Source organism: Streptococcus sp. 210928-DFI.4.42, assembly GCF_020554365.1.
Taxonomy (GTDB): domain Bacteria; phylum Bacillota; class Bacilli; order Lactobacillales; family Streptococcaceae; genus Streptococcus; species Streptococcus parasanguinis_S.
Genome location: NZ_JAJCHF010000013.1, coordinates 1 through 57,671 on the forward strand (window position 1 = coordinate 1; position 57,671 = coordinate 57,671).

The 57,671-nt window shown below is 43.4% G+C and carries 57 protein-coding genes (1 of these 57 running past the window's edge); 5 read left to right on the forward strand and 52 right to left on the reverse strand.

The genetic code is table 11. The features are described 5' to 3' along the window. Positions 1 to 59: 59 nt before the first annotated feature. The 17 genes from LIZ08_RS06160 to LIZ08_RS06240 form a co-directional block, all read right to left on the reverse strand. A complete protein-coding gene (locus LIZ08_RS06160; protein ID WP_227038489.1) occupies positions 60 to 1,346 on the reverse strand; it encodes a sensor histidine kinase in 1,287 nt (428 codons plus the stop codon). A 31-nt stretch (positions 1,347 to 1,377) separates the two neighbouring features. Next, positions 1,378 to 2,112 carry a response regulator transcription factor gene (locus LIZ08_RS06165; RefSeq protein ID WP_227038490.1) on the reverse strand — a complete coding sequence of 245 codons (735 nt, stop codon included), beginning with the start codon at positions 2,110 to 2,112 and terminating at the stop codon, positions 1,378 to 1,380. Between the two features lie 996 nt (positions 2,113 to 3,108). Beyond that, positions 3,109 to 4,734 (reverse strand): chaperonin GroEL, encoded by a 1,626-nt coding sequence (gene groL / locus LIZ08_RS06170; protein WP_003004647.1) that lies wholly within the window; start codon positions 4,732 to 4,734, stop codon positions 3,109 to 3,111. A 21-nt stretch (positions 4,735 to 4,755) separates the two neighbouring features. Beyond that, positions 4,756 to 5,037 carry a co-chaperone GroES gene (gene groES / locus LIZ08_RS06175; protein ID WP_024055367.1) on the reverse strand — a complete coding sequence of 94 codons (282 nt, stop codon included), beginning with the start codon at positions 5,035 to 5,037 and terminating at the stop codon, positions 4,756 to 4,758. A gap of 129 nt (positions 5,038 to 5,166) precedes the next feature. Next, on the reverse strand, positions 5,167 to 5,460 hold the full coding sequence (locus LIZ08_RS06180; RefSeq protein ID WP_003013750.1) for a hypothetical protein: 294 nt from the start codon (positions 5,458 to 5,460) through the stop codon (positions 5,167 to 5,169). 100 nt (positions 5,461 to 5,560) lie between these two features. Beyond that, positions 5,561 to 6,415: a PTS system mannose/fructose/sorbose family transporter subunit IID gene (locus LIZ08_RS06185; protein ID WP_037585172.1), complete on the reverse strand. Its 855-nt coding sequence runs from the start codon at positions 6,413 to 6,415 to the stop codon at positions 5,561 to 5,563. Then, a complete protein-coding gene (locus LIZ08_RS06190; RefSeq protein WP_014712796.1) occupies positions 6,399 to 7,241 on the reverse strand; it encodes a PTS mannose/fructose/sorbose/N-acetylgalactosamine transporter subunit IIC in 843 nt (280 codons plus the stop codon). The genes LIZ08_RS06185 and LIZ08_RS06190 overlap by 17 nt, the downstream gene beginning before the upstream one ends. Positions 7,242 to 7,297: 56 nt before the next feature. After that, positions 7,298 to 7,792 carry a PTS system mannose/fructose/N-acetylgalactosamine-transporter subunit IIB gene (locus LIZ08_RS06195; protein ID WP_000261775.1) on the reverse strand — a complete coding sequence of 165 codons (495 nt, stop codon included), beginning with the start codon at positions 7,790 to 7,792 and terminating at the stop codon, positions 7,298 to 7,300. A 14-nt stretch (positions 7,793 to 7,806) separates the two neighbouring features. Continuing rightward, positions 7,807 to 8,244 carry a PTS sugar transporter subunit IIA gene (locus LIZ08_RS06200; RefSeq protein WP_227038491.1) on the reverse strand — a complete coding sequence of 146 codons (438 nt, stop codon included), beginning with the start codon at positions 8,242 to 8,244 and terminating at the stop codon, positions 7,807 to 7,809. Between the two features lie 140 nt (positions 8,245 to 8,384). Continuing rightward, positions 8,385 to 9,683 (reverse strand): ABC transporter substrate-binding protein, encoded by a 1,299-nt coding sequence (locus LIZ08_RS06205; RefSeq protein ID WP_227038492.1) that lies wholly within the window; start codon positions 9,681 to 9,683, stop codon positions 8,385 to 8,387. Then, positions 9,680 to 10,366 (reverse strand): response regulator transcription factor, encoded by a 687-nt coding sequence (locus LIZ08_RS06210; RefSeq protein ID WP_003009811.1) that lies wholly within the window; start codon positions 10,364 to 10,366, stop codon positions 9,680 to 9,682. The genes LIZ08_RS06205 and LIZ08_RS06210 overlap by 4 nt, the downstream gene beginning before the upstream one ends. A 3-nt stretch (positions 10,367 to 10,369) precedes the next feature. Beyond that, positions 10,370 to 11,686 (reverse strand): sensor histidine kinase, encoded by a 1,317-nt coding sequence (locus tag LIZ08_RS06215; protein ID WP_227038493.1) that lies wholly within the window; start codon positions 11,684 to 11,686, stop codon positions 10,370 to 10,372. Continuing rightward, positions 11,686 to 12,669, reverse strand: a complete 984-nt coding sequence (locus LIZ08_RS06220; protein ID WP_227038494.1) for a substrate-binding domain-containing protein — start codon at positions 12,667 to 12,669, stop codon at positions 11,686 to 11,688. The genes LIZ08_RS06215 and LIZ08_RS06220 overlap by 1 nt, the downstream gene beginning before the upstream one ends. A gap of 188 nt (positions 12,670 to 12,857) precedes the next feature. Then, the gene (locus tag LIZ08_RS06225; RefSeq protein ID WP_003004675.1) at positions 12,858 to 13,253 is read right to left on the reverse strand and encodes a single-stranded DNA-binding protein; all 396 of its coding nucleotides are present in this window, start codon (positions 13,251 to 13,253) and stop codon (positions 12,858 to 12,860) included. 101 nt (positions 13,254 to 13,354) lie between these two features. After that, entirely contained in the window at positions 13,355 to 13,981 is a 627-nt protein-coding gene (ytpR, locus tag LIZ08_RS06230; protein ID WP_023919637.1) for a YtpR family tRNA-binding protein, read from the reverse strand. Positions 13,982 to 13,990: 9 nt separating this feature from the next. Then, positions 13,991 to 14,308, reverse strand: a complete 318-nt coding sequence (locus LIZ08_RS06235; protein ID WP_003013567.1) for a thioredoxin family protein — start codon at positions 14,306 to 14,308, stop codon at positions 13,991 to 13,993. Continuing rightward, complete coding sequence (locus tag LIZ08_RS06240; RefSeq protein WP_227038495.1) at positions 14,305 to 14,595, reverse strand: DUF4651 domain-containing protein; 291 nt, start codon at positions 14,593 to 14,595, stop codon at positions 14,305 to 14,307. Before LIZ08_RS06240 ends, LIZ08_RS06235 begins: the two co-directional genes overlap by 4 nt. A gap of 142 nt (positions 14,596 to 14,737) precedes the next feature. On the opposite strand from LIZ08_RS06240, the gene pepA reads away from it, so the two are divergent. Together pepA and LIZ08_RS06250 are read left to right on the forward strand one after the other, a co-directional pair. After that, on the forward strand, positions 14,738 to 15,802 hold the full coding sequence (pepA, locus tag LIZ08_RS06245; protein ID WP_227038496.1) for a glutamyl aminopeptidase: 1,065 nt from the start codon (positions 14,738 to 14,740) through the stop codon (positions 15,800 to 15,802). A gap of 243 nt (positions 15,803 to 16,045) precedes the next feature. Then, the gene (locus tag LIZ08_RS06250) at positions 16,046 to 17,530 is read left to right on the forward strand and encodes a DUF1846 domain-containing protein (protein ID WP_021154294.1); all 1,485 of its coding nucleotides are present in this window, start codon (positions 16,046 to 16,048) and stop codon (positions 17,528 to 17,530) included. Between the two features lie 64 nt (positions 17,531 to 17,594). On the opposite strand, the gene folK is transcribed toward LIZ08_RS06250, so the two are convergent. The 23 genes from folK to pbp1b all read right to left on the reverse strand — a co-directional run bounded on the left by folK (position 17,595) and on the right by pbp1b (position 43,890). Then, positions 17,595 to 18,404 (reverse strand): 2-amino-4-hydroxy-6-hydroxymethyldihydropteridine diphosphokinase, encoded by an 810-nt coding sequence (gene folK, locus LIZ08_RS06255; RefSeq protein ID WP_227038497.1) that lies wholly within the window; start codon positions 18,402 to 18,404, stop codon positions 17,595 to 17,597. A gap of 25 nt (positions 18,405 to 18,429) precedes the next feature. Continuing rightward, complete coding sequence (gene folE, locus LIZ08_RS06260; protein ID WP_003019101.1) at positions 18,430 to 18,984, reverse strand: GTP cyclohydrolase I FolE; 555 nt, start codon at positions 18,982 to 18,984, stop codon at positions 18,430 to 18,432. 8 nt (positions 18,985 to 18,992) lie between these two features. Further along, on the reverse strand, positions 18,993 to 20,303 hold the full coding sequence (locus tag LIZ08_RS06265) for a bifunctional folylpolyglutamate synthase/dihydrofolate synthase (protein ID WP_227038498.1): 1,311 nt from the start codon (positions 20,301 to 20,303) through the stop codon (positions 18,993 to 18,995). Further along, complete coding sequence (gene folP / locus LIZ08_RS06270) at positions 20,304 to 21,254, reverse strand: dihydropteroate synthase (RefSeq protein ID WP_227038499.1); 951 nt, start codon at positions 21,252 to 21,254, stop codon at positions 20,304 to 20,306. Positions 21,255 to 21,416: 162 nt separating this feature from the next. Next, a complete protein-coding gene (locus LIZ08_RS06275) occupies positions 21,417 to 22,148 on the reverse strand; it encodes a type II CAAX endopeptidase family protein (protein WP_319637118.1) in 732 nt (243 codons plus the stop codon). Positions 22,149 to 22,220: 72 nt separating this feature from the next. Further along, positions 22,221 to 23,414 carry an acetate kinase gene (locus LIZ08_RS06280; protein ID WP_003019073.1) on the reverse strand — a complete coding sequence of 398 codons (1,194 nt, stop codon included), beginning with the start codon at positions 23,412 to 23,414 and terminating at the stop codon, positions 22,221 to 22,223. A 51-nt stretch (positions 23,415 to 23,465) separates the two neighbouring features. Further along, positions 23,466 to 24,419: a class I SAM-dependent methyltransferase gene (locus tag LIZ08_RS06285; RefSeq protein WP_049489154.1), complete on the reverse strand. Its 954-nt coding sequence runs from the start codon at positions 24,417 to 24,419 to the stop codon at positions 23,466 to 23,468. Between the two features lie 30 nt (positions 24,420 to 24,449). Beyond that, positions 24,450 to 24,887 carry a competence type IV pilus minor pilin ComGG gene (comGG, locus tag LIZ08_RS06290; RefSeq protein ID WP_227038501.1) on the reverse strand — a complete coding sequence of 146 codons (438 nt, stop codon included), beginning with the start codon at positions 24,885 to 24,887 and terminating at the stop codon, positions 24,450 to 24,452. Beyond that, entirely contained in the window at positions 24,874 to 25,326 is a 453-nt protein-coding gene (gene comGF, locus LIZ08_RS06295) for a competence type IV pilus minor pilin ComGF (RefSeq protein WP_024054897.1), read from the reverse strand. Before comGF ends, comGG begins: the two co-directional genes overlap by 14 nt. Continuing rightward, complete coding sequence (comGE, locus tag LIZ08_RS06300) at positions 25,316 to 25,603, reverse strand: competence type IV pilus minor pilin ComGE (RefSeq protein ID WP_003004353.1); 288 nt, start codon at positions 25,601 to 25,603, stop codon at positions 25,316 to 25,318. Before comGE ends, comGF begins: the two co-directional genes overlap by 11 nt. After that, positions 25,569 to 25,973 carry a competence type IV pilus minor pilin ComGD gene (gene comGD, locus LIZ08_RS06305; RefSeq protein ID WP_003004513.1) on the reverse strand — a complete coding sequence of 135 codons (405 nt, stop codon included), beginning with the start codon at positions 25,971 to 25,973 and terminating at the stop codon, positions 25,569 to 25,571. Before comGD ends, comGE begins: the two co-directional genes overlap by 35 nt. Beyond that, positions 25,963 to 26,280, reverse strand: coding sequence for a competence type IV pilus major pilin ComGC (gene comGC / locus LIZ08_RS06310; RefSeq protein WP_101770912.1), 318 nt, complete (start codon positions 26,278 to 26,280; stop codon positions 25,963 to 25,965). Before comGC ends, comGD begins: the two co-directional genes overlap by 11 nt. After that, on the reverse strand, positions 26,277 to 27,308 hold the full coding sequence (comGB, locus tag LIZ08_RS06315; protein ID WP_227038515.1) for a competence type IV pilus assembly protein ComGB: 1,032 nt from the start codon (positions 27,306 to 27,308) through the stop codon (positions 26,277 to 26,279). Before comGB ends, comGC begins: the two co-directional genes overlap by 4 nt. After that, positions 27,241 to 28,182 carry a competence type IV pilus ATPase ComGA gene (gene comGA, locus LIZ08_RS06320; RefSeq protein ID WP_227038502.1) on the reverse strand — a complete coding sequence of 314 codons (942 nt, stop codon included), beginning with the start codon at positions 28,180 to 28,182 and terminating at the stop codon, positions 27,241 to 27,243. Before comGA ends, comGB begins: the two co-directional genes overlap by 68 nt. Before the next feature lie 87 nt (positions 28,183 to 28,269). Next, positions 28,270 to 28,659, reverse strand: a complete 390-nt coding sequence (locus LIZ08_RS06325; protein ID WP_031572596.1) for a DUF1033 family protein — start codon at positions 28,657 to 28,659, stop codon at positions 28,270 to 28,272. 211 nt (positions 28,660 to 28,870) lie between these two features. Continuing rightward, on the reverse strand, positions 28,871 to 29,974 hold the full coding sequence (locus LIZ08_RS06330) for a glycosyl hydrolase family 8 (protein ID WP_049475202.1): 1,104 nt from the start codon (positions 29,972 to 29,974) through the stop codon (positions 28,871 to 28,873). A gap of 8 nt (positions 29,975 to 29,982) precedes the next feature. Next, positions 29,983 to 31,293, reverse strand: a complete 1,311-nt coding sequence (locus LIZ08_RS06335; RefSeq protein WP_045758996.1) for a glycosyltransferase family 2 protein — start codon at positions 31,291 to 31,293, stop codon at positions 29,983 to 29,985. Next, the gene (locus LIZ08_RS06340; RefSeq protein WP_003004308.1) at positions 31,286 to 31,426 is read right to left on the reverse strand and encodes a hypothetical protein; all 141 of its coding nucleotides are present in this window, start codon (positions 31,424 to 31,426) and stop codon (positions 31,286 to 31,288) included. Before LIZ08_RS06340 ends, LIZ08_RS06335 begins: the two co-directional genes overlap by 8 nt. Before the next feature lie 9 nt (positions 31,427 to 31,435). Continuing rightward, entirely contained in the window at positions 31,436 to 32,224 is a 789-nt protein-coding gene (locus LIZ08_RS06345; protein WP_227038503.1) for a hypothetical protein, read from the reverse strand. After that, a complete protein-coding gene (wecB, locus tag LIZ08_RS06350) occupies positions 32,225 to 33,379 on the reverse strand; it encodes a non-hydrolyzing UDP-N-acetylglucosamine 2-epimerase (RefSeq protein ID WP_223345762.1) in 1,155 nt (384 codons plus the stop codon). 321 nt (positions 33,380 to 33,700) lie between these two features. Further along, positions 33,701 to 37,354 carry a DNA-directed RNA polymerase subunit beta' gene (gene rpoC / locus LIZ08_RS06355; RefSeq protein ID WP_227038504.1) on the reverse strand — a complete coding sequence of 1,218 codons (3,654 nt, stop codon included), beginning with the start codon at positions 37,352 to 37,354 and terminating at the stop codon, positions 33,701 to 33,703. Positions 37,355 to 37,512: 158 nt separating this feature from the next. Beyond that, on the reverse strand, positions 37,513 to 41,082 hold the full coding sequence (rpoB, locus tag LIZ08_RS06360) for a DNA-directed RNA polymerase subunit beta (RefSeq protein ID WP_070661145.1): 3,570 nt from the start codon (positions 41,080 to 41,082) through the stop codon (positions 37,513 to 37,515). A gap of 351 nt (positions 41,083 to 41,433) precedes the next feature. After that, positions 41,434 to 43,890 (reverse strand): penicillin-binding protein PBP1B, encoded by a 2,457-nt coding sequence (gene pbp1b / locus LIZ08_RS06365; protein ID WP_227038505.1) that lies wholly within the window; start codon positions 43,888 to 43,890, stop codon positions 41,434 to 41,436. Positions 43,891 to 44,072: 182 nt separating this feature from the next. On the opposite strand from pbp1b, the gene tyrS reads away from it, so the two are divergent. Continuing rightward, positions 44,073 to 45,329 carry a tyrosine--tRNA ligase gene (gene tyrS, locus LIZ08_RS06370; RefSeq protein WP_227038506.1) on the forward strand — a complete coding sequence of 419 codons (1,257 nt, stop codon included), beginning with the start codon at positions 44,073 to 44,075 and terminating at the stop codon, positions 45,327 to 45,329. Positions 45,330 to 45,391: 62 nt separating this feature from the next. On the opposite strand, the gene LIZ08_RS06375 is transcribed toward tyrS, so the two are convergent. The 5 genes from LIZ08_RS06375 to LIZ08_RS06395 form a co-directional block, all read right to left on the reverse strand. Continuing rightward, positions 45,392 to 45,805: a DUF3021 domain-containing protein gene (locus tag LIZ08_RS06375; protein WP_049496835.1), complete on the reverse strand. Its 414-nt coding sequence runs from the start codon at positions 45,803 to 45,805 to the stop codon at positions 45,392 to 45,394. A gap of 9 nt (positions 45,806 to 45,814) precedes the next feature. Further along, complete coding sequence (locus LIZ08_RS06380) at positions 45,815 to 46,270, reverse strand: LytTR family DNA-binding domain-containing protein (protein ID WP_070589762.1); 456 nt, start codon at positions 46,268 to 46,270, stop codon at positions 45,815 to 45,817. A gap of 18 nt (positions 46,271 to 46,288) precedes the next feature. Beyond that, positions 46,289 to 47,131: an ABC transporter permease gene (locus tag LIZ08_RS06385; protein WP_070589760.1), complete on the reverse strand. Its 843-nt coding sequence runs from the start codon at positions 47,129 to 47,131 to the stop codon at positions 46,289 to 46,291. Continuing rightward, a complete protein-coding gene (locus LIZ08_RS06390) occupies positions 47,131 to 47,997 on the reverse strand; it encodes an ATP-binding cassette domain-containing protein (protein ID WP_227038507.1) in 867 nt (288 codons plus the stop codon). Before LIZ08_RS06390 ends, LIZ08_RS06385 begins: the two co-directional genes overlap by 1 nt. Positions 47,998 to 48,121: 124 nt before the next feature. Beyond that, positions 48,122 to 48,439 carry a winged helix-turn-helix transcriptional regulator gene (locus LIZ08_RS06395; protein ID WP_150905136.1) on the reverse strand — a complete coding sequence of 106 codons (318 nt, stop codon included), beginning with the start codon at positions 48,437 to 48,439 and terminating at the stop codon, positions 48,122 to 48,124. An 87-nt stretch (positions 48,440 to 48,526) separates the two neighbouring features. On the opposite strand from LIZ08_RS06395, the gene LIZ08_RS06400 reads away from it, so the two are divergent. Beyond that, positions 48,527 to 48,844, forward strand: a complete 318-nt coding sequence (locus LIZ08_RS06400; RefSeq protein WP_150905134.1) for a YciI family protein — start codon at positions 48,527 to 48,529, stop codon at positions 48,842 to 48,844. 107 nt (positions 48,845 to 48,951) lie between these two features. After that, positions 48,952 to 49,806 (forward strand): putative RNA methyltransferase, encoded by an 855-nt coding sequence (locus LIZ08_RS06405; protein WP_227038508.1) that lies wholly within the window; start codon positions 48,952 to 48,954, stop codon positions 49,804 to 49,806. 308 nt (positions 49,807 to 50,114) lie between these two features. Here LIZ08_RS06405 and LIZ08_RS06410 read toward each other — a convergent pair whose 3' ends face one another. From LIZ08_RS06410 to LIZ08_RS06440, 7 genes are all read right to left on the reverse strand, one after another. Further along, positions 50,115 to 51,419, reverse strand: a complete 1,305-nt coding sequence (locus LIZ08_RS06410) for a response regulator transcription factor (RefSeq protein ID WP_227038509.1) — start codon at positions 51,417 to 51,419, stop codon at positions 50,115 to 50,117. Between the two features lie 10 nt (positions 51,420 to 51,429). Further along, the gene (locus tag LIZ08_RS06415; RefSeq protein ID WP_227038510.1) at positions 51,430 to 53,076 is read right to left on the reverse strand and encodes a sensor histidine kinase; all 1,647 of its coding nucleotides are present in this window, start codon (positions 53,074 to 53,076) and stop codon (positions 51,430 to 51,432) included. A gap of 2 nt (positions 53,077 to 53,078) precedes the next feature. Beyond that, complete coding sequence (locus LIZ08_RS06420; RefSeq protein ID WP_045758983.1) at positions 53,079 to 53,690, reverse strand: YesL family protein; 612 nt, start codon at positions 53,688 to 53,690, stop codon at positions 53,079 to 53,081. 169 nt (positions 53,691 to 53,859) lie between these two features. Continuing rightward, positions 53,860 to 55,341 carry an ABC transporter substrate-binding protein gene (locus LIZ08_RS06425; RefSeq protein WP_003009706.1) on the reverse strand — a complete coding sequence of 494 codons (1,482 nt, stop codon included), beginning with the start codon at positions 55,339 to 55,341 and terminating at the stop codon, positions 53,860 to 53,862. 79 nt (positions 55,342 to 55,420) lie between these two features. Continuing rightward, positions 55,421 to 56,353, reverse strand: a complete 933-nt coding sequence (locus tag LIZ08_RS06430) for a carbohydrate ABC transporter permease (RefSeq protein ID WP_003004100.1) — start codon at positions 56,351 to 56,353, stop codon at positions 55,421 to 55,423. A gap of 13 nt (positions 56,354 to 56,366) precedes the next feature. Then, positions 56,367 to 57,296 carry an ABC transporter permease gene (locus LIZ08_RS06435; protein ID WP_049492090.1) on the reverse strand — a complete coding sequence of 310 codons (930 nt, stop codon included), beginning with the start codon at positions 57,294 to 57,296 and terminating at the stop codon, positions 56,367 to 56,369. Positions 57,297 to 57,521: 225 nt separating this feature from the next. Then, positions 57,522 to 57,671, reverse strand: partial view of a beta-N-acetylhexosaminidase gene (locus tag LIZ08_RS06440; RefSeq protein ID WP_227038511.1) — the 3' end only. It continues 1,731 nt past the right edge of the window; the window shows 150 of its 1,881 coding nt (coding positions 1,732-1,881); the start codon falls outside the window, past its right edge; it ends in the stop codon at positions 57,522 to 57,524.

Consider the following 57,671-nt stretch of genomic DNA (forward strand, 5'->3'; position numbering starts at 1 on the left):
GTGGGACGACGAAATCGAATTCTAACGAATGACCGATTTCTGTCCCACTCTCTCTTCTATTATTCCTTCCAAAAGGTCAAGCTCTGAGTAAATCGGTAGTTTGAACTCTTGGTAGACACTGTCGTTTTGGGATATTTTTCCAGTAATTGTTGGATCTTGTACAAGCCAAGACCGCGGCCATCTCCTTTACTTGAGTAGTCCTTTTCAAAAATTCTCGCCAGATCTATTTTTTCAGCTTTTGTACTATTTTCAACTATTAAGGTGAGGGAGTTTCCCTCCTGAAGCATGACAAGAGTCAGCTGTGGGTCATCTGATTCAAGACTCGCTTCAATAGCATTGTCACAAAGGATGGATAAGAAGGTGATGAAATCTAAAACCTCGATGAATAGATCACGAACAGGTTCATCGATCTCGACAGAGATCCCAATCCCTTTATTTTGAGCTTCCAACAATTTTGCGGACAGAACACTTTTTACAGCTGGATTTTCGATGTGACTGAGTTTGGCAATATCAAACTTGCTATCGTAAAATTGTTGGCCACTCTCTCGAAGAACATTCTCATAGACTTCCCTGATCGCATTGAGATCTTCATGCTCAATACTTAACTTGAGACTGGTTAAAATATTCAGGTAATCATGACGAAAGGCACGAATCTCCCCATAGAGCATTTCGACGTGTTGACTATAGGTGGCTAACTCCTGCAGTTGCCTATCTTTTTGCTCTAGAATCTCTTGTTTCAATCGTTCTTTGGACACTGCATTGAAATACAAGAGCATCATAAAAAATAAGATCAAATAAATACTATTTAACTGTTCCCGTAAAGCATCTGCATGCGGAATAGCATCCTCAAAAACCACCAGACCTACAACACTGACTAAATACACAAACATAGAAAGATCCATTGGGAGTAAGAAACGATTAAAATACTGCCGTTGAAACCCTACTTTTAAATCCGTAAAATCTAGTTTTAACAATTTAGTAAGCCCTAAATAGACAGGAAAGACCAGCAATTCAAGTAGAGCATCATACCAACTGACAGATGCCTCATGAACAAGTACGATCCCTAGCATTGGAAAGACATAAAAGGCTAGGAGGCGCCCAATGAGACTCTCCATGACAACCGGGTAGAGCCCGTAAAAAATATTCAAAAGGTGTCGTATTTTACGATTTCGATAGAAACTATAGGCAATAAATACTAAGAAATAGCCAAAAAAGCCTACTGGTGGCACAAGGGTAAAGACGACTGCAAAGAAGAAGGGGCACAAAAAGAGCCAGCGCAAGGTGAACTCTTGTCTACTGATATGACGATAGATCAGCATGCTGACGAAGAACTTTAGGTAAGACATTAGAATATCTAACAGCAATTCTTTCTCCCTTCTATTTTTTCAAAGCTTCCAGTAAGCCTCTGTACTTGGTCCGTGAGATCAAGCAATTGTCCCCATTTTCAAAAAAAGCTTTCTTGGCTTCTTTATCAATCTTCGTAATATTTTGCGGATTCACCACAAAGGAGCGGTGGCACCGATATAAGCGGGGATCTGCTTTTTCGATATCGGCAATACTAGCGTAAAATTCCAAGCGCTCTTCCTGGGTGTGTAAAATGACCTTGTGAATGGTTGGAGACGTTTCAACATACAAAATCTTATTAAAAGGAACTTGTACACGCGCCATCGCACTCTCAAACGTAAAGGCATCTTGCGCAATCGTGGTCCCAGCTTGCTCCAAGGTATAGTCGATGGCTGAGCTGATTCTCTCTTTGAACTCTTCCTCACCCAGCGTTTTATCGATAAAATCTAAGGCAGCTACTTTGTACTGAAAGGTAATGGGCATGAATTCAGAGTGAGTGGTGACAAAGACAATGGTCGCATGGGGATCTTTCTTACGAATCTCTTTTGCGATCTCCAGCCCCTTTTTCTCCTCACCTTTAATCTCGATATCTAAAAAGAATAGGTGATGGGTGCCTCTCTCTGTGATAGCATCCAGCAACTGGCTTGACTTTCCAAACACTTCTGGCGCTTTGCATTGCAAGGATTTTTGACGGATGAGATCCTGCAAGACCGCTTCGATACGCGATTGTTGGATCCATTCATCTTCTAACACAAAAATCTTCAACAAAGTCCTCACTCCTTCCCCTCTACGAATATGTTCTATTTTACCATAAATGATGCCTGCTGAGCCACTCTTTCAAAAGAGACTTAATAGCCCTTCTACCTTTTATCCTTAACAAAAAAACTCTCCCGGAGGAATCCGGAAGAGCTTGCGCAAGGGGAATTTGAAAAATATTTTTTAATATGAAAAAGGTCGATAAAATCTATGCTATGTTCAAACTCTCATTTTACTAACAGCGATATTACGATCAAGTTTTATTGTCAATAGACATGTATGTGGGAAGTTCTCCCCTTGCAACAATTGTAGACCTGTGATCTACTCTTACTAGTATACACTAGAATTATTACAAAATCAGTTAATTTGTATTGCAATTTGTTGGCAAATATTCCTCCGCCTGAAAACATCACAAACGCTTGATTCCCAAGCATCTACGCAAGTCCTCTTTAATTAGTATTTATCATTTCTGTTACAAAATTTAAAATAAAAATATTATTCCATAACAAATGAAAATCCCAAAGCACGATAAAAAAGGAGGAACGATATTTTCCTCCCTTTGAGCTAGTAAGACGATTAGCCAGACTGCACAATAGCGACTGGCGTCAAATGATTAAAGGCAAAACCTCAATCGTGTAACAGTTACGACGTGAAAAGGGAGGAACGATACTTTCCTCCCTTTGAGCTAGTAAGACGATTAGCCAGGCCGCAACATAGTGGCTACTATCCAACGATGAGAGGTATAGCCTCAATCGTGTAACAGTTACGACAGAAAATAAAGAAGGCCTATAACGCCTTCTTTATTTTCTTAGTAAGACACTTCGGCAAGGCACCATGGTGCTTGCCGTAAACTATAAATACGCCTAACCAATTGACCAAGGACTTACGACGTGAAAAGGGAGGAACGATATTTTCCTCCCTTTGAGCTAGTAAGATGATTAGGTAGGCCGCAACATAGCGGCTACCGTCCAATGATTCGGTGCTTTAGCACCAATCATTGGTATCAGGTTACATCATCCCACCCATCATGCTTGGATCCATTCCTGGTCCTGCTGGGGCTGCTGGTTCTGGTTTGTTGGCTACGACTGCTTCGGTCGTCAAGATCAGACTCGCTACGGAAGCGGCGTTTTGAAGGGCTGAACGGCTCACTTTAACTGGGTCGATGATTCCTGCATCAATCATATTCACCCATTCACCTGTTGCAGCATTGAAACCTGTTCCGACTTCGGCATTTTTCAAGCGATCAATCACAATAGATCCTTCGTAACCGGCATTGTGGGCAATTTGGCGCACTGGCTCTTCCAAAGCACGAAGAACGATATTGCGTCCGGTCGCTTCATCCCCTTCTAATTCAAGGGCTGCGACTGCAGAGATGACATTGACAAGGGCTGTACCACCTCCGGCAACGATCCCTTCTTCAACGGCTGCGCGAGTCGCATTTAGGGCATCTTCGATACGAAGTTTCATTTCTTTCAATTCTGTTTCTGTTGCAGCACCAACCTTGATTACGGCAACACCTCCAGACAATTTGGCCAAACGTTCTTGTAATTTTTCACGGTCAAATTCAGAGGTTGTAGTTTCGATTTGTGACTTGATAACAGCCACACGGTTAGCGATCGCTTCTGGGTTACCAGAACCTTCGACAATGACGGTACTGTCTTTATCAACTGACACTTTAGCTGCTTGACCAAGCGCTTCAATGGTTGCATCTTTCAATTCCAAACCAAGATCGTCTGTAATGACTGTACCACCTGTCAAGATGGCAATGTCTTCTAGCATGGCTTTGCGGCGATCACCAAATCCTGGTGCCTTGACAGCTACGACATTAAAGGTACCACGGATCTTGTTCAAGACAAGTGTTGGAAGAGCTTCGCCATCGACATCATCTGCGATGATCAAGAGTGGACGGTTGCTTTGAAGAATGCTTTCCAACAATGGCAAGATTTCTTGGATATTTGAAATCTTCTTGTCAGTGATCAAAATGTATGGATTTTCAAGGTCTGCCACCATCTTTTCATTATCAGTGACCATGTATTGTGAGAGGTAACCACGGTCAAACTGCATGCCTTCAACGACTTCCAGTTCTGTTTCCATTCCACGAGACTCTTCAATCGTGATGACCCCATCTTTACCAACTTTTTCCATGGCTTCAGAGATGTACTCACCGACTTTTTCAGAACGAGAAGACACAGCAGCTACTTGAGCAATGGCTTCCTTGCTTGATACTGGGATCGCATTGTTTTTCAAAGCTTCTACTGCTGTTGCAACAGCGGTCTCGATCCCACGGCGGATGCCAATTGGGTTAGCACCTGCAGTAACGTTTTTGATCCCTTCACGGACGATGGCTTGAGTCAAAACAGTTGCGGTCGTTGTACCGTCACCTGCGATATCATTGGTCTTAGAAGCCACTTCTGACACCAATTTAGCACCCATATTTTCAAAATGGTCTTCCAATTCAATTTCTTTTGCGATGGTCACCCCATCATTTGTGATCAAGGGTGAACCAAATGATTTTTCAAGAACCACATTGCGTCCTTTAGGGCCCAACGTAACTTTCACTGTATCTGCTAAGACATCGACACCACGGACCATTGCAGAACGTGCATCAGATGAAAATTTAATATCTTTTGCCATTTCTCTTACCTCTTTCTTCTCTTACTCTACAATTGCAAGAATGTTTGCTGTTCCAACGATGGTGTAGGTTTCTTCCCCATCTTTCACTTCAATTCCTGCATGGCTTTCAACCAAAACGTGGTCTCCTGCTTTTACAGCTGGAGCGATGAGTTCGCCACTTAGGGTACGCACACCTTCACCAACGGCCACTACTTCAGCTGTTTTTGTATCGGCCTTGCTCGCACCTGCGAGGACAAAACCTCCAACAGTCTGTTCTTTTTCTTCTACTTTTAAGACCACACGGTCTCCTAATGGTTTTAACATGTTCATTCCTCCATACGTGTTTTTAGCACTCTCTATACGTAAGTGCTAACTTATGTTTCTATTGTATCACTTGGTCAGAAATAGTCAAGAAAAAAACACCTCAAAAATAAATGAGATGTTTCTAAAATATCAATTTAAAATTGTCAATTTTTGATTGAAATCATCGATCACTTTTTGAAGATTGATCCGCCCGCGGTAGATGCCATATCCAAAAACAATCATGCCTAAAATTCCAACCAAGGCTAGTAAAATCCCGAGGATCAAGAGTGGAAGGAAACTTTTGTGAAAGAGATAGATCAATACCACACCAATACTGGCAATGATAAAGAGTAAGCTGAACCAACGACCAAGGTTTTCAAGCATGTGGCGTTGGTAGTTGATTTCTGTTTCATATCCATTGACAAGTTCTTGTTTTGTAACCATGGGATTCCTCCTGATAAAAATTGAGAATGAAGTGCAAGTAAAGGAGGTCCATTCACTTCATTCTCAAAAACTCCTACTAGCAAATTCGTTTTTCTTGACCTTAGTATTTAAGATGTGGGTCGAAGATACCAAGGGCAACACCGATCAAAGCCACTACAACGAGAAGTAACATAACTTTGTTTGGTGAAATTTTTTTCTTAGACATCAACCACCAGCAAAGAGTGATGAAGGCTGCTGTCAAGAGACCTGGATAAACACCATCGATCTTTTCTTGGATGTTCAAGAAGACTTTTCCTTCAGAATTCTTGAATTGAAGGGCTGTTGTAACAGATACCCAAGTAGCTGCTACGGCACCGATAACCATACCACCGACAACGCTGATCGCTTTACGAAGAGCTTGTCCTTTTGGTCCTACAAGGAATTCAACGGCTTTATCCCCTAATTGGTAACCTTTGAAGAAGGCAAAGCGCATACCAAAGTAGACTAAGAGGTTCCATACGACGATGTAGAAGAGAGCACCAGCGACGTTACCACCTTTAGAAAGACCAAGGGCAATCCCTAAGAGAACTGGAATCAAGGTACCAACGACCAATGAGTCACCAATACCAGCGATTGGTCCCATCAAACCGGCACGCATACCGTTGATGGTTTCGCCATCTACTGCATCTCCGTTTGCACGCGCTTCTTCCAAACCAGCTGTGATCCCTACAACAAGAGATCCAAGTTGTGGTTCAGTGTTGAAGAAGGCCGTATAGGTTTGCATAGCATCCTTTTGTTCTTCTTTTGTGTCATACATTTCTTCTACGATTGGAAGCATAGAAGTCAAGTACCCGAAGGTTTGCATATGTTCTTGAGAGAAACAAGTCAAATGACCATAATACCAATGATGGAATGCTTTTGCTAATGTTTTCTTTGAAATTTTCTTTCTATCAGCCATTTTAAATATCCTCCTCATCATCGTCTAGGTCCACCACTCCGGCTGGAGCAGCTTTCATCGATTTGATCACTTCAAGTTCATAGTAGATTACTGCAAAGATTAATGAAACAACGGCACTGGATACCAAGTTCAATCCGAGAGATTTTGCCAAGGTAAATCCAACAAAGAATGGAATGAAGTCAGTTGCTTCTGTAACAATTTGTTTCAACAAGATGGCAATACCGACACATGGAAGAAGAGCACCGACTGTAAAGAGGGCTTTCATCCAGTAACCATCCATAGGAAGGTATTGTTTCATCAAATCAACCATGTTTTCACCGTATTTGGTGATAATCATTGTTGGAAGGAAAGAGAAGAGGAAGTGAGAGATCCAAGGGTAAACCCAGTCAACTGCGTAGAGTTTTTTGAAGTTTCCTTCTTCAACGGCTTTCCAACCAATGTGTTGCCATACCAAGTTCATAGTAGCGGTACCGTAGAAAAGAACTGTACCGATTGTCCCAACGGCTGCACCAATTGGAGCTGCAGCTGCGGCGATTCCAGCTTCATCTGTGATGTTGTTGGCATGCACAAACAAGATAGCAAGAGGAACACCGATGTAAGAGATGGCACGCACATCGGCAGATACGGTACCACCAGGTGTTACCAAGGCGATATAAACGACTTGAAGGGCAACCCCGACCATAATACCAGTTGTCACATCTCCAAGAATTAAACCTGAAATCAACCCACCGATCAAAGGACGACCGAGTGTATAGTTCCCGATACTGGAACCTCCCATACCAGGCATTGAAGACAAGCTGGCGAAAATACCAAGCAAGATTGCTTGAATCCATGAAATTGTCATAACAAACGCTCCTTTTGTTTGTAAATTTATTTACCTAACAGATAGGACTGTTAGTTTTAAAAACCAAATTTTGATTTGAAATCATCCCAATACCCGATGGAAACATCTGGCAACAACTGGAATTTCACCTTGTAGCCTGCTGCTTGAATGGCTTGGAAGGCTTCTGCTTCTTCCTGAGTGATGGATTGGTTATTTCCCAATTTTACAGCTCCAGGACGATCATTGGCAGGGCCTACGATGATTTCTTTAACATCACCTGGGACAAACCCTTGGTCGACCAAAATTTCCTTCATATCGATTGGATTTTTGGTGATCAAGAAGTAACGACTATCTGATTCTGTTACTTTTGCTGATTTTTCCTTAAAGGCTTCCTTTGTCCATACAAAGGTTTTCTTGTCTGATGCTCCTTTGTATGCTTGGATCAAAACCTTGTTTGATGCCGCTGCATCGTTTACGGCAATCAAACCATCACATGGTTTTTCCTTTGCCCAGCGTGTGACTGTCTGACCGTGAATCATGCGGTCATCAATCCGTACAAATGTTACTACCATAAGGTACCTCCCTATTAAATATCATCATCATCTTCTTCAGCACCAGTGGCTGAAACTTCAAAAGGCTGTAGTGCAGATCGTGCTTCTGATAAGATGGTAGCTGACAAATCGTCTCCATCCAACACATCCTTCATCACAACTGCCGTCAAGGCCATGGTGAGGTTCATCCCACCAAGGATCAAGGCTCCATCGAGCTTTCCAGCTTCTTCTAGAACCGTGGCTGCAGTGGTTAATGGACTACCACCTACGATATCTGCCAAGACCAAAACAGAATCATCAGCTGTCAATCCTGAAATGCTCTCTCTGAAATCAACTGCGAAGTCATCGACCGATTTTCCTTCTTTGAGTCCAACTGCGATGACCTGATCCAACTTGTCACCAGCAAACATGGCTAGTGATGTTTTTAGACCTTCTGCCAGTCCGCCATGACTGACCAAAACGAGGTATTTCATTTTTCTACGCCTCCTTTATTTGACTCTATTGTAGAGTATTTGAAAGCGTTTTTACATTGTCAAATGTCACATTCCTAATATGACATTTAGCAATAAAAAAATGACATCTGTCACTTGACAAAATGCCATCTTATTTTACTCTAAACTCCTACCTGTAGACTACTTTCAATCTCCCTCTGAATTTGAGGCAAGCGGTTCTCGACATCCTGATCGCGCAAGGCATTGCCGATCAAGTAGTCTAGCTTTTCTAGCACCTCTTTTGAGACATTTTTAGGACTACTTTCAACAGCTTGTTCCATGATGCGGTTCAAGGTCTGATTGGTCAGGGAATCTGTTCCAAAATCATCCACCTGCAAAAGGTCTTTACTAGAGCGACTCTTGACTACCTGTGGCATGACAGAGATCCCTTGGGATTGGGCAAAGAGAGTTTGTTGGATTTCTGGATCCTCTGTCAAGAGTTGCATCAATTCCCAAGCCAACTTGGAATGAGAACTTCGAGCCGACATAGCAAAAGAAGTCGTCGTGACCAAGGTTGCCTTGGTCGTTTTTGATTTAGCCGGCATCGGGATACAGGTCCAGGTGAAGTTTGAATATTTAGAAACGTGGTAGGGATAAGGTTTATAGGTCCGATATTGGGCCAAGGTCATAGGATAGAAAGCGACTTTCCCCTGGTCAAAATCTTTAGAGCTCACCTTGTAATTTTTATTTAGATCTTCCAATTTTTGCAGAAAAGTCAAAGACTCTTTCACTTCTGGAGCTGTCAACTTGAGCATGCCTCCTTGGAAAAGATGACCTCCATTTGCCGCCAAGGCTTCTTTCCAGGTGTATTCTGTACTCCCAAATTGGTCCAGTTGCCCATCCCCATTGGTATCTTTGGTTAGTTTCTTGCAAATCGTATAGAACTCTTCAAGGGACCAACCTTCTTTGGGAACCGCGATGCCTTCTTTATCCAAGAGATCTTTGTTGACACACATCAAAATCGGATTGCTTTCATAAGGTAAGGCATAGGTTTGCCCCTGATAGACACCGGATTCAAAGGCAACGGGGTAAAAGGCAGCTTGATCTTTTCGATCCATATAGCCGTTTAACTTTTCTAATACGCCCCGCGCTGCTAATAAAGAAAGATCTTGCTCAGAGACCATAAACACATCCGGCGTCTTTCCTGAAACAATCTTTTCGGAGAGCCAGTCTGAATAATCCGACTGCGGAATCCCGTTTTCATACTCTACACGGACGTGGGGATGGGATTTTTCAAATTTTTGAATCGCACGATCCAAGGCATGGGAACGTTGACTGGTCGGCACATCCCAGCTAGAACCTGCATAAACGCCGATATGGAGTACGGTCGGTTGCTGTTTCCACCAATAGAAACTCGCGCTCGCACAGAGCACAACAAGGAGACCAATCCCCCAACAAAGATGCTTTCGCTTCAATTTCATTCTGTATTTCCTTTAGAAAAATCACGTCTCGTCACTCCTGTTTGGACTGACCAGATCGCTAATTGCGTTCGATCTCGTAGGTTTAATTTCGCCAAAATCGTTGATAAGTAATTGCGCACGGTTCCTTCTGACAAGAAGAGTTTGGCCGCAATTTCTTTATTGGACTCCCCATAGCCGACTTCTTGGATAATGCGCCATTCCGTCGTGCTCAAATCCTTGACATTGTCCTCATCTACAGCAATAGAGAAGTTGGTTTTGGCCATTTGTGAGAAAATTTGAAAGACTTTACTAGCGATATTCGGGTTGATCATGGCTCCGCCTTGATACACCACCTTAATCGCTTCATAGAGTTCCTCTGTCGAGGCTCCCTTTAAAAGATAACCTGAAGCACCATACTTGAGTGCACTATAGATAAATTCATCATCATCAAAGGTCGTTAAAATAATAATTTTGATATCCGGATAGTGCTCTTTGACTTCTTTTGTCGCCAAAACCCCATCCATCCCTGGCATCCGGATATCCATCAAGATTAGGTCAGGATGGGTTTGGGGAATGCTAGACAGGACGTGATTGCCGTCTTCCACTGTGGCCACCACTTCGATATCGGGGTGGGCTGACAAAATAATTTTCAGAGATTCTCGAATCAAGGCCTGGTCATCTGCCACCATTACTTTTATTACCATCTCTTATCTCCCTTCTTTATATTTCGGTAAACTGACGCGCGTGAAAAAGCCATCGCGGCTTTCAAATTGAAGCTGTCCTCCTAGGATGGAAATACGCTCCATCATCTGTTTGAGTCCATAGCCATAAGTCAAGGTTTCAAACCCAACCCCATTGTCCTGCAACTCGATCAGGTAATCTTCTTCATCCTCAAAAAAATGAAGGCTCATCTGACTGGCATGACCGTGGCGAACCGCATTGGTCATAGACTCTTGGATCACACGAAAGATCGTATCTTCAATCATGACGTCCATATCAACATCGACCCATTCATAATGTAAATCAACCTGCAAGTTGGAAAGTGTCTGGTACTCGCGGATCATCTTTTCCAAAGCATCTTTGAGGGTTCGTCCCTCAAGGGCACCTGGACGGAGGCGGTTGAGAGAGCCCCTCACATCCTGGATCCCTTCACGAACCACTTCTGATACGCTTTTTACCTGCTCTTTTGCCCGATTGGGATCGATATCAATCAAGACTCCGACAGCATCTAAACCTGCCGAGATCCCTGTTAGCGCGTGTCCCAAGGTATCGTGAATCTCCCGAGCAATCCGCTTGCGCTCTCGATCCTCTGCAATCTTCTCAGACAAGGCCATATAGTTGTTCAATTCCGTATTCACCTTCGAAACCATGGCCAACTCTTCTTCCACTTCGTGGTTTTCCGCAAGAACATTCATAATATAGAACAAAAGCGAAATAATGAAGAGCACCAGATTCAAGGCATAGAGGGAATTCTTTAAGAAAAAGGCCAGAATCCGAATGGAGACAGGATAAAAATGAATATAGACATCCAGAGAAGGTATCGGAAAGAAAAGCGAAAAGACGTCTGAGTTGGTCACAAGAAGCATCAAGAAACTCACTAGGATAAACGCAAACCAATACTTGCGGTCTCGCTTGGTATTCAACTCTTTGGAACCATAGAAGATATCCGCAAAAACTAATAGAATAAGCCCGTTATAAGCTACATTTTGGACCCACATCAAGAGCAACATCAGGAGGATCTCCAGAATGTTCCACTTATCAAAAATGGACCATCGACTCGTTTGAGACCGGTAACGACTCATGGAGATCAAGGCAATCCCAGCAAATAAGAGCGCAGACAACCAAAAAGTTGTCGAAGGCGCAAAAGGAATGCGCTCCAAACGCTCCAATAATAAGGGAGCTTGTCGTTGAGCAATGATATAGTTAGTTGCTTGAAGATAGATGATACTGTTGAGCATAACAGCGATAAAGTTCACGACCATCAGGATGGCCAAACTGTACCTCACACCTCTAAATTTTCTCATCACTGCCACCCATTTACATCAAATTGATCGATGTTTTCCTTTGTCATCATTTGAACCGGAATGGTTATCTCTTTTTGGTAGCTCTTTCCAGCCGCCATATCTTGGATGACCTCCATCACGCGGTCTCCCATCTTCAACGGAGACTGGGCAACGGTTCCTACAACATCATCTGTCGAGTGCAGCAAGGCTTTCATATCTGGTGAGCCATCAATCCCATAGATCGCAATGGGATGGGTGATTCCTTGCTCCTTGATCGCTGCTAAAGCTCCTATAGCTGAACGGTCATTCAAGGAGACTAGAGTATCGACATCCTCCTCTGACTGCAAGAACTTACGGACAGCTGGCATAGCGATCTCCGTCTGACCCTTGGTTTCTAGTTCCGAGATAATCTCATATGACCCATGTCCTTTGATGGTATCCTTAAATCCCTGAATCCGCGTATCTGCTGAAACAGTCCCCTTATGCTCCAAGAGAAGGATCCGAGCATTTGAAGAGCGTTTCATCAGCTCTTTTGCAATCAAGACTCCTGCTTGGTAGTTGTCGGAGACAATGCTGGCATCCGGCTTAAAATGCTTGATCTGGGTATCAACTGCAATGATCTTAATTCCTTGTTTTCTAGCTTTTTTAAGAGCCCTTAAAATGGGCTGACTATCTCCTTTGACCGGATTAATCACAATCACATTTACCTTTTGAGCGCAAAAATCATCGATCTGCTGGCTCTGCCTTTTTTCGTCCAATTCTGGATCTCGGACATAGACAAGAGCCTCTTTCTCATCGGCAATTCGACTTATTTCCGAATGAATACTTTTATAGAACTCATTGTTCATGGTCATATAGGTGACACCGATCTTGGTCTGATCCTTGATGCTACTGGTTTGACAAACGGCATAGATCCACAAGAGGATGCAGGTCACTGGAATCACCAGTAGAACCCGTTTTATCAGCCATTTTAACAGTTCTTTTCTTTCTTCTTTCCCCTTCAAACTCCGTTCCTTTTCTGAAAATTTTGAATATATATTACTTTATTTTACTACTTTTTCAAGAAAAGTGCTGGCTTTTATTGTACAGATGCATATTTTGGATTTATTTTTAAATGAGTCGTTCCCGAATGAAATCCCTAGCAAATATCAAAAAAGCTGGTCTATAAACGAACCAGCTTTCTTTTTTGATCCTAAAAGGGAAGATCTTCCTCTTCTAAGATGATATCGGCTAAATCTCCCGTTCCACCATTTTCACGCATCGCTCGCTGAGCGCGGCTCTCTAGCAACTGAAAACTTTGGCAGAGGACCTCTGTCACATACTGCATGACGCCATTTTTCTCGTAGCGGCGCGTCCGAATCTCTCCATCCAAAGAGATCAAGCTCCCTTTACTGGCATAACTAGCCATGGTTTCAGCCAATTTCCCCCAGACAACCACATTGACAAAATCAGTCTCTCGCTCCCCGTTTTGATCCTTGTAGCGACGATTGACCGCAACGGTCACTCGAGCAACGGATTTGTCTGTGCTGGTTTTATGCAATTCTGGGGCCGCCACCAGGCGACCGATTAAAATAACTTTATTATACATCATTTACCTCCTATCTATTTATTCGAAAAAATTTCAAAAAATGGAGGTGACAAACCAAAATCAAAAAAATCTAGGATCCAAAACATCCTAGATTCTTCTCTTTATTCGTGCCAGTGACGAGCAGGATCAAAAGGTGTCCCTGCTACTTCTGCATCATCCAATTCAATAATGCCTCGTTTTTGAGGAGCATTTGGCAAGTGCAATTCACGCGGACTGCACATCATGCCATAGCTTTTTTCTCCACGAAGAGCCCCTGGGAAAATCAAGCTACCATCCGGCATCATGGCACCTGGAAGAGCAACAATGGTCTTTAGACCCACCCGCGCATTTGGAGCTCCTGCTACGATCTGAACTGTCTTATCTGGTCCAACTGCTACCTGGCAGATATTCAAGTGGTCACTATCTGGATGGGCCACCATTTCAAGGATTTCTCCCACCACAAATTTTGGTTCCCGATCGTTGACCAAACGTTCTGCGAAGCCTTCTCTTTCCAATTCTTGATTCAAACGAGCTACTTGCTCATCTGTCAAAAAGACTTGGCCTTTGCCTTCGATGGCGAAGAAAGATGAGGCATCAAAGATATTCCAGGCAACGGTTTCTTGGTTGTCCTCACGGTAAACGCGAGCCACTTTTCCTTTTCTCTCCACCGCGAGCTTAGCTTCCCCACTATTTTTCAAGGTCAGCATCAATACATCGCCGACTTGTTCTTTGTTGTATGTTACAATCATGATTTTCTCCTATTTTAATCCTGCTAAGAATGCTGTAATCTGCGCTTTGGTTTTCCGATCCCGATTGACAAACCGACCGATTTCCTTATCCTTTTCCAGAACCACCAAACTTGGGATCCCATAAACATCCCAGACTTTCGCCAGATCCATATAGGCATCTCGGTCAATCAAGATAAAGGTAAATTCGGGATTTTCAGCCTCAATCTCCGGCAAAAAAGGCTTGAGATAACGACAATCCCCACACCAATCTGCTGAAAAGACAAACACTTTCTTGCCATCTTGCTCTACATAGGAAGCAATTTCTTCTAGAGAACTCGGTGTGATCATAGTTTTTCCTCTTCGTAATGCAAGAGACCGTCCTCATAGACAAAGCGGTAATGGCGCTCATCTTCAAAAATGACGCCTCCTACTAAGCGCTCTTCACTAGACTCGTAGAGTTCCACATACAGGGTCGCAATCATCCCCATGTCTTCCATTTGCTCCCGTACTTCTGCTACCAACTCTTCTTGGGTACGAAGACGCTTTTGATCTTTGGCAATTTTATAAACACCGGCCACAAGGGCTCCTGCACTTGCTACAGCCAGACTAGACAAAATAATTTTTTTAGCTTTCATAGTGCCTATTGTAACACAAAATAAGCAGAGGGACAACGGTCTAGGCTGGATCTCTCCCTCCGCTTTTAGAGACTGATTTCCATAATAACGCTACCATCCTTGTAGAAAAAGTGATAAAATAGCATCAGAAAGAAGGTAACCTATGACTGATTTATTTTCTAAAATCAAAGAAGTAACTGAAATCCCTGCTATTTCAGGTCATGAAGCTCCTGTACGGGATTATTTACGCCAACAATTGACCCCTCATGTGGACGAAATCGTAACAGATGGTCTCGGTGGGATCTTTGGTGTCAAACACCCAACAGCTGCCGATGCTCCTCGTATCTTAGTAGCTGCCCACATGGACGAAGTTGGTTTTATGATCAGCGAAATCAAAGCTGACGGAACTTTCCGTGTTGTCCCAATCGGAGGTTGGAACCCGATGGTCGTCAGCAGCCAACGCTTCAAACTCTTTACACGTGACGGACGTGAATACCCTGCTATTTCAGGATCTGTTCCTCCTCATTTGACACGTGGAACAGGTGGACCAACCGTACTTGCCATTAGTGACATCGTCTTTGATGCAGGCTTTAGCTCTAAAGCCGAAGCTGAAAGCTATGGGGTTCGTCCTGGAGATACCTTGGTGCCAGACAGCTCTGCGATTCTCACTGCTAATGGTAAAAACGTCATCTCCAAAGCATGGGATAACCGCTACGGCGTCTTGATGGTCAGCGAATTGGCTAAGAGCCTTTCTGGACAAGCTTTAAACAACGAACTCTATGTAGGGGCTAACGTTCAAGAAGAAGTAGGACTTCGTGGTGCCCACACTTCAACCACTAAATTTGATCCTGAAATCTTCCTTGCTGTAGACTGTTCGCCAGCGGCCGATGTCTTTGGAGACCAAGGTGCGATTGGGGAAGGAACACTGCTTCGCTTCTATGATCCAGGTCACATCATGCTACCAAATATGAAAGATTTCTTGCTCACTACTGCTGAAGAAGTGGGCATCAAATTCCAATATTACTGTGGTAAGGGTGGAACCGACGCCGGTGCCGCACACTTGAAGAATGGTGGAGTGCCATCTACCACCATCGGTGTCTGTGCCCGTTACATTCACTCTCACCAAACCCTCTATGCCATGGATGATTTCTTGCAAGCGCAAGCCTTCTTACAAGCATTGGTTAAGAAATTGGATCGCTCTACAGTTGATTTGATCAAACACTATTAAGCAACATCGATCTGAAGCCCCGTAAGGGGCTTTTTTAGAGGGAAAACAAGGTTCTCTTTGAAACTTTCCAGCGTGAGTCACCATTAAGCCCTTTGGCATCCACACTCCCCTTAGGAAAGTATCTTAGAATATTTTATCTTCCATCTGTTTTCTGATATAATATGAAAGAATGAAATGTAGGGAACGGAACACTCATCCTTGGATTCGTGTGGCAAACCCTTCCCTTATATACAGGAGTTTTACATGAAAAAACAAGCTTTTAGTTCTGAAAAGTATTTGAACTTGCAACGTGACCACATTATTGAGCGGATCAATCAATTCGATGGCAAGCTCTACCTTGAATTTGGTGGTAAGATGTTAGAAGACTTCCACGCTGCTCGTGTCCTCCCTGGATACGAACCAGACAATAAGATCAAGCTGCTCCAAGAATTGCGTGACCAGGTGGAAATTGTCATTGCCATCAACGCCAACAACATTGAGCACTCAAAAGCCCGTGGAGACCTAGGAATTTCTTATGACCAAGAAGTGCTACGTTTGATCGACAAATTCAATGAATTAGGGATCTTTGTGGGCTCTGTCGTGATCACCCAATATGCTGGACAAGCTGCAGCAGACGCCTTTCGCAAGCAACTGGATAAGAGCGGGATCGCCTCTTATCTCCACTATCCGATCAAGGGCTATCCGACCGATATGGACCATATCATCTCTCCTGAGGGGATGGGGAAAAATGACTACATCAAGACTAGCCGCAATTTGGTCGTTGTGACAGCTCCTGGACCTGGTTCTGGTAAGCTCGCAACTTGTATGTCCAATATGTACCATGACCAATTAAATGGGATCAAATCTGGTTATGCTAAGTTTGAAACCTTCCCAGTTTGGAATCTTCCTTTGCACCACCCAGTCAACTTGGCTTATGAAGCAGCGACTGCCGATCTAGACGATGTCAATATGATCGATCCCTTCCACCTCCAAACCTACGGGGAAACAACGGTCAACTACAACCGCGATATTGAAATCTTCCCTGTCTTGAAGCGCATGTTGGAACGCATCCTAGGAACCTCACCTTATGCTTCTCCAACAGACATGGGCGTCAACATGGTTGGCTTTGCCATTGTGGACAATGACGCTGCGATTGAAGCTTCCCAACAAGAAATTATCCGTCGCTACTACCAAACCATCTTAGATGTCAAAGCAGAGCGTGTCGGTGAAGGAGCTGTCAAGAAGATCGAGCTCTTGATGAATGATTTGGGGATTACTCCAAATGATCGGAAAGTGACCGTGCTTGCCCGCCAAAAAGAAGAAGAAACAGGGGAGCCAGCCTTGGCCCTTGAATTGCCAAACGGCGAGATGGTAACCGGAAAAACCTCCGATCTCTTTGGCCCAACCGCAGCCCTCTTAATCAATGCGATCAAGAAATTGGCGCATATTGATAAAGAAACCAAATTAATCGAGCCAGAATACGTCCAACCTATCCAAGGCTTGAAGATCAATCATTTGGGTAGCCGCAATCCTCGTCTTCACTCGAACGAAATCCTCATTGCCCTGGCCATTACAGCTATGACCAATGAAGACGCTAAGCTTGCTATGCAAGAATTAGGCAAGTTGAAAGGCAGTGAAGCCCACTCAACCGTGATGCTAACAGACGAAGACAAGAATGTCCTTCGCAAGCTCGGTATCAACGTCACTATGGACCCTGTCTACCAATACGATCGCTTGTATCGTAAATAAATTAAGACAAACAAAAACAATCCCTGCTCGAGGGATTGTTTTTTTATAATGCAAAGAAGAGAAACTATTTGACAGCCTCCCATAATTGGCGAATGGGCTTTCTTTGAACAGGGTCCACAAAATGAGGAGCAATTTCATTCAAAGATTCTAGGACAAAGGCACGTTCTGCCACATAAGGATGCGGTAAGATCAAGCTCGGACTGTAACAAATGGTGTCCTCCATGTAGAGCAGATCTAGATCAATCACACGTGGCCCCCACTTGACCTCACGAACACGTCCCATTTCTTGCTCAATGGCAAGTAAGGTTTCTAGTAAATCCTCTGGGGTCATCCAGGTTTCAACCTCTGCCACTTGATTCAAAAAGGTGTCTTGCTCCACTCCTCCCCAAGGTTCTGTTTCAATCCTTGTGGATGTTTGAAGAAGATGAATGCCTCGACCCTTGATTTTTTCTAGCGCCGTCTCTAGTTGCAGTTGTTTATCTCCCATATTGGTCCCAAGCCCAATAAAGGCTCGTTTTTTCTCTCGTTCGATTGTCACCGAACAAGTCTCGAGTGGCAAGGGAACAGGAGCCCAAGGTTTTTTCAACTCCAGACGAACTTTTTCTACAAAGGCATAGCTTTCGAAAATCTTTTGCACCAATTGAAAGGCAACCGTTTCAATCAGATCGATCTTTTCTGCCTGCATCCACTCGGTCAACTGTTCCGCCAAGATCCCGTAATGGATCGAAGCATCCAAATCTCCTGTGCGGGCAGCACGGGTCATTTCATAATCCACCCATAGGTCTAGGACAAAGCGTTGTCCCAATTCTTTTTCTGCCGGAAAAACACCATGATAGGCGTATATCTCTAAGTCCTTGATCCGTAATTGATCCACTCTCTTCACCTCTTATAGCCGGCCATTAGTGGCCCATGAGTTTATAGGCTTCATTTTTCAAGTCTTTATCTGTCGCAAGCAGTCCACGTGCAGCAGTTGTCACTGTTGCAGTCCCAGGTTTACGGACACCACGCATGTTCATACACATATGCTCTGCTTCTACCCAGACAAGGGCACCTTGCGCTCCAAGATATTCCATCAAGGCATCTGCGATTTCTACCGTCAAACGTTCCTGAATCTGTGGTTTTTTAGCGTAAACTTCGACCGTACGAGCCAGTTTTGAAAGCCCAGCAACACGGCCATTTGGAATGTAGGCAATGTGCACTTTTCCATAAAATGGCAAAAAGTGATGCTCACACATGGAATGGAAGAAGATATCCTTCTCGACCACCATATTGTTATCAATGATTTCAAATGATTTAGACAGGTGCTCTTCTGCTGTCTGCCCTAGTCCTGCAAAGATTTCTTGGTACATCTTGGCAATGCGGGTCGGCGTTTCCTGAAGTCCCTCACGGTTCTCATCTTCACCGACTGCCTCGATGATCATTTTCACTGCTTCTTCAATTTTCTTTGTATCCATATCATCTCCTAGTTGGATTTTTCTGTTTTTAATAAATAAGGTCGTACCTGGCTAAGGAAGTAGAGCGACCCCGTTACAATGAGGAGCTCATCGCCTTCAGCTTGCCAGTTTTGTAGAAACTCTTGCCAGTTGACTTCCTCAAGCTGATGGTTTTTCGCAGCAGCTCTTATCTCTTCTTGAGAATAGGCTCTTGGATCTTCAAAGCTCGTGAGGATCAAGCGACTATTTTCCAGTTCCTGCCACTGAATGAGCATCTCTTCTAAGGCTTTGGTCCGGATGCAGGTAAAAAGAATGGTCTTTTTTTGACTTGGGAACAGTTCCCGAAGACTTGCGATCAAGGGCGCAACGGCATGGGGGTTATGGGCCCCATCTAGCAAGATCATGGGATTTTGCGATACCACTTCCATCCGGCCAGGCCAGACGACTTGATGCAAGGCCTCATCCACTAACTCTCTTGACAAGAGTTCACGCCCTTCTCTTTCAAAAAGTACATCACAGATACTGATCGCAAGAGCTGCATTTCTGGCCTGGTGATGTCCTAAAAGCGCTACTTGATAGGAGGCTTTTTCTCTTTTGGAACTGTGATAAGAAAAGGATTGGCCCGATAGACAAGAGGCTTCTAGCTCAACTTGGTAATCTCTGTCATAGGCTGTTATCGGTGCCTGCTTCTGAATCGCAATGCCTTCAATGACTTGGCTGGCTTCTGCTTCTAATTTCCCTAGAACCAGAGGAATTCCTAGCTTAATGATACCAGCCTTTTCACGGGCGATGGAAGCCAGATCTGGCCCAAGAAGGGCAACATGATCCAAGCCAATCGAAGTAATCGCAGTCAGAACAGGCTGACAGACATTGGTACTGTCTAGTCGTCCCCCCATACCGACTTCCATAATCACATATTCCAGCTCCTCATGAGCAAAATAATCATAGGCGATGGCCGTCATCACTTCAAATTCCGTCAACCCTTGAAAGATGGCCCTTGATTGTTCAGCTTTCAGGAGCTGCTGGTAACTATCCAGGTAGGTTTGCAGGTCTCGATCCGAAATGGATTCGCCATTAATGGTGATTTGGTCATTGTAATGGATCAGATAAGGAGAGGTAAAGACTCCAACCCGTAAACCTGCCTGCCTCAAGAGTTGGGACAAGGTAGCAATGGTAGATCCTTTGCCATTGGTCCCCGCAACATGAATGACCCGACAGTCTAGGTGAGGATTTCCTCTCAAAGCCAAGAGAGCTTCCATGCGCTCCAAACCGAAATGTGGATCTTGAGAACGATAGGCTTCTAGCCAACGAAGATCCAACTGATGTTCTTTTGTCTTCATTTACTTGTATTGTTTTAAATTGGTATCTGCTGCCTCTTGGGCTTGGAAAATAGCTTGGCCCAGACTGGCTGCCATCTTGTGAAGGGGAATATCATGCACCCGCACCACTTCGACTCCTTGACTGGCTGCAATACTGGTCAAATGGCTCGAAGCCAGGTCCCGATTCCAAAAACCAGTCTCCGTTGCAGGATCTGTCTCAAATCCAGCTTCCTCAATAATGTTGACCACAAAACGTTTGCGGGAGACCCCTAGAAAGATCGGATAGCCCTTTTGGTGAATCGTCTCTAGCTCTTGCAATAAGAGTAAGTTCTCGCGCTTGGTCAACCCAAATCCGATCCCAGGATCCAACATAATACGATCCATCTGGACACCGGCTGCTTTCGCTACCTCAAGCGAGCGGTCAAAGAAGGTCCACATCACGTCTTGAATCGGTTCTTGATCCATCTGTTGAAGCTCTTGCTCTGAAAAGACTGGTTCAAAACCAAAACGTGGAAAGATAGTGGAACTTGGATGATGCGGTCTTGCCATCACTGGATTAAACATGAGAACTGCGCTCGCTTCATGCTCCGCAACCACAGCAGCCATCTTAGGATCTCCAAGAAAACCAGTAATATCGTTGACAATATCAGCTCCAGCTTCGAGCGCCGCCGCTGCCACCTGGGACTTCCAGGTATCCACTGAAATCAAGACATCACTTTCTTTCCGAATGGCTTTAATTACTGGAACCACGCGGTCAATCTCTTCTTGGATCTCCACATAATGACTTCCTGGTCTGGTTGATTCTCCTCCGATATCGAGGACCCGAGCCCCTTCTTGGATCAGTTTTCTCGCCTGCTGCAAGGCTGTATCCACACTCGTATATTTACCGCCATCAGAAAATGAATCCGGAGTGACATTTAAGATCCCACAAAGAAGGGTCCCTTGCCCACTCAGCCATTTTTTATCAATCATTTTCGTTCTCCTTTGGTTCCCTTCCTACAGCATGATTGCGAATAAAAGAGGCTAGAACAAGTGTTCTAAACCTCTGAGTCTACTCTCCATACGGATTTCTGATTTTTTCTGACCTTCTGTAAGAAGGTTCTGCATCAAAACTCATTGGTACCTACCATTTTATCATAATTTATCATGGAAGAAAACTCTCGATACCGGCAATAAACAAAGGAGTATGACCACCGGATAATAATAAGCTAGCGCATTCAAGGTCATATGAAGGCAAATGCTGTACTCGATCCGCTGGTAGCGATAAGCCACCCAAGTTAAGATCAAAGACATACCTCCGTAGGCTACCCATTCCCCCAAGGCGCTCGGTCCATGCAAATAAGTAAAAAAGAGAGCACCGGCTAAGTAACCGATCGGTTCTGCTCCTCGAAAGATCAAACGAGGGATGATGGCCCGACAAAGTAGCTCTTCTAGAATCGGAGCGACAAGGATCACGACCATTCCCATAGCAAGAAAAGGAGCATGAGATTGCAGCTCATTCAGAGCCGCTTGGTTTGCTGTTGTACCACCTGCCTCTTGTTTCAACAAGGGATAGGCGAGCAGATTATTAGCCATCAACAAGAGAAGAAAAAGAAAATTTCTCCCCAAAGCCGGCCAGGTAATGACCCGAACATCTAAGTTCTCCAGAGGGCTCATCTTGATGACCTTATAAAAAACAAAGAGCACTGCCACTGTCACCATGAGAGTGAGGATAGTGATCCACCTTGCATCCATTCCTTCTTGAAAGGAATAAACCATAGTGATGAGGGGAAATTGTGAGAGGAAGAATAAGGGCACAAAAAGAAGGAGCCAGAGGGCATTCTTACATAATGGGTGCTTTCGAACAAAAGACTGTATATTTTTCAATGGACAACCTCTTTCTTGTATAAAATAAGAAGACTGGGACTTTCGCCTTCAGCCTTCTCTCTTTATTTCAGTTTACTGATTTTTGAAACGTTCAACGTCACGCGCAATCACCAACTCTTCATCAGTTGGAATCACCAATACCTTCACACGGGAATCATCTGTGGAAATATCTCCGACAACTCCAAAGACGTTCTTTTCAGGGTCGACCTTGCAGCCAAACCAGCTGATTCCATTGATAATAGAAGAACGAACGTTTACTGCATTTTCACCGATTCCTGCTGTAAAGATGATGGCATCTGCACCATTCAAAACAGCCAAGTATTGACCGATGTATTTTTGCAAACGATCGATAAAGATATCGTAAGCCAATTTAGCTTTTTCGTCTCCATTGTGCATCGCTGTATGGATATCCCGCATGTCGCTAGAAGATTCAGAAACACCCAGAAGACCTGATTCACGATTGAGGATGCGGCTAATATCTTCAGGCTTACTGAAATCCTCTGTATGTTCCATCAAGTAAGGAATAATCGCTGGATCAAGATCCCCTGTACGGGTTCCCATCATGACACCACCTAGAGGGGTGAAGCCCATTGAGGTATCGACAGAGATTCCCTTGTCAACCGCTGTAACAGATACACCATTTCCAACGTGGCAGGTGATCAATTTCAATTCTTCTAATGGTTTTCCAAGAAGTTTAGCAGCTTCACCAGCTACATACTGATGACTGGTTCCATGAGCGCCATATTTACGAACCTTATTTTCTGTGTAATATTTAGTTGGAAGAGGGTAACGATAAGCTTTTTCCGGCATGGTTGTATGGAAAGAAGTATCAAATACCACAACACTGGTAATATTTGGACAAATCTCTCTAAAGGCACGAATTCCAGCTGCATTTGCAGGATTATGAAGAGGTGCTAACAAAGACAATTCTTCTACTTTTCGAAGGACTTCGTCATCTACCAAAGCAGAATCCTTGAAGTATTCTCCACCAGCAACGACGCGGTGGCCCACACCTGTAATCTCATCGTAGGATTTGATAATATCAAAGCGAATCAAATCATCCAACAAAATTTTTACAGCTTGTGTATGGTCCTGGATATCTAATACTTGTTTTTCAGAGCGTCCATCAAATTTAACTGTTGAAATAGAATCCTTCAAACCGATCCGTTCAATCAATCCTTTTGCAAGAACAGTTTCCTCTGGCATTTGGTACAATTGCCATTTCAAACTAGAGCTTCCTGCATTAATAGAAATTGTTTTCGACATATATTCACCTCATTAAGCGTTTTCACTTCCTCTATTATATCAGATCTTTGATCAAATTTCACTATCCTTTAACCAGTTTTGGAAACTTTCCATAAAGTGAACCACCTGGTCATGATCCTGGAGATCGGTAAACGGATAGACAAAGGGCTGAACAGACTCTTCTTCTTGTTTTCGTAGGACGAAAATCGTCTTAGCATAGGCTGGATTTGAAAAGAGAGATTCTGGCAAGGTCAGCATGGCAAGGATTTGGGCTTTGTCTGTTAGCCAAGCTTTCAACAGATCACTCTGAGGGCTTGTCAAGAGATTATTTGGAGCTAAAAAGATGGCAACTCCTTGAGGTTTCAGATATTTCAGAGCCTGTTCCATCATGAGGTGATGGGCATAGGTATGGCCTTCGGAGCTCGCCACCTGATAGCGCTGTGCAATCGCATCATCTGGATAATAGCCAATCGGTAAGTCGCTAACGATCAAGTCACTTTCTTTCAACACTTGTGGGCGAACCGCATCGCCTTGTGCAAAGACAACACTGGATTCCATCACATCTGCGATACTAGCAGATAGGTCAATCAAGAGATCATCCACTTCCAATCCTAAGTAATCAATCGTGAGGCGGCTATTGTTGACAATGGTCTCAGCGAGATTTCCGGTTCCACTTCCCACTTCTAAGACATCTAGTTGGTCGCTTTTAGCCAACTGATCGATCAAAAATGTAATGATAAAACCAATCGCATCTGGTGTGAACTGGTGATTCGCTTGTAAAGGCTCTGTCTGAGCAGCTTTCATAAAAAGGAATTGGTAGGCTCTGCGCCATTCTTCCTTACTTAAATCTAGTTCTTTTAATTTTTTGCTATTGTTTTTAACAATGTCTAGATCCGTCTTGCCATCCAAATACATGGCATTCTGTTCAATCAAGGCGTCATAAAAGTTGGTCGACAATTCATTTTGAATACTTTGAGTGTTTTCTAATAGATAGGTATAGGCTTGTTCAATTTTTTCGAAATTCATGATTTCCTCCGCACCCTATCATACCAAAAATTAGTCTTTTTCGCTATTTTCTGATGGCTCCTTGGCCTCTTTTGGCGTCTCTTCAGAAGGCTTTTCGCTCCCTGCCTTCTCCTTATCTTTCTGCGTCTTCTTCTTTTCTTTTTGACTCTTCTTGCTTTCCTTTTCTTCCCTTACAGGAAGGACAAACTCATAGCTTTCGCCATCCATCTTAGCCTGAGCATGAAGAAAACCAGTATCCTTCTTTAGCTGAACTGTTCCAGACTTTAAATGAATCTCTGATGTCTTCTCATCACTCTTTCTCTTTTCAAGAGCCAATTGCACCAAAGCATAGGCCCGAAGGCGATCTTGACTCGTCTTTAAGATCCGTCTCTCCGCAACCTGACGGTGCAGGTAAAACTGAAGCAAGAGACTAAAAATCGCTGCCATCAAGAGGGCGTAGAGCAAGACACCAGCCTTAACTTTTTTCATTTTGCATCGCTGGTACCACATGGTAGACATACTCCCTTTCTAGACCTTCTTCAAAATTCAAACGCAGATGAATCAACTCTCCCTCCTGCCAAATTTGGCTAGAGCGAACTCCTGAAATCATAGGCTGATAGCCCCTGCCCTTATCATCTGTTTTTCGGATATCATCTCCTTTAGATTGACCAATGGCAATTGGTTTTTGATCCTGAACCAAGTAGATATGATTGTCCGCTACTTTTTCAAAATGGCTCCGATCCAATTCCACCTGCAATTGTTGCTGAAAAAGTACCCATTCTTCCTGCTTTTGATGCGCCTGGTAGTCCAATTCAGCATGCAGGAGCTTGGTCAAGCCTTGAAAGACCAACACACCCCCACTGAGCACCAAGAGAGCGACCAAGGCTTCGAGCAGGGTAAAGGCATTGACCTTTCCGTTATTCCACATGCAGTACCACCTTCCCTTGATGATAGACCGTGAGCTGATCGGCATCTTTTTCGACTTGAACCTGAATACCATTGGCCTCCAGATGATTTTGCCCTGTCTGAAGCGCCATTTGAGCGACAGATAAGACCTCTACCTCTTTGAAATCCGCTAGTCGCTCCTTGCGCGAACGCCGGATCTCCCCTAACAATAAGGTCGTAATCATGGCAAATAAACCCAAGGCAACTAAGGATTCTATGAGAATACTAGCGGGAACGGATGCTTTTTTTAATTTTCCCATTTCCAAGCGACAGTTGATAGGTCACCACTCCTCTCTGTGTCTGAAAGTGAACATTGGCCAGGGATGAATTGCCACCTGCTCGGTCTAAACGAATAGTTTTAGGATCTTGCAAAATGACAGAATCAGGAATCTCCACCGTCTGGTAAGGCGTTTGAATCTTCCTTGCAGTCACTTCAACATCCAATTCCGTTTGCCTTGCCAGCGCTATTTTCTGGCTTTCTTGATAGAGGTGTTCAAACTCTGCAAAAAATACTTTTTCTTCCACCTGCTGAAAGCTCGTCTTGATCGATCCCGATAAGCCCAGATAGATAAAACTGACGATCATCAAGGTCAGAAGAGTCTCCACCAAGGTGAAGGCCTTAATCTGCAACCGCACGAGTTTCTCCACTATTTTTCGCATAATAGGCACGGTAGGACTCTGCTTGTTTGTTGGTAATATTTCCATCCGCAATCAGCTTTGCTAGAGTAGCTTGGTCATTGGTATGATTGAGCTCGTACAATTCAGCCTGGCTTTCGACCACCTTCACAACCGCTGCATTTCCTGTCTCTTTCACGGAGTCTTTTTGCTTGGTCAAATTCGGCACAAAGAGCAATAAGAGCACACTGATGATCAATAAGACCACCAACATTTCAATCAGTGTAAAGGCTTTAACCTTATAGGTTTTTAATTTTTTCATAAATGAACCTCCATATTTTGATAAATCGGCAGCAACATGGCTGCGTAAAGTAAGACAATCACAAGAGCCACAAAGACAAACACCAAGGGTTGTATCACATTCATAGCCTTGTGAACCCGACGAAAGAAATCTTCCCATGTTTTTTCAGCGTAGATCTCTAGCTCACTTCCGAGCTTTGATTTGACTTCACCATATTCAATCATAAGAGGCAATTCTTTTTTGAAAAAAGGATACCCCCTGACCGTCTCTGAAAAGGACTGGCCACGATCTAAAGAAAGAGCTAAATCCCTTCCAATTTCTTGAAAAAGCTGGGATTTTTGCTCCTGCATCATGGAAAAAATCTGAGACAATTCCAATCCTTGCCCAATCAGATTGCCCCATTCTCTGGCATAATAGGCTGTCAAATAAGCTTGAATCATGCCTTTTCCGAAAGGCAGATGAGACAAGCTTCTAAAAACCTTGATCTTGCCTGACTTTCGATAATAGAGAAAGCCGAGTAAGAAGAAGGTTACCAGTCCCGCTCCTAAGGCCAAAAAGAGTTGCGGGAAGGAACTGATCAATTGCGTCCCAATATTTTGAGCATCCATTTGAGGAAGCAAGTAATTGCGCAAGCCTAGCATAATCAGAACTAAAAATCCAAGCAAGATGAGAGGATAGGTGCTCACCTCAATCAGCTTTTTCTTGACCTTGCGCATGTTTTCTAGGTAAGCACTGATTTTCTCCAAGCTCAATGCAAGATTGCCATGAAGCTCAGCGAGAGACAGCTGTGTCGTGACCGCATCTGAAAAACCGATCCCCGCCATCATTTCTGAAAAACTCCGCCCCCTCGAGAGGTCCTCTCGCATCTGGGAAACCAAACGACTCTCCACTAGGTGAGAGCGATCCAGAAAATCGACAATCTCAGACAGATGAAAACCACTCGAATAAAGATTCAAAAACAATTCGATGATTTGCTTTTGTTTAGCGGTAGATAATTTTTTCGGCTTGCGCCTGAGCCAGCTGGATATATCCCGATTGAGCCAAGAGATCCATTTGTTGGTTCCAGCGGCTGGCTGAGTGCTCTTGGTAGTTTTCCGTCGCAAAATCGACCACACCTCCTCCTGCAATTAATCGTTGGTAGCAAATACCTTGTAAAACAATCTTGAGTTCTTCCTCACTCACTCCAAGTTCTAAGAGCCTCTCATAAACACCTCGAACGCTTTTCGCATGAATCGTAGAGAAGACGGTGACTCCTGTCAAACTAGCTCGTACGACTGCACGAGCTGTTTCCTTATCTCGGATTTCCCCAATGATGAGAAGGTCCGGCCGATGGCGCAAGGAGAGTTTGATCAGGTTGTCATAGGTCATGCCGATCTGGTCATTCAGCTGAAGCTGAAGCATATTATCCTGCTTGATCTCGACAGGATCTTCAATAGACATGACTTGCTGGTCCGCAAAGCGCTCTTGCGCCAAAGCATGCATGAGAGTGGTCTTTCCCGAGCCAACGGGGCCCGCAAAAAGATAAAGCCCACGACCAGCCAATTTCTTCTGCAAGTCTGGCAGCTGGTCAAACCAAAACCGCAATTCACGTTCCTCATCATGCAAGAGCCGAATGACCAAGCTTTCATAACCACGATAATCCCCCACCGTTGACAAGCGAATCGAGACCACTCCATCCTCTAATGGGTAATCACACGACCCTAGCTGGCTGCGCCTTTTTTCTCCCACATTCATCCCTGCCACGAACTTAAAGTGGCTAATCATAGCCGTCATGTCCTCAAAAGGGAAGGACTTTACAAAGCGCCTCTCGTCTCCCACCCTCATAAAAACCTGGTACTCCTCCTTCCGAGGAATGAAGTAAAGATCCTGAGCTTCTTCCTTTTTCCCCATGCGGATCAATTTTTTTGCAATTTCTTGAACCATAGTTCCTCCTCTCACTTATACTATTCGAAAAAGAAGACAAAAAAAGAAGACTTTCTAGATCGCTCTAAAAAATCTTCCGCATTTCTCTTATGACAGGGTCGTCCCCTTTTTTGAATCGAGTGTATATTGACAAGAACGGTGTTTGCGACTGCCTCTTTCCTTTTCGTAGCCTGGGCGGAGCTTGCTTTTAGGGATCTTATGCTCGTCTTCTAGGAGGACAATCGAATGGAAAAACTGCACATCTTCACTGCAGTCCTCACACCACTCTTGCTCCTTGGTATCCCAAAAGATCGTCATGAGGTCACTCCGACTCTTATAACTTGGAAAGTGCTCATTTAACTCCAACCACTTCTGCTTGTAGTATTTCAAAGCCTGGTAATAGTCTTCAAACTTCCGACTACTCACGATATCTTCTTCCCAACCTTCTAAAAACCACCAGGGTTCACAGTCCCCGTACATTTCAATCACTCGATACATAAACTCTTCCATCCTTTGTATCCTCTATTATATAGAAAATCCTTTGAGAATAAAAGTTATCTGCTCAGAGCATGATTTTTCAGGCGATTTTCACCATTATTTTTCAAAAACAGACTGCCTAATTGCTATTGGGTCCTTTTTTCGAGAATCAAAAGAAGAGAGTTCCAATAAAATGGACAGACCATCCTGGGAACTCTCTTTTCTCAAGTATTTAGAACAATTCAAGTGCAATCATGGTTGTCATGGTTGCATCGTAATAGTTGTTCAGAGGTAGATCTTGTGTAAAGATATACTTGTTCTGTTGCACCAACTTCAAATAGCCTTTTTCATGTTCAGAGGCATAGACAATCGGTGCCAAAAAGCTTGCTGCCTGATGATTGTTCAAGGCCTTTCCTTTCAAGTCATAACCTGCATACAGGTTTCTTTGACTCTTGAAAAAGTTAAGCATCTTTTTCACCAATTTTTGACTGGTTGCGTCCTTACTTTGAACAAGGTTGTATGGAAGGCGACAAGCGTTATACGAGTAAGCACCATCATACTTGGATTCAATCGTCTTTGGATCCGCTACGCGCGTTCCTTGCTCATCTACCCAGATGAAATCAGGTAGTAAACCTGTTTTGGTTTGGGAGCTGATCGTTTGGAGTTGCTGCAACATCTTTTCTTTGATATCCAACCACTTCGAATCTTTTGTCACTTCATAAAAGATCTGGAATTGCGCTGGCAGTGTATCAGACGTCCGCATCAAATGATAAAACTCCGAATCCTGATTGGCCCAATTCCCCACCGTTAACACACCAGTTTCTTCATTGTAGTTGTGTGCGAGAATATCTTCTAAAATCGCTTTGGCTTGAGCCTGGTAGTCTTTAGCTTGCTTTGGCCATTGCTGAGCAGCTTTTAGAAGAGCATAGGCGATGTAGAGGTCTCCATCTGTGGCGTTATGATCCTCATCTTTTGCTTTCCCATTGCTGATGGTTTGTTTCCAAGACATCAATTGGGTACCTTCTAAGCGATGATTTAGATAATAGTGATAGAGTCGGTCAAAGTCTGCTTGTTGGGCTTGTCCTTTTTCGGCAGCTGCAACAGTAATGAGCATTCCATAACTTTGCGCTTCGGATAACACTACCGTTTGATTGCTATCATTGGTGGTTCGAACATAGGATTCTTTCCCTTTTGAAACAACAAAATGCTCATTCCACTGACGATAAATTCGGTTTCGCATCTCCACTTTACTTCTCGTTCTCGCTAAAAACAAGGTCAAACAGAAAATGCAAAGGATGACTAGAAACCATACATATCTCATCTTTTTCGTATTCATAATCTCTCCTATCCTGCGAATCGTTTTGTTTTAACCCATTTGGTTTCTTTCCGGTGCAATAGTTTATCCATCACAATCGAAGAGATGGCATCAATCGACACAATGATAAACAGTTGAGAATAGGTGAAATAGGCAGCCAAAGCCAACCAAATTTGCTTGGTAGTGGCTTGACCAAATTGTGAGGCAAGAGCCACATTAATCTGAAGCAGGTAAAGCCCGATCATCAAGATCCAATTGAACAACATCAATTGCGCAATGTAGATATTTTCAGAATCAAAGGCAAATGGAATTTGCACACCTGGCACCACTGTATGGATACACATGGCCAGAATATTGGCAAAAAAGATCAAGTCCGATAAGACGATGGCCGCGTTAAACCAGAAGAAGACACAGGAATAGTTGGTCACTTCTAACTTCACGCGCCAATTTCCCTTACCAAATAAATGCTTGAAGTTGGAAAGAACCACTTCATAATTCCCTTTGGCCCAACGTTTCCGTTGCATATAGTAACTCTTCAGAGTCTCTGGCTCTTGTTGGAAAGCTTCTGAATTATAGGCTAGCGCAATCAACTTCCCACTTTGCATAATCTTGAAGGAAATATCCGTATCCTCAGTCAAGGCACCGTTTTTCCATCCTCCAATACTCTTGACAAATTCGGTTTGAATAATGAAGTTAGTTCCTGGAATCCGTCCAATCTTAAAGAGATGCCACATGCCCACATGGTGGACCCGTTGGGTGACAACAATCTCTTGGTTGATACAGCGGGTCAAGAAGTTTTGATTGGCATTCCGCGTTTTATTACGGCCGAAAGAAGCCACATGACGTTCTGGATCTTTGAGGACTTCTTTGACAAGGAAATAAAGAGCATTCTTTTCAGGCATGGCATCTGCATCATAGACGCAGATATAGTCTCCAGTCGCCATCGCCAAAGCGTCATTTAACACACCGGCTTTCCCACCTGTCCCACTGCGATTGATAATGGTCAAATCACGTCCTGCATACTCTGGCAATGCTTTAACCGCCAAACACTCTTCATAAGTGCGATCGGAACAATTATCCGCAAACAGTAGTAATTCTACACGATCATGTGGGTAGTTCATATCAAGGATCGCTTTGGCTGTCTGTGCAATAACCACATCCTCATTATGGGCAGGTACGACGATCGTCACTTTTGGATAATAAGGAAGCGGATCCGTATTGACACGAAAATCACTGTGTTTAAACCAAAAATGAACGGCTGAAAAGAGGATTACTAGGCCCCAGGCTAAGGACAGCCAAATCGAAATCAAGGCAATAATCATCACAATTTGACTAATCATGGTCCACCGCCTTAAAGTTTTTATTGACACGGCGGTAAATCACCGTATAAGCTACAAATAATACAATAAAGCACAAGGCAAAAAATACACTAATGCCTACAGCTATATTAAAAAATATATTTGTAAGAGACATGTTTTCCTCCTAATATTCCACAATAATATCTGTTTCAAGTTGACGTTTTAAGTAACGAATCATTTCTTTATAGCGATGGTATTTGGTGCGATTGGATTGATCCACTACAAGAAAGCCGGACTGAAATTGGATGGCTTGCACCCCATCTTCGCCTTGGAACACCAGTCCTTCCAACTGTGGTTTTAAGACTGTCATATAATCGCCCTTCAGATCCCGCTCGCTATCAGAAGATAAGATCAAGAAATTACCGTCTGATACATAATACAAGCTTTCATTTGGCTTTAGATGATGCGTTAACAAATAGTTGATTTGGTTCAAGGTCCGATTATATTCTCTCGGCTGCAATTGGAAGAACAATTCCTCGTGCGACCAGTGAATGAGTAAGGCTTGAATCGTATCATTGGTTTCCCCACCATAAGAAGCGATGCGGTTGCGGTAATCTGCGTAAGCTTCTGGCTCTTGATCCTTCACTTTTGCAATCTCTTTAAAGAGGTGGTAGCGAATTTGGGTCAAAATTCCAATCAAGATTGGAAAACTAAAGAGCAGAAGCAAGGCTTGATGAAATGGGATATAGACAACACCCGCCACCAAAAAGACAATCCCTAGGGCAAATGACAACAGGATGGTCCATGTCAACAATAAATCCGATAAAACAATAGCAGCAAATAATCCTAAAACAAAGAACAATCCTTCTTCAATCAGAATCTCTCTTGCAAAAAACAAGCAGTAAAGTAAAAGAAGTACTTCGAAAACTATCAAAATTAGCAACCATCTACTTAACTTTTCCGTTTTTTTCATTTATTCTTTCTCTCCCTCATGAAATTCTTCGGCAGCATCTCCCTGGCCAAAGTAATGTTTAATAGCTTGCACGATTCGCTCAGAAGCTCTTCCATCTCCATAAGGATTTCGGGCATTTGCCATTTCTAGATAAAGATGTTCGTTGGTTAAGAGCTCCGTCATCGTGGATTTGACGACGGCAGGATCCGTACCAACTAATTTCAAAGTTCCTGCTTTGACCCCTTCTGGGCGTTCTGTTGTATCACGCAATACCAATACCGGTTTTCCCAATGATGGTGCTTCTTCTTGTACCCCACCTGAATCCGACATGATAAAGTAACTTCTCGAAGCCAAGTTGTGGAAGTCAAGCACATCTAAAGGTGCAATGAGATGGATCCGATCATGATCTCCTAATAGATCGTTTGCCGCCTCTTGGACCGCTGGACTAAGATGCACTGGGTAAACCACTTCAATATTCGGTTCTTGATCCACCATTTCTCTCAGAGCTCCAAAGACCGCTCTCATGGGAGCTCCTTGATTTTCTCTTCGATGCATGGTGACAAGGATGACTTTTTTAGCTGGATCCAATTGATCCAGTACTTCGTGATGATAGTTCTCTTGAACCGTGAGTTTCAGCGCATCAATAGCAGTATTTCCTGTCACCACAATAGAGGATTCCGGATGATTTTCTTTTAAGAGATTAGCCTTACTTTCGCCAGTCGGCGCAAAATACAGATCCGCTAGATCATCCGTCATTTGACGGTTCATCTCTTCTGGATACGGAGAATATTTATCAAAGGTTCTCAAACCAGCTTCGACGTGACCAATGCGGACTTGATTGTAAAAGGCAACCAAACTCGCCGCAAAGGTAGTAGTCGTATCTCCATGGACGAGCACCATATCCGGCTTTTCTTTTTTGATAACTGGATCTAATTGATTCAGAATTTTAGAGGTAATGTCTAATAAGGTCTGACTTTTCCCCATAATATCCAAATCGTAATCAGGTACGATGTTAAAGGTTTCTAAAACCTGGTCCAACATTTGACGGTGCTGAGCAGTGACCACTGTGATGGTCTCAATAACCTCCTTTTGTTTTTGTAACTCCAGCACCAAAGGGGCCATCTTGATGGCCTCCGGTCGCGTCCCAAACACAACCATAATTTTCAATTTTCCCATAAACTTCTCCCGTTGACATGCATGTAATTCAACATTTTTTTAAATTGTGTACATCTTTTTTCATTCTACCGCCAATGACTTTAAATGTCAAACCGATTTTGGGTTTTATAAAGAAATTACTAATAGTTAGTCATTTTATTATTTTGGTGTTTAGAATACATATCCATATAATCACTAATTGTAAGTATTTACAGCACGACTTTTACCGGGCTAATATTTTTGGTAAAAAAATAATTCAATAATTATACAATTATTTTTCAAATAATAAATTTTTATAATTTTTTCAAAAAAAGCCGGAACTTGTAGTTCCGACTTATTTTCTTATTTTTCTACGACTTCAGCTGTTTGAACTTCATCAACTGTTCCATCTGTTACTGGCACTTCTTCGATAATTTCAACTTCATTAATCGCTTGTGGTTCCAAGTTACGGTAACGAGCCATCCCTGTACCTGCAGGAATAATCTTACCAATGATAACATTTTCCTTAAGTCCAAGGAGATGGTCTTTCTTACCACGGATCGCTGCGTCTGTAAGAACACGAGTTGTTTCCTGGAAGGAAGCCGCAGACAAGAAACTGTTGGTTTCAAGTGAGGCTTTGGTAATTCCCATAAGGACTGGACGAGCTGTCGCAGGAACTCCACCAGAAATAAGGACGTCCTTGTTGGCATCTGTAAAGTCTGTAATGTCCATCAGAGTACCCATGAGAAGGTCTGTATCTCCTGGATCCATGACACGTACTTTACGGATCATTTGACGCACCATTACCTCGATGTGTTTGTCGCCGATTTCTACCCCTTGGCTACGGTATACTTTTTGTACTTCCGCAAGGAGGTATGTTTCAACTGACAAGACATCACGAACGGCAAGGAGACGTTTTGGTTGGATAGACCCTTCTGTCAGAGCCGCACCACGAGAGACTTGATCTCCTACTTCGACTTTCATGCGGGCAGTGTAAGGGACAACGTATTCACCCTCACCAGTTGCTCCGCTAACAAAGACTTTCTTGGTCCGTGTAGAAGCATCTTCTTCGATGGCTGTGACTTCCCCTTTGACCTCAGTGATGACCGCTTCCCCTTTTGGATTGCGGGCTTCAAAGATTTCTTGGACACGAGGAAGACCTTGAGTGATATCGGTATTTGAGGCAACCCCACCCGTGTGGAAGGTACGCATGGTCAACTGTGTACCAGGTTCCCCGATAGATTGGGCAGCGATGGTTCCGACTGCTTCACCCACTTCAACCGCATCACCAGTCGCCAAGTTGATACCATAACAGTGACGGCAGACCCCATGGCGGGTGTTACATGTAAAGACAGAGCGGATAGTGACTTCTTCCACACCAGCATGAACAATTTCACGTGCTAGGTCTTCTGAGATCAAGGTATCTGGCCCAACGATGACTGCACCTGTTTCAGGGTGTTTAACAGATTTCTTAGTATAACGACCTGTCAAGCGTTCTTCGAGTGGCTCGATCATTTCCTTACCATCAGTAATGGCACGGATCACAAGTCCACGGTCTGTTCCACAGTCATCTTCACGGATAATGACGTCTTGGGCCACGTCAACCAAACGACGAGTCAAGTAACCTGAGTCGGCTGTCTTAAGGGCCGTATCGGTCATCCCTTTACGGGCACCGTGAGTTGAGAAGAACATTTCGAGTACTGACAAACCTTCGCGGAAGTTTGACAGGATTGGCAATTCCATGATCCGTCCGTTTGGAGCGGCCATCAAACCACGCATACCGGCAAGTTGCGAGAAGTTTGAGATGTTACCACGGGCTCCAGAATCCATCATCATAACGATTGGGTTCTTCGGATCTTGGTTATCCACCAAGCGTTTTTCCAATTTCTCACGGGCTGCACGCCATTCAGCTGTAACAGCATTGTAGCGTTCGTCATCTGTGATCAAACCACGACGGAATTGTTTGGTGATCTGTTCCACACGTTTGTGAGATTCTTCAATGATTTCTGCCTTATCTTCAACGACCGGAATATCGGCAATCCCCACTGTCAAACCAGCAAGGGTTGAATGATGGTAACCTAAGTCTTTCAAGCGGTCCAAGAAAGCAGACGTTTCAGTTGTACGGAAACGTTTGAAGATTTCGGCGATGATATTTCCAAGATTTTTCTTCTTGAATGGAACGTTTAATTCCAATTTCTCAATCGCTGATTTGACATCTTGACCAGGCTCCAAGAAGTACTTAGCTGGAACACCTTCTGTCAAGTTGGCATTATTAGGCTCTTGAAGGTATGGAAGCTCTGCAGGCATGATATCGTTAAAGAGAATCTTACCAACAGTTGTCAAGAGAATCTTGTGTTGTTGTGCTTCTGTCCATGGTTTGTTCAAGCTATCCGTCGCAATTCCGACACGTGTATGCAAGTGAACATAGCCATTGCGAAGAGCCATCACGGCTTCATCACGGTCTTTAAAGACCATTCCTTCACCTTCACGACCAGCTTCTTCCATAGTGAGGTAGTAGTTCCCCAATACCATATCCTGAGATGGCGTAACGACTGGTTTACCATCTTTAGGGTTCAAGATATGCTCAGCAGCCAACATCAAGATACGAGCTTCTGCTTGAGCTTCTTCTGAAAGCGGTACGTGGATGGCCATTTGGTCTCCATCGAAGTCGGCATTGTAGGCTTCACAGACAAGGGGGTGCAAGCGAAGGGCTTTCCCGTCAATCAAGACAGGTTCAAAGGCTTGGATCCCCAAACGGTGAAGGGTCGGTGCGCGGTTCAAGAGAACTGGGTGTTCTTTGATGACTTCTTCCAAGATATCCCAGATACGTTCATCTCCACGTTCGACCAAGCGTTTTGCAGCTTTAACGTTTTGTACGATATCACGCGCAACGATTTCACGCATGACAAATGGTTTGAAGAGCTCGATCGCCATTTCACGTGGCACACCACATTGGTACATCTTCAGAGTTGGACCAACGGCGATAACGGAACGTCCTGAGAAGTCCACCCGTTTACCGAGCAAGTTTTGACGGAAGCGTCCTTGTTTCCCTTTGAGCATGTGGCTCAATGATTTCAGTGGACGGCTACCTGGTCCTGTGATTGGACGACCACGACGACCGTTGTCGATCAAAGCGTCAACCGCTTCTTGGAGCATCCGTTTTTCGTTTTGCACGATGATACCTGGGGCATTCAATTCCAACAAACGAGCCAAACGGTTGTTCCGGTTAATTACCCGGCGATAAAGGTCATTCAAGTCAGAGGCAGCAAAACGGCCACCATCCAATTGGACCATCGGACGAAGATCTGGTGGAATAACGGGAAGGATGTTGAGGACCATCCATTCTGGCTTGTTGCCAGATTTGTAGAAGGCGTCCAAGACATCCAAACGACGCACAGCCTTCACACGTTTTTGACCAGTTGCAGTCTTCAATTCTTCTTTCAAGAGAGCAATTTCAGCTTCCAAATCCACTTGTTTCAAGAGGTCTTGGATGGCTTCTGCACCCATCTTAGCTACAAAAGAACCTGGTCCGTATTCACGCAAGCGTTCACGGTATTCACGTTCCGTCATGATGGATTTGTGCTCAAGTGGAGTATCTTTTGGATCGATCACCACATAAGCTGCGAAGTAGATGACTTCTTCAAGGGCACGAGGGCTCATATCCAAGGTCAGTCCCATACGAGAAGGGATTCCTTTGAAGTACCAGATGTGTGATACAGGTGCTTTCAACTCAATGTGCCCCATGCGTTCACGACGAACTTTCGCACGTGTTACTTCAACCCCACAGCGGTCACAAACAATCCCTTTGTAACGGATTCGTTTGTATTTCCCACACGCACATTCCCAGTCTTTTGTAGGTCCAAAGATGACTTCATCAAAGAGACCTTCACGTTCTGGTTTCAATGTACGGTAGTTGATTGTTTCAGGTTTCTTGACCTCTCCATAAGACCATGAACGGACCTTGCTTGGAGAAGCTAGGGTGATTTGCATACTTTTAAAACGATTTACATCAACCACTATTTCTTACCTTTCCTTGTTTTCATACTTGTTTTATTTGGATACAGCTTAGGTGGAGGAAGAAAGGAAACTTTCTGCCACCTCCTTGTGTCTGTATCTTGTTATCGAATCATCCTGCTAGAAGCATTGGTTGCTCACAGGACAATCATTTTTACTGATTATTTTTCTGATTCTTCGGCATCAAAGGCTGCTTTTGCTTCCTTTGCTGCTTTTTCACGTGCTTTTTCAAGGTCATCCACATGAATCACATCATCATCTTCGCCTTCATCAAGGTCACGAAGTTCCACTTCTTGATCATCTTCGTCCAAGACACGCATGTCAAGACCAAGTGATTGCAATTCTTTGACAAGAACGCGGAAGGATTCTGGTACACCTGGTTTTGGAATTGGTTTACCTTTGGTAATCGCTTCATAGGCTTTCAGACGTCCGTTGACATCATCTGACTTGTAAGTCAAGATTTCTTGAAGGACATTTGATGCACCATAAGCCTCAAGGGCCCACACTTCCATTTCCCCGAAACGTTGTCCACCAAACTGAGCTTTCCCTCCGAGTGGTTGTTGGGTAACCATTGAGTATGGTCCGACTGAACGGGCATGGAGTTTATCATCAACCATGTGGTGAAGCTTGATCATGTACATGACACCGACAGAGACACGGTTGTCAAACGGTTCACCAGTACGTCCATCGTAAAGAATCGTCTTAGCATCGCTATCCATACCAGCTTCTTTCACAGTATCCCAGAGGTCTTCTGAGCTTGCTCCATCAAAGACTGGTGTTGCGATGTGAATACCCAAGTTACGAGCTGCCATACCAAGGTGAAGTTCCATAACCTGACCGATATTCATACGTGATGGCACCCCAAGAGGGTTCAACATGATATCAACTGGTGTACCGTCTGGAAGGTAAGGCATATCTTCAACTGGAACAATACGAGACACAACCCCTTTGTTTCCGTGACGACCGGCCATCTTATCTCCGACGCGGATCTTACGTTTTTGTGCGATGTAAACACGAACCAACATGTTGACACCCGATTGTAATTCATCACCGTTTGCACGGGTAAAGATCTTAACATCGCGAACGACTCCATCTCCACCGTGAGGTACACGGAGTGATGTATCACGCACTTCACGAGATTTATCCCCAAAGATAGCGTGAAGGAGACGTTCTTCAGCAGAAAGGTCTTTTTCACCTTTCGGTGTTACCTTACCGACAAGGATATCGCCTTCTTTAACCTCAGCACCAATACGGATAATACCTGTTTCATCCAAGTCACGAAGAGCATCTTCCCCGACGTTTGGAATTTCACGGGTAATTTCTTCAGGGCCTAACTTGGTATCGCGTGTTTCTGATTCGAATTCTTCCAAGTGAACAGATGTGTAGACATCTTCTTTCACCAAGCGTTCGCTCATGATAACGGCATCCTCGAAGTTATACCCTTCCCAAGTCATGTAAGCGACGATTGGGTTTTGACCAAGGGCCATTTCCCCTTTTTCCATCGATGGACCGTCAGCGATAAAGTCGCCTTTTTCAACGACATCGCCAACTTTTACAAGGGTACGTTGGTTGTAAGCCGTACCTGAGTTTGAACGACGGAATTTTTGGATATGGTAAACATCAAGAGCTCCATCTTCCCGACGAACTTCTACCTTGTCTGCATCTGCATAAGTAACTTTACCATCGTGTTGAGCAATGACTGCAGCTCCTGAGTCATGGGCTGCTTGGTATTCCATACCAGTACCCACGTAAGGGGCTTTTGGATCAATCAATGGCACAGCCTGACGCTGCATGTTGGCACCCATGAGGGCACGGTTGGAGTCATCGTTTTCCAAGAAAGGAATACATGCTGTCGCAACGGCAACTACTTGTTTTGGAGATACGTCCATGTAGTCGACTTGATCAGATGGGAACTCTTGGTTGTTACCACGATGACGTCCCATAACGATCGGCTCAGCAAAGCCACCTTTTTCGTTCAACTTAGAGTTGGCCTGAGCGACGATGTACTCATCTTCTTCATCGGCTGTCAACCAAACGATTTCGTTGGTCACTACACCTTTTTCACGGTCCACTTTACGGTATGGCGTTTGGATGAAACCATATTTGTTCAAGTGTCCATAAGATGACAAGTTGTTGATCAAACCGATGTTTGGTCCTTCAGGTGTTTCGATTGGACACATACGACCATAGTGGGTATAGTGCACGTCACGCACTTCATATCCGGCACGGTCACGTGTCAAACCACCAGGCCCTAAGGCAGACAAACGACGTTTGTGAGACAACTCAGAAAGTGGATTGTGTTGGTCCATGAACTGTGACAATTGGGAAGATCCAAAGAATTCTTTAATTGCTGCAGTTACTGGGCGGATGTTGATGATTTGTTGTGGTGTCAAGACATCGTTATCTTGTACAGACATCCGTTCGCGAACGTTTCGTTCCATCCGTGAAAGTCCAAGACGCACTTGGTTGGCAAGCAATTCACCAACGGCACGAATCCGACGGTTTCCAAGGTGGTCGATATCATCCACGCGGCCAATACCTTCTGCAAGGTTCAAGAAATAGCTCATTTCTGCCAAGATGTCAGCTGGAGTCACAATCCGTACTTTGTCAGACGGGTTAGCATTTCCGATGATGGTGACAACACGATCTGGATCTGTCGGAGCGACAACTTTGAATTTTTGCAATTCTACTGGCTCTGTCAAAACAGCAGCATCATTTGGAATGTAGGTGATTTTGTTCAAGCCGTTATCCAATTGTTCTGAGATGCTGTCGATTACATCACGCGTCATGACAGTACCAGCTTCTACAAGGATTTCCCCTGTTTCAGCATCTACCAATGGTTCTGCGATTGTCTGGTTCAACAAGCGGTTCTTGATATTGAGTTTCTTGTTGATCTTGTAGCGACCAACTGGTGCCAAGTCATAACGACGTGGATCAAAAAAACGGGCTACCAACAAGCTACGTGAGCTTTCCGCTGTTTTTGGTTCACCTGGACGAAGACGCTCGTAGATTTCTTTGAGGGCTTCATCTGTCCGTGAATCCATTGGATTTTTGTGGATATCTTTTTCAATGGTATTGCGAACCAATTCGCTGTCCCCAAAGATATCGATGATTTCATCATCTCCAGAGAATCCAAGAGCACGCACAAGAGTTGTAAATGGAATCTTACGTGTGCGGTCGATACGTGTGTAAGCAATGTCTTTTGAGTCGGTTTCAAGCTCTAACCAAGCCCCACGGTTAGGGATAACAGTTGATCCATAACCAACTTTACCATTCTTGTCCACCTTATCATTGAAGTAGACACCTGGTGAGCGGACCAACTGAGATACGATAATCCGTTCTCCACCATTGATGATGAAGGTTCCCATTTCAGTCATGATTGGGAAATCACCAAAGAAAACTTCTTGGGTCTTGATTTCACCTGTTTCTTTGTTGACCAAACGGAAGGTCACAAAGATTGGTGCTGAGTAGCTGGCATCGTGGATGCGCGCTTCTTCAAGCGAATACTTAGGTTCGCGGATTTCATAACCCACAAATTCCAATTCCATTGTATCCGTGAAGTTTGAGATGGGAAGCACATCTTCAAATACTTCCTTCAAGCCATGATCCAAGAAATCTTTGAATGAGTCTGTCTGGATTTCAATCAAGTTTGGTAAATCAAGAACCTCTTTGATTCTTGAAAAACTACGACGGGTCCGATGTTTCCCGTATTGAACGTCATGTCCTGCCAAAGTTTTTAGCTCCTTTTTCCATACTAGGATAGCTTGGTGAAATGACTTTCACCACCTATCCGGTTTTAACTACAATTGTGTGATTTGCATCACGTGAAGAGCTGTCTCTTCACCTCATTCGTCGCTTTTTATAATTTTTAGAAAAATTAAATTTGTGTAACAAACTAGTATTTTTCTGAAAAATAGGCACAAAAAGAGCAGCTAAATCGACTTATTCAAGTAAGATTTAACTGCTGTAAGCTCTTATTTGGACAATATTTCAAATAAAGCACACGACAAATTAGTTATCACTATTATACCGTTTTTTGCTCCAAAAATCAAGGCTTTCTCCAGGTTTTCTACTGGATCAGACTAGTGTCGATTGCCACGATTTGAGCTGTTTCGATTTGAACTATTGCTGGATGAACTATTGGTTGTCGAATTGTTCTTATTATTCGACTGATTTCCACTGGAATTACCGAGAATCGCTGCCCAAGCACTTTGATAATCGCTATCCGATCCCCCGATGGCAAAGCGGTATTGAGTGGTTGGCGCTCCGTTTTTGGCCCAAAGGCTCGTCACCATTTGACCGCTCACATCGATATCCCGACCATTGACATTGACGCGGCCCGGTCTTTCACCAGTCGATTTGAGCACTTCAGAGCGGATCACACTCTTATCGAGAGTGAATTTATCCTGAATTCCAAAGAGACTTGGATCTGCTTGGTAGATTGCATTCGCCAACTGCGCCATGTATTGGGCATTGTTGTTGTATCCAGTCAAGGTCTGCATAGAAGCATTGTTGTCATGGCCGATCCAACCTCCTAAAGAAACATTAGGGGTGGACAACATGAGCCACATATCCCCATTTGAGTTAGTGGTACCGGTTTTTCCAATCCAGTCAGCACCTGCTAGCGTAGGATTGACTTGGCTAATCCGTGACTTAAAGGTCGTTGTAGCACCAGACGTAATAACCCCGCGCAAGAGATCCTGCATAATCGTTGCCGTTGCTGGAGAGTAGACACGAACAGGATCTGCCTCGTGCTTATACACCACATCTCCATCTCGATCAATGATTTGCTCTACCATGTAGCGTTTGAGGTAGTTCCCATTGTTAGCAATGGTTTGGAAACCATTGGTATGTTGGGCAACAGTGACCTCAATTCCTCCCCCCATTGGCAGGCTTTCAATGCCATATTCAGGGATATCATAGCCCATTTTCTTCATGTAGGATGGGACATCCACACCCTTTTCACGAAGGGTTCGGTAAGTCCAGTAAGCTGGAATATTCCAAGAGGTATTGAGGGCCTCACGGAGATCCATCATGGCTGTTCCTCGGCTATCCACGTGCATGATCGGCTCCCCACTTGAGAAATTAGTCGGATAGTTAGAAAGGATGCTATTGCTTCCCATCAAGCCTTGGTCGATGGCAATCCCATAGGCCAACAGCGGTTTGATTGTAGACCCTGGGGAACGCTCTGTATCAAAGGCATGGTTGTTTTGGTTGCCGTCAAAATTCCGTCCACCGATAAATCCTAAAACCGCACCCGTTCGGTTGTCCATGAGGACATTCCCAACTTCTACAAGACCCGTCCCATCATCCAAGACGCTTCCAAAATTCGCTACTGCGGCCTGCATGGCATTGTGAACCGGTTTGTTAATCGTGGTTTGAATGGTGTAGCCACCTTCGCGCAACTCGCTCTCAGCTAATTCTTGGTAAGCCTTGACGGTTTCATTATTTTTCAAGTCTTGCTTGGTGACATTGTCTCGCTTGATCAAGTAATCATACATGGCCTCTTTTGCTTCTGCCATGGCTTGGAAGTAGAGGTAGTCATGCGGTGTTTTCTCGATGCCATCTGGAGCCATGAAGTCTTTGGTCAAGTCGTACTGAGCATAGGTCTCGTAGTCTTTTTTCGACAAGGCTCCCGTCCGGTACATATTGAACAAAACGTCTTTGGCACGCGCCAAACCTAACTCGAGGTTTTCCTTGCTCTTTAGGCTACCGTCTGCAGCATAAGGAGAGTAGACAATCGGACTTTGTGGCAAGCCAGCGATAAAGGCCGCTTGTGGAACGGACAAGTCTTTCGCCGAAACGCCAAAGATCCCTTGAGCTGCAGCTTCCACACCTGCAATATTTTGTCCCCGATTGTTTCGTCCAAAAGGCGAAACATTTAAGTAGGTGGTTAGAATTTCATTTTTATCCATTCCCCGCTCTAAAGCCAAGGCATCGACAATCTCTGCCGCCTTACGAGTAAAGGTTGGAGCGTCTCCCACGACTTGCTGTTTGATCAACTGCTGGGTCAGGGTTGATCCCCCACTAGAGGAACCCACGCCGGCTACGGATCCAAGTGTTGCCCGAAGAACGGCTTTAGGTACAACCCCCTTGTGGCTTTCAAAATTCTCATCCTCAGTAGCGATCACAGCCTTTTTGACATTGTCTGAAATGGCATCTCCTGCTACGGGCGTGCGGATCAAATCACTGTCCACTTCTGCAATCAGGCTCTTATCGGAATAGGTTAGTTTTGAAACACTGCTGACATTTCGGACCTGCTGGACCAGTTCTTCTGTCTTTGGAACCTTGACATTGCTAAAGAGGCTCGCCGCATAACCAATCCCGATCCCTGCGCCAAATAAAAAGAGGCACACGAACAGGGCGATCATGACATCCCACAAGAGTTTGAGGGTCCGCAAACAGGTCGCAAAAATATCACCGACAGACCAGCTACTTTCCTCATTTTTTTCCTTATTCGGAGTTTCTGTATACATATTTGCAAAGAATTTTTGGACTTTCTTCCAAAACTCTTGCAGCTTCTCTTTTAATTGATTCACTGATTCTTTCTCCTTGTTCCCTATATTATAGCAGATTAGACCCTTTGTTTTCAATCACAAGAGCGTAGAAATCGTCACTCATTCTGCCTGGGTAAGGACAAGAAAATGATGGAAAGCATTGCCATTTCCGTGGTTTATGGTAGAATAGAGAAATGAATAAACTTATAAAGGAGAAAAGACACATGCACATTTTTGATGAGCTAAAAGAGCGTGGTTTGGTATTTCAAACGACGGATGAAGAAGCCTTACGCAAAGCACTGGAAGAAGGTCAGGTTTCTTATTATACTGGTTATGATCCAACTGCTGACAGCCTTCACCTTGGTCACTTGGTTGCCATCTTGACGAGCCGTCGTCTTCAACTAGCAGGCCACAAACCTTATGCGCTCGTTGGCGGTGCGACTGGTCTCATTGGTGATCCGTCCTTCAAAGATGCTGAACGTAGTCTCCAAACAAAAGAAACTGTACAAGAATGGGTTCGCTCCATTCAAGGGCAATTGTCTCGTTTCCTCGATTTTGAAAATGGGGACAATAAAGCCGAAATGGTCAACAACTACGATTGGTTCGGAAGCATTAGCTTTATTGACTTCCTTCGTGATGTCGGAAAATACTTTACAGTCAATGCTATGATGAGTAAAGAATCTGTTAAAAAACGGATTGAAACAGGGATTTCTTACACAGAGTTTGCCTACCAAATTATGCAAGGCTATGACTTCTACGTCCTCAACCAAGAACACAATGTAACCCTTCAAATCGGTGGATCTGACCAATGGGGAAACATGACAGCTGGTACTGAGTTGATGCGTCGTAAAGCAGATAAAACTGGTCATGTTATGACTGTGCCTTTGATCACAGATGCAACTGGTAAGAAATTCGGTAAATCAGAAGGTAATGCGGTCTGGCTCAATGCAGACAAAACATCTCCATACGAAATGTACCAATTCTGGATGAATGTGATGGATGCGGATGCTGTGCGCTTCTTGAAGATCTTCACTTTCTTGTCACTGGACGAAATCGAAGAGATCCGCAAACAGTTTGGGGCTGCTCCTCATGAACGCTTGGCTCAAAAGATCTTAGCGCGTGAAGTGGTTACCCTTGTCCACGGCGAAGAAGCCTACAAGGAAGCCCTCAACATCACCAAACAACTCTTTGCAGGAAACATCAAAAACCTTTCTGTTAAAGAACTCAAACAAGGCCTTCGTGGTGTGCCAAACTACCAGGTCCAAGCAGAAGACAACCTCAACATTGTTGAACTCTTGGTCACAGCTGGTGTGGTCAATTCTAAACGCCAAGCCCGCGAAGATGTTCAAAACGGAGCTATCTACGTCAACGGCGAACGCATCCAAGACCTTGACTATGTCTTGAACGATAGCGATAAATTAGAAAATGAATTGACCGTTATCCGTCGCGGTAAGAAAAAATACTTTGTTTTGACATATTAAGAAAGTAAAACCACGAAGTTTGGTATGAACTTCGTGGTTTTCTTATACACTTTTTTCTGGGACTATTTCCCTTTTCTGCGATGCAACAAAGCTTGGTTGATTCGTTGAGTTTTTTTATGGAGTTGCCAAATCTGGTACAGCCAGATCAGACCGTAAATGGCTAGAAAGATCAACCAAGGAATCGGACTCCGTAAGGCTGCCCCCCAGCCAAAAAATAAGTAGGTCAATGCTAAGATGGTAGCTGTCACAACTAAATGCAGGACCACACGCAAACTATAGGTCAAAAACTCTTCTTCCTCAAGAATGAACGTCAAAACTCCCATTGTTCCACTCATCAAAAAGATCGCCAAGATGTTGCGGACATTTACAGCGGGATAGACGATGTTGGGATAGACATGTGATAATAACACCAAACACAAATAAAAGAAGGATCCTGTCCTCATACCAGATACAAAATAAGCTATAACTCGTTTCATCACTTTCTCCTATACCCCTAAATAATCCATCAAGGATTTGACATATTTCCGACTGACACTTGATTTTACTCCGCGTGTCAGTTTAGCCATCATATTGCCTGAAAAACTATCCGATAGCGATTCCAAATGGTCGATATTCATCACCGCGTGGCGGGATATCTGTAAAAAATTACGACGATTAATCCGATGTTGAAAATTTGTCAAAGTATCTCTGACGGTAAACGTTTTGTCTGTCGTATAAATGGTTAGCTGATTCTTATCAATCTCGGCTAAAATAATGTCATCAATTTTCACCATGATCAAATGATCATCTGTTTTGATAGGAATCACTACTTGATTCACTGTCGAAAACTGTTCGAGATAGTCCATCACCTCTCGTGCTTGATCGGATAATTGCTTGGCTTGAATGACTACACGGGGGTTGTTTTCTGGGATATCCTGTTTTTCCTCAAAACGAATCTTCATTCCTACTCCAATTCTCACTTACTTTCTTTTATTCGATCTTTTTGCTAAGGAAACCCAAATCCCCAAAGCTAGAAGAATACCACCTAATACTATAAGGTATGTTTGTTCCTTTGTCAATAAGGCTTGCCATTTGAGCTGAACGCCCATTTTTTCTTGAAATTCTCGAAGAAGATCATCTCGCCCCTTAAAGGCTTCGCTCACTGCTTCTTTCATGAGTACTTGTCGATAAAGTGCAGCAATATAAGTTGCTGGAGTACATTTCATTAGTAGTTGTGCAAAATCAGGTAGAACACCTAAAGGTACATAAGTCCCTACCAAAAAACCAGAAGCTGTACCCACTATGGTCGAAAACTTCCCAAGACTGTCTACGGAATGGAAAAAATAAACAAAAATGGCATTCACTAAACTAGAAAGCAGGCTACTAAGCAGCATGATGAGGAGCACTTCAGGTAATAAAGACAGTGCTGGAACTTCTCTAAAATAGCCACACATCAGCACATACATAAGGACTTGCATGAAAAAAGAGATGATGATTGCACTTGCTAAATATGAAGATGGTAACCGCCACTTCCCTTGATCCGATAAATAAAGATCCTGATCTACTTGATGTTCACGGTCCTTTACCGACTGAGTCAGGGCAGCCAGACTTGTCGTAATCCCTGTCACAGCCAGCGTCCCACTCATTAACCAATTATTTAACACAGGACCTCTATTGGGGAGCTGAGCCCAAGCATCTGTTAGATTTTTTTGAAGAAAAATAATATAAAGAACAAAGGAAATCAAGGCTCCCAACAGGGAGAAGAAAACTCCTGAACGATTTCTGAAGTACAATAAAAAATTTCGCTTTAGTAAGGCTAGCATTAGCGGACCTCCCTTCCTGTAAGTGCAATAAAGGCATCATCCATGGTCCCTGGACGAAACTCAAAATGGGCTATTCTATCTCTAACTTGCGCCAGGTAATCAATGGCTTCCCTTTCACTCTTGGGTTGAAAAATATACTCCAATTGACTTTGTTGCTCTACTGACATTCCCAAAGATTTGAGACTTTCTATCTGCTGCATCTCCTTGAAACGAATCTTCAAGATGTTTTTTGCATATTGACTCTTAATATCTAGCGCCGATCCTTGAGCAATCACTTCCCCATGGTCCACAATATAAATTTGATCAGCTTCATCTGCTTCGTCAAGATAATGCGTGGTCAATACAACAGTCATTCCCTCTTCTCTCTGCAATTGATAGAGCAAATCCCAGATAGACTTCCGAGTTTGGATATCCAAACCTGTCGTTGGCTCATCTAAGAACAAAAGGTCTGGACTGTGTAGTAGAGCACGCGCAATGTCAACCCGACGCTTTTGACCACCTGAAAGCGTCCCGTATTTCTGCTTTTGGAAAGCTGATAGGCCTAGCCGATCAATAAGATCAGACACACGATCAGGTTTTAAGCCTTTATACTGTTTCGCACGAATGGTCAGATTTTCCCTAACCGTTAGCATCTCATCTAAGACACTAGTCTGGAAGACCACACCAATTTTCGTACCTGGTTCATAGATGATTTCACCTTGCGTTGGTTGTTTCAAACCAATCAACATGGAAATCGTTGTTGATTTCCCCGCCCCATTTGGTCCTAGAATCGCATTAAAGGTTCCCTTTTCAAACTGTAAATGAATATTGTTTACGGCTAAATGATTTCCATATCGTTTACTGATGTTTTTAGCTTGTAATATCATGTTCTCTCTCCTTTTGATAGAACCAGTCTAGCAAAAAAGCCGTTTAAAAAACGGCTTTTGGGGATAAGTGGTTAAAATGAAGAGATGAGTGGCGAGATAGAAGAGATTAAAATGAGGGAAAAATTCATTGCAACCATTCTTTTCCCCATTGATTCAAGTCCTTTAAAATCGGCATCAGTGATTTGCCTTTTTCTGTCAGCTCATATTCTGTATGGAGTGGCATCGTTTCAAAATCATATTTCTCAACCAATTGGTTCTCTATTAAAACGTCTAAGCCACGTGTCAAACTGATAGTTGTTATCCCTTCAACTTCTCTTCTCAATTGATTGAAACGAACTCTCTTATGCTTGTTTATAACCCATAATATATTCATCCTCCATTTCCCACCAACCACATCTAAGACTCGAGACATACTACAGTTCCAATTTTTATTTGTTAACATTTTTTCTCCTTACAAAAATGTGCCTACTATTCAGGTAGTTTGTAAAGTATTATAATCTATTTATCATTTATTTTAAAGGAGTCACTTATGTTTATTGTAAACCTTACCTATATCAAGCCCCTTGATGAAGTTGAAAAACACTTAGAAAAACACATAGATTTTTTAAATCAGTATTATACAAAAGGTCTTTTTATCGCATCTGGAAGAAAAAATCCAAGAACTGGCGGTATCATTCTCATGAGAGCAAAAAATAAAGATGCTGTCCAAGAAATCATTGCACACGATCCATTCTATCAAAATGAGATTGCTCAATATGAGATCATTGAATTTGAAGCAAGTAAGTATTGTCTAGAATTGAAAACCCTCCTCAGCGATCCATTGGACGAAAATGAGGAAATTAAATAAAGAGACTCAAGGTCCATTCAATACCGCGTAGAACCGTTAAAAAAGTGTGACTTAGTCCCATTACAGCATCGGTTGCTATCTAGAGGCTCTTTTGTTACACTACTAATATGAATACACCGATCAAACCAAAATTACAACGATTTCAAACAGCCACTGCCTTTGCCTGTCCCATCTGTCAATTGGACCTAGAACTTGTGGGGACCAGTTTTAAATGTCCCAAGGGCCATTCTTTTGATTTGGCGAAATTTGGCTATGTCAACCTGGCTCCCCAGATCAAGCAATCAAAGGACTATGACAAAGAAAATTTTCAGAATCGCCAGCTGATCTTAGAAGCAGGGTTTTATGAGCCGATTCTAACAGCGATCGGACAAAAAATTCCGACCAGTGATGCCAGAATTCTAGATATCGGTTGCGGAGAAGGTTATTACTCCCGAAAGCTACAAGAAGCCTATCCCAAGGCTACTTTCTATGCATTTGATCTTTCAAAGGAATCCGTACAACTAGCTGCCAAGAGTGATGCTAGCTGGAAGGTCAATTGGTTTGTAGGAGATTTGGCTCATTTACCCATTCAATCTAAGAGTATGGAGGTCATTTTGGACATCTTCTCCCCGGCTAATTACGCTGAATTTGAACGTGTCTTAAAGACAGAAGGGGTGATCATTAAGGTCGTCCCAACCTCTTCTCATCTAAAAGAAATTCGTCAGTTGGCCCAAGATCAATTGACCAAGCAATCTTACTCCAACCAGGAAATTTTGGAGCACTTTGAAGACCACTGCCAAATCCTCTCATCCGAAACGGTCAGCCTCACCAAGAGTTTAACTCCTGAAGAACGCCAAGCGCTCCTCGCCATGACCCCTCTTCTATTTCACGTAGACCAAGAAAAAATCGATTGGACCCAACTCACAGAAATCACCATTGAAGCTGAGCTGCTAGTTGGGAAAATCAAGATACAAAAGACGTAGCGGATAAAGTCAAAATAGGGTATTCGACGCAGAATTATTAGATTCTAGGAGGAGACATCTTTACAAATCTAATAAAATCTTAAAAAAATTCATTCGTTAGAACTATTCAATCATCTACTGAAACTTTCCGCCGTGAGGAAAGTACCTGAAACACATTTGTTTCAGGTACTCGGAATTATTGAAACCTTAGGTTCAATAATTAGTCATGGAACTTCGTAGAAGTTCGCTGACGTCCGTACTCACCTAAGGAAAGTTTCTAAGAAGACTTTATCTTCAATCAAAAGGCTGAGACAAATCGTCTCAGCCTTTTACTCATCTTCTGCCTGCTCTGTCATGACTTGTAAGCGATAGGTTTTAGGCGATTTTCCACAGAGTTTACGGAAAACCTTATAGAAATAGCCAACATTGCTGTAACCGACTTTATAGCAGATATCTTCAATACTGTCATTGGTCGATAAGAGGAGCTGCTGGGCAGCCTTAATCCGCTGTTTGTTGAGGAGTTCTGCGAACGTTGCATTGGTTTCTCGTTTAATCAATTGGCCTAAATAGACTGGATTGATAAAGAGAGCCTGACTGATATCCTTGAGCGACAGCTCTTTTTGGTAATCACGGCTAATCACTTGGAGGACACTCGCTACATTTTCATTCATCCGATAGTGGGATAAGAAACGGGACAACTCTTCCTGGATGAAGCCAATCATCTCGCTAAAAGTGGCAGTTTCTTGGACTTTCTTGACTACATCAGCTAAATTATCACCTTGCAGGTATTCAAACAAATGAAAGACATCCATCAAAAATTGGATAAAGAGCTGCTTGGTCAGTGAGACCTTAGGGGTCTTCTCAAGGATCATTTTTTCTAACCAGTCCAGTTCTTCTAAGATCTGTTGGATATTTCCTTGCATGATCACCCGATAGGCCGGCTCGTAGTAATGGAAGACTTCTTCATCTTGATTGAGAGGGGTCGCCCCATAAAAGAGGCTCCGCTCCACTAGGTCCTTAAATTGATGAAAGTGCTCCTTATAAGGTGGCTCAAAGGCCTTCTCAATCATGGCTTCTTCTTCTTGATCTGAGATAAAGAGTTGAAGATTTTGCCCGAGAACTTGGTAAGACGAGCTGATAAAGCCTTTTTTCTCCTTAGCAACCCCAATCCACAATGACTTTCGTCCTGCGATATACCGACAAAACTCTTCCTCAGAAATATCATCGTGAATCAAGCGGTTGGCCAACTCTTGGCTTGGTTGCTGGATTTGGTGCTGAATTTTTTCTAGGATATTGCCCATCTCCACCTTATTGACAGGTTTGAGCAGGTAGTCTGCCACGCGCAAATTGAGGGCTGTCTTGACATATTCAAAATCCTGATAGCCTGACATAATGATAAAAGCAGCATCTGGCATCAAATCCTTCATCTCTGCAATCATCTGAAGTCCGGTCTTTCCAGGCATATTGACATCCGTGATCACCACATCCACCGGATGTTCTCGCACATAATCAAGGGCCTGGTCTGCGTCTTCTGCTGTTGCGACCACTTCCATATTCCAGTGGTCAAAGGGGATTAATTTTTTTAACCCTTCTGTAATCATATACTCATCGTCTACTAATAAGACTTTGTACATTCTGTCTCCTTTATTCATCTTGAATGGTTATCGTATAGGTCACTCCATGGTGAGGTTGGGAGAAGACTTGGATATGGTAGCGATCTCCAAAATAGAGCAGCATGCGTTCATGGACATTGACAATTCCGATGGACTGCCGACCACTCTTTTCTTCGATTTCTGAGCGTGGATTGCGATTGGCTAGCATTTCTTGAATGCTTTCTAGCTGTTCTTCTTTCATCCCGCGCCCATTATCACTAACCAGGATCACGACTTGCCCTTCTCCTTGCAAGACTTTGACACTAATCACATTGTCCTTGCGTTTGTGGTCCACCCCATGGGCAAAATAGTTCTCAACCAAAGGCTGGATGGTGAATTTTGGAATCTTCATCTTTTCCAAGCCTGGATCGATCTTAAAGCCATAGGCAATCGATTTTGGATAACGCACCATACAGAGGTAGCTGTATTTGCGGCAAAATTCGAGCTCATTGTCAACTGTCGTCACTCGCTCATCTGAGATATTATTGCGCAAGAGACTACTAAACTCATAAATAATATCACCCAACTCTTCTTGCTCTTGCATGACGGCGTACATCCGGATAAATTCCAGTGTATTGTACATGAAGTGGGGATTGATCTGGGCTTGTAGCGCCCGCATATTGGCATCTTTTTGGCTGAGCTGTAGCTGGTAGATATCCCGAATGTTCTTATCCATATTGTCTAACATGGTATTGATCATATCCCCGATAACCAAGAGTTCTTGGTCCTTCGTGGACGTATCAATCCGTCGTTCGCTATCGCCTTGACTGATCTGCTCCATGGTATCGACCAAATCAAGGACTTGGCGACGGTAATTTTTGAAAATCTGACCTAGTAACAAGTAAAGGATCAAGAAAATTAGGAAAGCAATGGAGAGAAAAGTGGCCAGGTTAGCTAGACCCTTCTTGACCAGATAACTTTCAGAAACAGCTACATCCACCTTGTAGCCATAGATCGTGCTGCGGGTTTGCCATTTAACATCCTTTGATTGCCCCTTATCCCCTTCATGGTACATCTCTTTCCCAAAGGGAGTGAAGATCCGCACAGCGACCGGAAGATCGCCTCTGGCATTATCAATCGCTGCCGTCAAAATTTCCTGGTCCAGCGTCATATAAGCGATCCCAACTCCAGCACCCGTAGTCGGATCTGTCAAAGGAACCGGAATGGCTGTCGCAGGAGCCTTGTAATGGTCCGCCGAGACTTGCTTGCCCCCCTTCGATTGCCGAGTAGAGACAAATACCGTCTTGTAATCAGACAAGGTGACATCGATGCCCTCGATGTTTTTATTACTCAAATAGAGGCTGTCAATATTCTTATGTAGGGACAATTGGATATAGGAAGGGAATTGGGCATTCAATCGCCAAGTCTCATACTCCGATGGTGACAAGGTAAAATAGCGATAAACCCCTTCTAATTTTGCAGGGTTTTCAACGAGGCTACGTCCTTCTTGTGTGACCCGCTGATAAGAGGTCTCAAGATCCGTCACCACTTCGGTTAAGACCCGTTGGGCGATCCCGTCGGCTTCAGCTTGCTGGTTTTTCCAAGAGATTCCCGCGACAACCAGACCCATAATGGTCAAAATGACTACCATGACATAGGCGTAGAATTTTAAAAGCGTACTTAACCAGATTTTTTTCATCGTTAGGATACCAATTTTTCGTGGATGTTTTGATAGACAGGGTCAAAGATATCATTGACAAAGAAATGCCATACACCGATCAAGACGAAAAAGAGAAGGGCTGGCATATAGTAGCTAATGACCCCAAGTAGCGCGGTTCCAAGGATGAGCTTGAGAACCGGACGAATGTCCAGCAACATTCCGATCAAACTGAGCTTGATACTGTTGGCATAAGAGAGATCAAAATGAACTTGCAATTTCAAATAAACGGCGTAAGCTAGAGGCGCAACCAAGAGGAAAACCAGATTAAACAAGAGAACCAAAATTTGGAAGAAATTCAAGTGAGGAATCTGAACCATGAGGTACATGCCATAGAGGAGAACCCCTTCAATGGCAAAGAAGGTATAAAAGACTTGATTAGCCGGGCGTAGATTTTCTTTGAAGAGTTCCCAAGCGCGTGACCAATGATAGTCCTTGTAGGTCATGCCATTTTCCGCATAGAGGCTCATGATAGTGGCACTAGCCGGTCCTACTCCTAGTAGAACACCCCCACAGATCGTCAAGACCCAAAAAATCCCTGTTACCAGCATAGCAACATAGACTCTCGTAAAAATGAACTCGATGATTTTTCCCATCATTCAGCCTCTTTTCCAATTAGTGATTCTATTATACCATAAAAATAAAACGCTTTCCCTTATTTGCATTGGTAAATTGAAATATTGATTTTCATTTACAGTTCTATTTTCATAAAGACATGAAAAGGCTCTGGAGATTCCTCCAAAGCCTTTTTCGAACTACCTGTTCTTATTTTTTAGAAGCAAGGAATTCGTCGTATTGTTTTTGCATTTCGTCAAGCACTTTTTGGTAAGCACCTTCTGATTTCAATTTTTCAAGCATCTTAGGAACTTCTACTTCAGGATCCACAGTACCAGTATTGATAGCACCTGCAAATTGGTTCAAAGTATTTGTAAGAGCAGTGATTTCTGATTTCACTTTATCTGTGTTAAAGATGAAGCCAAGTGCTGGAGATTCTTTTGCAGTTTCCAAATCTTTCTTAGATTGTGCAATTTGTTCATCAGTTACGTTTTCGTTGATGTAAAGAATCCAGTTGTTACCAGTGTTCCATCCAGACATGTGAGTGTTTCCGTTGTAGCCATCCAAGACTTTGACACGGTTTTCTTTGCCGGGAACTTTTTCCCAGTTCTTGCCTTCTGGTCCATAAACAAGGCCGTTCAAGAGTTCTGGATCAGTGTTCAAGAGGTTCAACACTTCCATTGCTTTTTCTTTGTTCTTAGAGTTGTTTGAGATAACAAAGTTAGCTACTTGAGTAGTATTGTTCTTCTTGTACAGTTCAGTAAATGGTTTGATTTCGATCTTACGGTTTGCTACACGAGAAAGCAAGCTGTTACCGTAGTCAGCTGGTCCTACTGTTTCTTCACGAACCAACCATGTATCTTGAGAAAGATCATAACCAGTGTCGCTCGTTGCTACGTCTTTTGGAATGTATCCTGCTTCGTAGTATTTGTGAAGAGTCTTCAAGTTTTCTACATAACGAGGAATTGTGTAACGGTCAACGATCTTAGTGGTGTCACCTTTCAAGTCAACAACGAATGGAAGTCCATCAACAGCCACATAGTCGAAGTCATCTGAAGGTCCACCGTAGCTCTTGTTCATTGCAAATGGAACAACGTTTGGATCTTTTTCTTTGATAGCTTTCAAGACTGGTTCAAGAGAAGCATAGTCTTTCACGTTTGAAACGTCGATACCATATTTTTCAAGAAGTGGTCCGTTGAAGGCAAAGTTTTGAGAAGATGCCACGTTAGCTGCTACTGGAACAGCATAGATCTTGCCATTTACAGTGTTCCCTTTGATGTAAGCTGGGTCAAGTGCTTTGTAAAGGTCTTTTCCTTCTTTCTTGTACAATTCTGTCAAGTCAGCATAAGCACCTTTTTGAGCGTTGATAACGTAGTTATTAGCAAAGGCAATATCATAGTTTTCACCAGATGAGATGATAACGTTCATTTTTTGTGCGTAGTCACCCCAACCAAGATATTGGATATCCAATTTTGCGCCAACTTTCTTTTCAATGATCTTGTTGGCATTTTTAAGAAGAACATCCAAGTTATCTGGTTTATCACCGATTTGGTACATCTTGATGATTGGTTTACCGTCTTCAGTTGTTGCTGACTTCTTGTTGTTCCCTGTAAGGTTTCCACAAGCAGCAAGAGTAGCTCCAAGAGCGATGACACTAGCAGATGCTAACGCGTATTTTTTCCAATTTTTCATAAGAAAAATCTCCTTTATGTTATTTTCTTTTTAGACTAAGTTATGAGTTGAAAATCCTGCTGATTTTCAATGAACGATGTTATTCTTTCACACCACCGATGGTCAAGCCTTTTACAAAGTAGCGTTGGAAGAATGGATAGAGAATGGCGATTGGCACTGTTGCCACAACCACCATGGCCATACGTCCTGTTTCCCGTGGGATGGATTGTACAGCTCCTGCCAATTGGCCGGATACCCCGACGTTTTTAGCGATGTAATCCATATTGTTTTGGATTTGCATCAAGAGGTATTGCAATGGGTAAAGGTTGTCACTCTTAATATAGAGGAGGGCGTTGAACCAGTCGTTCCAGAATCCTAAAGCAGTGAACAAACTGATAGTCGCAATCCCTGGTAGAGACAATGGCAAGCAGATTTGGAAGAAGATCCGTGTTTCACTTGCCCCATCGATCCGAGCGGATTCAAGGATAGCTTCTGGAATGGTCCGTTTAAAGAAGGTCCGCATCAAGATGATGTTAAATGGACTGAGCAACATTGGGATAATCAAAGCCCCGATGGTATCACCTAACTGCAAGAGTTGAGTGGTCACAATGTAGCTTGGAACCAACCCTGCACTAAAGAGCATACTAAGGAGTGAAAATACGGTAAAGAACTTGCGGTATTTAAAGGTACTCCGTGAGATTGCATAAGCATAGGTTGTGGTGATAAAGACATTACATGCTGTTCCCACAATGGTCACAAACAAGGTAATGAAGAGGGCTTGCAAGATTTTGTCTTTGAATTGTACCAAGAAGAGGTAACCATCAAATCCAAATTTTGCTGGCCAGAATTGGAAGCCATGGACTGCCAAACTTTGTTCGTCTGTCAAAGAGATCATGACAACGAAGATGAAGGGAAGCACACAGGTCAAGCCGACCAAGGTCAACAACAAGGTAAAGAAGAAGTTGCTCTTCTTACTGAAAGAATGGATCCCGACATTATCAATTTTTTCTTTTTGAATGGTTGATTTTTTCATACGATCCTCCTTTCTAGAAGAGAGCGGCATTCTTATCAATGCGACGGGCAATGATATTTGAGATCAAAACAAGAACCAAACCGACTACCGATTGGTAAAGACCGGCTGCTGCTGTCATCCCGATATCCCCTGACTTGGTCAAACCGTTGTAGACATAAACATCAATAACGTTGGTTACGCTATAGAGCGCTCCAGCATTATGCGGGATTTGGTAGAAGAGACCGAAGTCTGCGCGGAAGATATTTCCGACTGCAAGAATGGTCAAGACTGTAATCAAGGAAGACAACTGAGGAATGGTGATGTTGCGAATGCGTTGCCACTTAGACGCACCATCCACGGTCGCTGCTTCATAGTAAGTTGGGTCAATTCCCATGATGGTTGCATAGTACATGACACTACTATAACCAAAGCCTTTCCAAATTCCTAAGAAGAGGAGAAGCGCTGGCCAGATCCACAATTCTGAATAGAAATTGATGGCCTTCATGCCAAGTGAAGTTAAGATGTGATTGACCAATCCTTTGTCCACGTTCAGGAAGGCATCGGTGAAGAAGCTGATGATAACCCATGATAGGAAGTATGGGAAGAGCATGGAGGTTTGAAGCACCTTGACCACTCTTTTTGATCTCAACTCACTAAAGATGATGGCGATCCCAACGGAAACAATCAATCCTAAGAAGATAAATCCTAAGTTGTACAAGACCGTATTTCTTGTAATAATGTAGGCATCTTTGGAACTAAAGAGGAACTTGAAGTTGTCAAAACCAACCCATTTACTCTTCATGACACTGTCGATGAAGCCTTCTCCTGTAATATGATAGTCCTTAAATGCTACGATATTCCCAAAAACCGGAATATAGAAGAATAAGATTAACCACGCTGCACCAGGTAAGACCATTAAAAGAAAAATGAAATTTTCTCTCAGAGTCCTTACAAACTTTTTCATTTAACTCCCCCCTTTGAGCCTTGAGCGTGTTTTTGCTTTGGTAGCGTTTACAATACTTATTATAAGATAGGCATTTTCTATTTTCAAACTCCTAATTATAGAAAAAATTCTACAAATTTATGACATAGCTTTAAAAAAGGAGTGGAAAAGGGTGATCGTAAAGACAACTCCTCTTCTACTCCTATCAACCGTGGATGAGACTTCTGTCATCCAACTTGGCATTTTTTATGTTGTATAAATGGTCGAAGCCGTCGCAATAGTATGCCACTGGTTGGCTGTCGTTGCTGCGAAGTCCTGATCCCCGTAGAAATCGTTGAATGGCAAGATCTCTACTTCTAGTTCATCGATACGAGAGATTTCGCCTGCTAGGTAGTT

Coding starts and splice junctions, on each gene's coding strand:
- LIZ08_RS06160 (WP_227038489.1), bottom strand. CDS start 1,346: ATGTCTTACCTAAAGTTCTTCGTCAGCATGCTGATCTATCGTCATATC.
- groL (WP_003004647.1), bottom strand. CDS start 4,734: ATGGCAAAAGATATTAAATTTTCATCTGATGCACGTTCTGCAATGGTC.
- groES (WP_024055367.1), bottom strand. CDS start 5,037: ATGTTAAAACCATTAGGAGACCGTGTGGTCTTAAAAGTAGAAGAAAAA.
- LIZ08_RS06180 (WP_003013750.1), bottom strand. CDS start 5,460: ATGGTTACAAAACAAGAACTTGTCAATGGATATGAAACAGAAATCAAC.
- LIZ08_RS06185 (WP_037585172.1), bottom strand. CDS start 6,415: ATGAGGAGGATATTTAAAATGGCTGATAGAAAGAAAATTTCAAAGAAA.
- LIZ08_RS06190 (WP_014712796.1), bottom strand. CDS start 7,241: ATGACAATTTCATGGATTCAAGCAATCTTGCTTGGTATTTTCGCCAGC.
- LIZ08_RS06195 (WP_000261775.1), bottom strand. CDS start 7,792: ATGGTAGTAACATTTGTACGGATTGATGACCGCATGATTCACGGTCAG.
- LIZ08_RS06200 (WP_227038491.1), bottom strand. CDS start 8,244: ATGAAATACCTCGTTTTGGTCAGTCATGGCGGACTGGCAGAAGGTCTA.
- LIZ08_RS06205 (WP_227038492.1), bottom strand. CDS start 9,683: ATGAAATTGAAGCGAAAGCATCTTTGTTGGGGGATTGGTCTCCTTGTT.
- LIZ08_RS06210 (WP_003009811.1), bottom strand. CDS start 10,366: ATGGTAATAAAAGTAATGGTGGCAGATGACCAGGCCTTGATTCGAGAA.
- LIZ08_RS06215 (WP_227038493.1), bottom strand. CDS start 11,686: ATGAGAAAATTTAGAGGTGTGAGGTACAGTTTGGCCATCCTGATGGTC.
- LIZ08_RS06225 (WP_003004675.1), bottom strand. CDS start 13,253: ATGTATAATAAAGTTATTTTAATCGGTCGCCTGGTGGCGGCCCCAGAA.
- ytpR (WP_023919637.1), bottom strand. CDS start 13,981: ATGATTGTAACATACAACAAAGAACAAGTCGGCGATGTATTGATGCTG.
- LIZ08_RS06235 (WP_003013567.1), bottom strand. CDS start 14,308: ATGATCACACCGAGTTCTCTAGAAGAAATTGCTTCCTATGTAGAGCAA.
- LIZ08_RS06240 (WP_227038495.1), bottom strand. CDS start 14,595: ATGAAAGCTAAAAAAATTATTTTGTCTAGTCTGGCTGTAGCAAGTGCA.
- pepA (WP_227038496.1), top strand. CDS start 14,738: ATGACTGATTTATTTTCTAAAATCAAAGAAGTAACTGAAATCCCTGCT.
- LIZ08_RS06250 (WP_021154294.1), top strand. CDS start 16,046: ATGAAAAAACAAGCTTTTAGTTCTGAAAAGTATTTGAACTTGCAACGT.
- folE (WP_003019101.1), bottom strand. CDS start 18,984: ATGGATACAAAGAAAATTGAAGAAGCAGTGAAAATGATCATCGAGGCA.
- LIZ08_RS06265 (WP_227038498.1), bottom strand. CDS start 20,303: ATGAAGACAAAAGAACATCAGTTGGATCTTCGTTGGCTAGAAGCCTAT.
- folP (WP_227038499.1), bottom strand. CDS start 21,254: ATGATTGATAAAAAATGGCTGAGTGGGCAAGGGACCCTTCTTTGTGGG.
- LIZ08_RS06280 (WP_003019073.1), bottom strand. CDS start 23,414: ATGTCGAAAACAATTTCTATTAATGCAGGAAGCTCTAGTTTGAAATGG.
- LIZ08_RS06285 (WP_049489154.1), bottom strand. CDS start 24,419: ATGAATTTCGAAAAAATTGAACAAGCCTATACCTATCTATTAGAAAAC.
- comGG (WP_227038501.1), bottom strand. CDS start 24,887: ATGAAAAAAGTTAAGGCTGGTGTCTTGCTCTACGCCCTCTTGATGGCA.
- comGF (WP_024054897.1), bottom strand. CDS start 25,326: ATGTGGAATAACGGAAAGGTCAATGCCTTTACCCTGCTCGAAGCCTTG.
- comGE (WP_003004353.1), bottom strand. CDS start 25,603: ATGGGAAAATTAAAAAAAGCATCCGTTCCCGCTAGTATTCTCATAGAA.
- comGC (WP_101770912.1), bottom strand. CDS start 26,280: ATGAAAAAATTAAAAACCTATAAGGTTAAAGCCTTTACACTGATTGAA.
- comGA (WP_227038502.1), bottom strand. CDS start 28,182: ATGGTTCAAGAAATTGCAAAAAAATTGATCCGCATGGGGAAAAAGGAA.
- LIZ08_RS06325 (WP_031572596.1), bottom strand. CDS start 28,659: ATGTATCGAGTGATTGAAATGTACGGGGACTGTGAACCCTGGTGGTTT.
- LIZ08_RS06330 (WP_049475202.1), bottom strand. CDS start 29,974: ATGAATACGAAAAAGATGAGATATGTATGGTTTCTAGTCATCCTTTGC.
- LIZ08_RS06335 (WP_045758996.1), bottom strand. CDS start 31,293: ATGATTAGTCAAATTGTGATGATTATTGCCTTGATTTCGATTTGGCTG.
- LIZ08_RS06340 (WP_003004308.1), bottom strand. CDS start 31,426: ATGTCTCTTACAAATATATTTTTTAATATAGCTGTAGGCATTAGTGTA.
- LIZ08_RS06345 (WP_227038503.1), bottom strand. CDS start 32,224: ATGAAAAAAACGGAAAAGTTAAGTAGATGGTTGCTAATTTTGATAGTT.
- wecB (WP_223345762.1), bottom strand. CDS start 33,379: ATGGGAAAATTGAAAATTATGGTTGTGTTTGGGACGCGACCGGAGGCC.
- tyrS (WP_227038506.1), top strand. CDS start 44,073: ATGCACATTTTTGATGAGCTAAAAGAGCGTGGTTTGGTATTTCAAACG.
- LIZ08_RS06375 (WP_049496835.1), bottom strand. CDS start 45,805: ATGAAACGAGTTATAGCTTATTTTGTATCTGGTATGAGGACAGGATCC.
- LIZ08_RS06380 (WP_070589762.1), bottom strand. CDS start 46,270: ATGAAGATTCGTTTTGAGGAAAAACAGGATATCCCAGAAAACAACCCC.
- LIZ08_RS06385 (WP_070589760.1), bottom strand. CDS start 47,131: ATGCTAGCCTTACTAAAGCGAAATTTTTTATTGTACTTCAGAAATCGT.
- LIZ08_RS06390 (WP_227038507.1), bottom strand. CDS start 47,997: ATGATATTACAAGCTAAAAACATCAGTAAACGATATGGAAATCATTTA.
- LIZ08_RS06395 (WP_150905136.1), bottom strand. CDS start 48,439: ATGTTAACAAATAAAAATTGGAACTGTAGTATGTCTCGAGTCTTAGAT.
- LIZ08_RS06400 (WP_150905134.1), top strand. CDS start 48,527: ATGTTTATTGTAAACCTTACCTATATCAAGCCCCTTGATGAAGTTGAA.
- LIZ08_RS06405 (WP_227038508.1), top strand. CDS start 48,952: ATGAATACACCGATCAAACCAAAATTACAACGATTTCAAACAGCCACT.
- LIZ08_RS06410 (WP_227038509.1), bottom strand. CDS start 51,419: ATGTACAAAGTCTTATTAGTAGACGATGAGTATATGATTACAGAAGGG.
- LIZ08_RS06415 (WP_227038510.1), bottom strand. CDS start 53,076: ATGAAAAAAATCTGGTTAAGTACGCTTTTAAAATTCTACGCCTATGTC.
- LIZ08_RS06420 (WP_045758983.1), bottom strand. CDS start 53,690: ATGGGAAAAATCATCGAGTTCATTTTTACGAGAGTCTATGTTGCTATG.
- LIZ08_RS06425 (WP_003009706.1), bottom strand. CDS start 55,341: ATGAAAAATTGGAAAAAATACGCGTTAGCATCTGCTAGTGTCATCGCT.
- LIZ08_RS06430 (WP_003004100.1), bottom strand. CDS start 56,353: ATGAAAAAATCAACCATTCAAAAAGAAAAAATTGATAATGTCGGGATC.
- LIZ08_RS06435 (WP_049492090.1), bottom strand. CDS start 57,296: ATGAAAAAGTTTGTAAGGACTCTGAGAGAAAATTTCATTTTTCTTTTA.